This is a genomic window from Pseudomonas sp. YQ_6 (assembly GCF_043103245.1).
GTDB lineage: Bacteria > Pseudomonadota > Gammaproteobacteria > Pseudomonadales > Pseudomonadaceae > Aquipseudomonas > Aquipseudomonas alloputida.
In genome coordinates, this window is record NZ_JBICJR010000041.1 from 1 (window position 1) to 57,210 (window position 57,210).

The following is a 57,210-nucleotide window of genomic DNA, read 5'->3' on the forward strand; positions in this document are numbered from 1 at the left end:
CGCTTTGCGGCCCTTTCGCGACACAAGGCCGCTCCTACACAGTTGCGCGCCAGCCCATCCGGTCCATTCAGTGCAGGATCTGCGCCAGGAACGCCTTGGCCCGCTCGGTGCGCGGCTGGTTGAAGAACACCTGCGGCGGGCTGTCCTCGATGATCTGCCCACCCTCCAGGAACAGCACCCGCTCGGCTACCTGCCGGGCAAAGCCCATTTCATGGGTGACGCACAGCATGGTCATGCCCGTGCCAGCCAACTGCACCAGTACATCCAGCACCTCGGCGACCATTTCCGGGTCCAGCGCCGAAGTGGGCTCGTCGAACAGCATGATCCGCGGTTTCATGCACAGCGCCCGGGCGATTGCCACGCGCTGCTGCTGGCCGCCGGACAGCTGGCTGGGGTACTTGTGCGCCTGGCTTTCGATGCCGACTTTGCTCAGGTACATGCGTGCCCGCTCCTCGGCGTCCTTGCGTGACAGCCCGCGCACGCTGGTGGGGGCCAGCAGGCAGTTGTCGAGCACGCTCATGTGCGGGAACAGGTTGAAGTGCTGGAACACCATGCCGATGTCGCTGCGTACCTGTGCTGCCTCGCGCGTGGTGGCCGCCAGGTCGATGCCGTCCACCTGGATGCTGCCCTGCTGGGCGACTTCCAGGCGGTTGATGCAACGGATCAGGGTCGACTTGCCCGAGCCGGACGGCCCGCACAGCACGATGCGTTCGCCTTCGCGCACCTGCAGGTCGATGTCACGCAGCACGTGGAACGCGCCATAGTGCTTGTTGAGGCCTTCGATGCGAATCAGCACCGGACGCGGGTCGGGTTCGGGGGCAAGGGTGGCAAGGCTCAGTGGTGCGGTCATCTTGTTGTTCTCCCGCGTGGGTTCAGTCGAAACGGGTCGCGCTGTAAGGCGCGGGGTCGGTGAAGGGGGGCTCGCCAGTGAGCAGCTCGGCCAGCAGCCGGCCGCAGACCGGGCCCAGCGTGAGGCCGTGATGGGCATGGCCGAAGTTGAACCACAGCCCTGGGTGGCGCGGCGCCGGCCCGATCACCGGGCGCATGTCGGGCAGGCAGGGACGGCGGCCCAGCCATGGCGTGTCGTCCAGGCGCTCGCCGAGGGCCGGGAACAGCTTGCGCGCCAGGGCCTCGCAGCGGCCCAACTGGATCTGGTTGCCAGGTGCACTGGCTGCGTCGAACTCGATGCCGGTGGTCAGGCGCACACCGCGCGCCATTGGCGCCAGTACATAGCCGCCTTGGGTGTCGCAGATCGAGTGCTCCAGCTGAGCGCCGTCACGGGTGCTGTAGTGCATGTGGTAGCCCCGCTTGATGGCCAGCGGGATCTGGTAGCCCAGGCCGCTGAACAGGTCGGCTGACTGTGGCCCAAGGCAAGCCACCACCTCGTCGGCAGTGATCGGGCCGCGACGGCTCTCTACCCGCCATTGGCCATTGGCCTGGCGCAGGCTGCGCGCATCGCCATGCACGAACTGCCCGCCGCGTTGCAGGAACAGCGCCGCATAGCCACGGGTGAGCGCACCGGGGTTGTTCACAGTTTTCGGGTCGAGCCAGTGGATGCCACCGACCACGGTGGCGTCCAGCTGATGTTCACGTGCCTGCAACTGCCCGCATTCAAGGATTTCGAAGCGCAAGCCGTAGCGGCTCAGGCCCTTGGCATCGGTTTTTGCCTGCTCGAACAGCGCGGGGTCGCGGAACACTTCGATCCAGCCTTTGGCTTGCACCAGGCCTTCCAGGCCGGCGGCAGCGATCAGCGCGTCATGCTCGTCGACACAGCGCTGCACCAGCGGCAACATATCGGCGGCGGCGCCGGCCAGGCGCCCGGGTGCCGACTGGCGCCAGTAACGCCACAGCCACGGTGCGGCCTTGGGCAGGTGCGCCAGGCTGTAGCGCACATCGGGCTGGCGGTTCAGGCCGTAACGCAGCAGTGCGCTCAGTTGCCGCGGGAAGGCATAGGGGATGACACTGGAGCGCTCGATCAGCCCGGCGTTGCCGTGGCTGGTGCCGCTGCCCGGTTCGTCACGGTCGATCAGAATTACCTGGCGCCCGCGTGCCTGCAGATGCAGCGCGGTGCTGACGCCGACGATGCCGGCGCCGAGAACAAGGGTCTGGCAATGCATGAAACGTATCCTTCGGTCAGTTCAGGTGGCGGCCCAGGCGGGCTTCCAGGTGTTTCAGCAGGCGCCGCACCAGTTCGACGATCACCAGGTAGAGCACGGCGGCCCACAGGTAGATCTGGAAGTCGAAACTGCGCGAGAAGGCCAGTTTGGTCACGCCCATCAGGTCGTAGATCGTCACCAGCGAGGCGATCGCGCTGGCCTTGATCATCAGGATCAGTTCGTTGCCCAACGGGCCAATGGCCACCAGCAGCGACTGCGGCAATATCACCTTGAAGAAGGTGGTCGAGCGCTTCAGGTTCAGCGCCCGCGCCGCTTCATGCTGGCCAGGCGCAACGGCCATCAGGCTGCCGCGGAAGATCTCGGCCTGATAGGCGGCGGTGTTCAGGGTGAACGCCAGCAAGGTGCAAAACCACGCATCTCGGAAGAACCACCACAGGCCGACGTCCTGCCAGAAGCCTTTGAGCGAGCCCAGGCCGTAATACAGCAGGAACAATTGCGCCAGCAGCGGCGAGCCGCGGAAGAAGTACACGTAGCCGGCTGCCATGCGCTGCAGCACCAGGCTGCGAGACAGGCGTGCAAGGGCCAGCAGAAGGCCGAGCACAGCACCCAGGCTGAAGGAAATCGCCACCAGCTTGGCGGTTACCAGCAGGCCGTCGATGAAGCGCGGGCCGTAGCGTTCCAGCAGGTCGGGGTCAAGCACCATTGCCAGCAGTTGATCGAAGCTCATGCGCGTGCTCCTTGCAGGTGGCGGTTGCTGCGCCGTTCGATGTAGGCGAACACGCGCCCGGACAGTGCCGCGAACAGCAGGTAGCCCAGGCAGGCGACGCCGTAGAAGAACATCGGCTCCTTGGTTACGCTGACCGCCAGGTTGGTCTGGCGCATCAGGTCTACCAGCGAGATGGTCGACACCAGCGAGGTGTCCTTGAGCAGCGACAGCCAGTTGTTGGACAAGCCGGGCAGGGCGATGCGGGTCAGTTGTGGCAACAACACCTTGAAGAAACCGGTGCGCTTGCTAAGACCAAGCGCCGAGCAGGCTTCCAGCTGGCCCTTGGGCAGGGTCTTGAAGGCGGCCAGCCAGATCTCGCTGGAAAACGCGGCGAACACCAGGCTGAAGGCGATCATCGCGGCGAGGAAGGTGTTGATGAGGAACTCACCTTGGTAGCCCATGGCGGCGAGGATCTTCTGTGCGGCGATTTGGCAGCCGTAATAGATGATCAGCAACGTCAGCAGCTCGGGCAGGCCGCGGAAGACGGTGGAAAAAGTGGTGGCCCAGGCCCGTGGCAGGCGTTTGCGTGAGCGCGCCGCCAGCGCGACCACCAGGCCCAGTGGCAGGCCGATGGGAAGGCAGGCCAGGGCCAGGGAAACAGTAACCAGCGCGCCGGCCAGCAACGCCTGGCCCCAGCCTCCGCTGGCGAAAGACAGCAAGGACAATTGATCGAGCATGACGAACCTCTTGGGCAGGTTATGCGGCCTTGTGGGAGCGGCCTTGCGTCGCGAACGGGCTGCGTAGCGGCCCAGGGTTTATGCAACTGCAGAGATTGCCGGGGCCGCTACGCGGCCCTGTCGCGACGCAAGGCCGCTCCCACAGGGGGGGCGCACAACTTCCTGAAGATCAGTTGTAGATATCGAAAGCAAAGTACTTGCTGGCGATCTTCTGGTAGGTGCCGTTGGCCACAATCTGTTGCAGCGCGGTATTCAGGCGCTGGCGCAGGGCTTCGTCGTCCTTGCGCACAGCGATCGCGGCATCGGCCTTGGTGTCGGCCACGTCGCCAAGGATCTTGCAGCAATCCCCGCCGTTCTTGTTCATCCACTCGTGCAGCGGGAATTTGTCGGCAATCACGCCGTCCAGGCGGCCGGCCGCCAGGTCTGCGTTCGCTTCGTCCATGGTCGGGTACAGTTTCACGTCGGCACCGGCCTTGCCGTATACGTCTTCGGCGTAGATGGCCTGGGTAGAGGAAGACTGCGCACCGACGGTGTAGCCGACAAAGTCGGTCTGGGCGCTGTCGATCTTGCTGTCCTTGGCAACCGCCACGGTCAGGGGCGTGCGGTAGTAGTGCTCGGTGAAGGCGATCTTCTTGCGTCGCTCTTCGGTGTCGATCATCGACGCTACCACCGCGTCATACTTGCGCGCCATCAGGGCGGGGATGATGCCTTCCCAGTCCTGCGCCACCAGCGTGCATTCGACTTTCATCTGTTCGCACAGGGCATGGGTGATGTCGACATCGAAGCCATGCAGCTTGTTATCGGCGTCTACATAGTTGAAGGGCGGGTAGGCACCCTCGGTGGCGAACCGCAGGGTTTCAGCGCTGGCGGCACCCGCCAGCAGCAGGGCGCACGCACCCAGCAAGGCCATGGACTTGTTCATCTCGCACCTCATTGCACTCTTGCTATTGTTGTTTGCCCGTCGACCACGAGGTGTAGCCGACGAATTCGTTATGTAGAGCGGCAGTTGCTTCCAAGCGTTTTTCAACATCCGGTCCGAGCTTCTTGCAGACCTCGTTGACCATCAGATGCACCCACGACAGCATCGTCGAGGTGGATTCCCAGAACAGGTTGAACTCGGTGGGGATGCGGAACACCTCGTCGGCATTGGCATCCGCCCAGTCACAGAAGGTGTCGGTCACCAAGGTGACCGCAATGCCAGCCTCGCGCGCCTTCTGGCACAGCATCAGGGCATGGCGGGAATAACGGCGTGCCTCGAACACCACCAGGGCGCTGTCTTCGGCGCGGCCCAGCAGCACTTCGCCGAAGTGCCCGGCGCTGATGTCGACCAGTTGCACACCATCGCGCAGGTATTGCAGCAGGTGGCTCATGCACATGGCGATGCCGCGCTCGGTCTGGAAGCCGGCGATGAACACCCGCGGCTTGCTCGCCAGGCGTTGCGCCACGTTGTGCCAGGCGGGGCTCTGGCGGTATTCGTGTACGCGCACCAGGGCGGCGATTTCCAGCTCCAGGCTGCCGGCGTTGTCGCTGGCGTCCTGGTTCTGGCGGTAATCTTGCAAGCGATCACCCACCAGCCACGGGCCATCGCCCAGGTCGTTCTGCAGGTCTTGCTTAAGCGCCTTGAGGTGGGCATAACCCAGTGAGCGACAGTAGCGCCCGACGCTGGATTCGCTGACGCCCAGCTTGGCGGCAATGCTGGCCGAGGTCTGGAACGGCAGTTCGTGCAGGTTGGCAAGCATGTAGGTGGCGATCTTGCGACCCGAGGCAGCGGCCCCTTCGAGGCTGTTTTCCAGGCGTTGCTTGATCAGTTGGCTCATGCTGCGGCTCCAGGGGTGAGGCTTGGGAAGAAAATGAATGTTTTCTGTCATCAAGTCAATATTTGACAGATTGCTGTCACATGAAGGAAAGTTTTTGTCGTTGCAACGCTGTAGCCATTCCAAAATCAACAAGGAGCTTCAGATGTCCGCACCTTCCACCAGCACCGTTGTGCGCGTGCCTTTTACCGAGCTGCAAAGCCTGTTGCAGGCCATTTTCCAGCGCCATGGGTGCAGCGAGGCCGTGGCCCGGGTGTTGGCACACAACTGCGCCAGCGCCCAGCGTGATGGCGCCCATAGCCATGGGGTGTTCCGCATGCCCGGTTATGTCTCGACGTTGGCCAGCGGCTGGGTCGATGGCCAGGCCACGCCACAGGTCAGCGACGTGGCCGCCGGCTATGTGCGTGTCGATGCTGCGGGCGGTTTTGCCCAACCAGCACTGGCGGCGGCCCGTGAGCTGTTGGTGGCGAAGGCGCGCAACGCAGGCATTGCCGTGCTGGCGATCCACAACTCGCACCACTTCGCCGCGCTATGGCCGGATGTCGAGCCGTTCGCCGAAGAGGGCCTGGTAGCCCTCAGCGTGGTCAACAGCATGACCTGCGTGGTGCCGCATGGTGCACGCAAGCCGCTGTTCGGTACCAACCCCATCGCTTTTGCTGCGCCTTGCGCCGAGCATGACCCGATCGTTTTCGACATGGCCACCAGTGCCATGGCCCATGGCGATGTGCAGATTGCCGCGCGTGCCGGCCAGCAATTGCCGGAGGGCATGGGGGTGGATGCCGATGGCCAGCCAACCACCGACCCTAAGGCGATTCTGGAAGGCGGCGCCTTGCTGCCATTTGGCGGGCACAAGGGCTCGGCGTTGTCGATGATGGTCGAACTGCTGGCGGCGGCACTGACCGGCGGTCATTTCTCCTGGGAGTTCGATTGGTCCGGGCATCCGGGGGCGAAAACGCCATGGACCGGGCAGTTGATCATCGTCATCGACCCAGGCAAGGCCGAGGGCGAGCGCTTTGCCCAGCGCAGCCGCGAACTGGTGGAGCAGATGCAGGCTGCCGGGCTGACCCGCATGCCGGGTGAGCGGCGCTATCGTGAGCGCGAGGTGGCCGAGGAGGAGGGGGTGGCGGTGACCGAGCAGGAGCTGCAAGGCCTGAAAGAGCTGCTTGGCTGATCTGGCCCGTTCGCGGGTTTACCCGCAAAGAATCCAGCCCTCATCCCGGTCATGCAATGTTGCATAGACAACCTTGCACAATAGTGGATGTTCCTGAGCCCGCTCTGCGGGTATGCTCAGGGCTGACTTTCCGTACCGTCCTGATCCAAAGGAGCTGCACGCTGTGTTCAAACATGTCGATGCCTATGCCGGCGACCCGATCCTCTCGTTGATGGAAACCTTCAAGGCCGACCCGCGCGCCGACAAGGTCAACCTGAGTATTGGCCTGTACTACGATGAGGCCGGCGTGGTGCCGCAACTGGCGGCGGTGGATGCGGTGGAAAAACGCATTGCCGGTCAGGACCACGAAGCCTCTCTGTACCTGCCGATGGAAGGCCTGGCCAGCTACCGCCAAGCCATCCAGGCGTTGCTGTTCGGTGCTGATCACCCGGCCGTGACCGGCGGCCGTGTGGCCACCGTACAGACCGTGGGGGGCTCCGGCGCCCTGAAAGTCGGTGCCGACTTCCTCAAGCGCTACTTCCCGCAGTCCGAAGTCTGGGTCAGCAACCCGACCTGGGACAACCACCGCGCCATCTTTGAAGGTGCAGGCTTCAAGGTGCACACCTACCCGTACTTCGACCAAGCCACCCGTGGCGTGGACTTCGACGGCATGCTGGCCACCTTGCAGAGCCTGCCGGCCAACAGCGTGGTGCTGCTGCACCCGTGCTGCCACAACCCTACTGGTGCCGATCTGCAGCAGCACCAGTGGCAACAAGTGGTCGAAGTGGTCAAGGCGCGCCAGCTGATCCCGTTCCTCGACATCGCCTACCAAGGCTTCGCCGAAGGCCTGGTAGAAGACGCCTACGCTATTCGCGAAATGGCCCGTGCCGGCGTGCCGTGCCTGGTCAGCAACTCCTTCTCGAAAATCTTCTCGCTGTATGGCGAGCGGGTGGGCGGCCTGTCGGTGGTGTGCGATGACGAGGCCACTGCCCAGAGCGTGCTTGGCCAGCTGAAGGCCACCGTGCGCCGCAACTACTCCAGCCCGCCCAACTTCGGCGCCCAGCTGGTTGCCGGCGTATTGAGCGATGCTGGCCTGAATGCCCAGTGGGCCGAAGAAGTCGAAGTGATGCGCAAGCGTATCCTCGACATGCGCCAGGCGCTGGTCGATGCCCTGGCCGTGTTGCTGCCGGGCCAGGATTTCCAGTTCTTCCTGCGCCAGCGCGGCATGTTCAGCTACACCGGCTTCAGCGTCGAGCAGGTACGTCGCCTGCGTGACGAGTTCGGCGTGTACCTGATCGACAGCGGCCGTGTGTGCATGTCTGGCCTGCGCCCGGCCAACCTGCAACGGGTTGCCGAAGCGTTCGCTGCCGTTCAGAAGTAACTCGCCAAGGGACCAGCCACGGCCCCTCCTGTGGGGCGCGGTTGGACTTTGTGGGAGAGGCCTTGTGTCGCGAAAGGGGTGCGGAGCGCCCCCACGATTGCAGCTTTGCCGCTGACATTGCTGGGGCCGCTTTGCGGCCCTTTAGTGACGCAAGGCCGCTCCCACAGGCCGCTCCCACAGGCCCCCAGGCCGCTACATTCCATCGAACGGCTCCAGCCGTGCCTTCCGCTTGTAAAGACAAGTGCAACCGCTCCTCGGAAAAGGGCTTCGCAAGTGCAACCTTTCCGTGCACAATCGCGCCCCTCTTTTCCGGTTGAGTTGGGCGAAACGTCTATTTCGCCATTCTCAGCCTGTTGCAGTCTTGCGAGTGGAGCTTCACCCGGAATGAATGAGCAGGCCCCAAGCGTTGAACAACGCTTTGCAGAATCGACCCCCGCCGCCCTCGGCACCTGGGCGCGTCACGACACCACCTGGATGCTGGGCCTGTTCGGCACAGCCATCGGCGCCGGGACACTGTTCCTGCCGATCAACGCCGGCCTTGGCGGCTTCTGGCCGCTGCTGATCCTGGCCGTGCTGGCCTTCCCGATGACCTATTTCGCCCATCGCGGGCTGACCCGTTTCGTCCTTTCCGGGCGCGATGGCAGCGACATCACCGAAGTGGTCAAGGAGCATTTCGGCATCACCGCCGGTGCCTCGATCACCGTGCTGTACTTCTTCGCCATCTTCCCGATCCTGCTTATCTACAGCGTGGCGCTGACCAACACCGTGTCCAGCTTCATGGAACACCAGCTGCACATGCAGCCGCCGCCACGGGCAATCCTGTCATTCGTGCTGATCCTCGGTCTGCTGGCCATCGTGCGCTGCGGGGAGCAGGCCACGGTCAAGGTCATGAGCCTGCTGGTCTACCCGTTCATCGTTGCGCTGGCGTTGCTGGGCCTGTACCTGGTGCCGCATTGGACCGGTGGCATTCTCGACAGCGCCACAGAGGTGCCGCCGGCCTCGGCCTTCCTGCACACCTTGTGGCTGGCCATTCCGGTAATGGTGTTCTCGTTCAACCATTCGCCGATCATTTCGGCCTTTGCCGTCGACCAGAAGCGCCGTTACGGCGAGCACGCCGATGAGCGTAGTGGCCAGATCCTGCGTCGTGCCCATCTGCTGATGGTGGTGATGGTGCTGTTCTTCGTGTTCAGCTGCGTGCTCACCCTGAGCAGCGCCCAACTGGCCGAAGCCAAGGCGCAGAACCTGTCGATCCTGTCGTACCTGGCCAACCACTTCAGCAACCCGACCATCGCATTCGCTGCACCGTTGATCGCCTTCGTGGCCATCGCCAAGTCGTTCCTCGGCCACTATATCGGTGCCAGCGAAGGCCTGAAGGGCATCATCGCCAAAACCGGTGCGCGCCCAGGCGCCAAGGCCCTGGACCGCGTGGTTGCCGCACTGATGCTGGTGGTGTGCTGGATCGTTGCCACGCTCAACCCGAGCATTCTCGGCATGATCGAGTCGCTCGGCGGCCCGATCCTCGCGGTGCTGTTGTTCCTGATGCCGATGTACGCCATTCGCCGTGTACCGTCCATGCGTAAATACAGCGGTGCGGCGTCCAACGTGTTCGTCGTTGTGGTCGGGCTGGTTGCGCTGACCTCGGTGGTGTACGGCCTTCTAAGCTGATTCACCCGTTTCATTCAAGAATGCCCGGGTCGCTTGTCGCCACCCGGGCATTTTTTTGCCTGATCAAGGTTTCAGCAGCGTTGCATTCCATCGTCCTTGGTGCATGCAAGCAGCCACCCTCCGCACAGGCTGGCCACCACGAACAGCACGCCCAAGCCTGCCGGTAGCTCGCTTTCCAAACCTGCGACCACACTGCTCGTCAAACCGGCACCGGCGAACAGCAATGTCGTATTGAGCGACGCTGCCGCACCTGCCTGACGCGGATAGCGCGCCAAAGCCTGGGTCGTTGCGGCGGGGCGTACCAGGGTTGTCCCGGTGGTACAGGCAATCATCGGCAGTAGAACCCCCAGCACAGATAAACCTGCCACCCATTCCCACATCAAAAGGGTGATGCCCGCAGTACTTATAAGCAGCAAGCCTGCTTTTATTTGAGCTTGCGGGGTTACGCGACTGTTCAAGTAGGTCGCAGCCATGCCGCCGACAATGTATGCCAACCCATAGCCGATAAAGACCAGAGAGAATTGATAGGCCGTCAGCTCCAGCCTGCCCATCAGCAGCAAGGGCGCTATGACGATAAAGGAAAAATGGCAGGCAAAGGCGAGGCTGGAGAGCATGGAATGCGCGAGATAGTCCGTGTCTCGCAGCATCACCCGATAACTGGACATACTTGGCGCTCGGCCATGCGACGCAGGTGTGTCATGGAGCAGCACACACGATAAAAGTGAAACGATTGCAGCGATGATCACGAATACCGTAAAGCTCGCCTTCCAGCCAAAGGACTGTTGAAGAAAGGCACCTGCCAGCGGTGACAGTGAGATGAACAACCCGCTCGCGCTTGTTAACAGGATGCGCATGGCATTGCGTTGTGTACCGCTGTAGAGGTCCTGCACAAGCGCCTGGCCTAGCACGAGGCTGCCGCAACCCAGGGCCTGCACCAAGCGAAAGGCCATGAACGTTTCATAATGGGTTGAAAATACGCAACCGAGCGCCCCCACAATGGATACGCTCAACCCAGCGAGCAACAAACGCTTGCGCCCGATGCCATCCGACAGTGGGCCGATCACGATTTGCGCCATGGCCACACCGACAGCAAAAAAGCTCACTGAGTACGCAATCTGTTTTGTGTCGACCCGAAACTCATCTGAGAGCGCCGGGAATGATGGGAGGATCACGTCCAGAGGAAACACACCCAGCAGACTTAACAAAATCAGCAACGTCGAGCACAGGTGGCGCCGAAGCGAACCAGTGGGGCGGTTCATGCTATCAACCCCGCCGATTGGAATTGCAAGAAATAGCCTTCATCATCCAGCAAATCAGTGTGCTGAATTGCTCGAAGTGTCGGCCCGCAAATCTCGATCATTCGGATCGTCCAGTTTGCCTCCATATAAGCAGAAATTTCGTCTCCTAGGTCTGGTCGGTTTCTGAGTAGCATTCGCAAGCATGATAGGTCGGGCTGGCAAAAAGCTATGAGCACCTCAGGTAAAATTTGAGCCACATAGTCCTTCTCCATCTTGGAAATATTTCGCCACAAGCTGACGAAACACTCGGAAAAGAAGACTGCATGGCGGCCTTCATCATGCAAATGATCCCTTAGCATGTTCGTCACTGGGCCAACGAGCGCCTCGCTAGATAACTTAAGGAGTTCGTGAGTGATCAAGGTTTCTGACACAAATCCGATGCAGAAGCGGGTTAAACATTCGAACGCGGGAGGGCTTTTATCTATAACACGATCTAGCCTATCTAGGCGAGCGGGCCTGATGCGTACTAAGTTGAAATGCTGTGCTACGTGATCTGCAATATCTTTTGAAAATAATGCGTGATACGCTTCATCCGCGTATATTTTTAAAGCGATGCGGCGCTCATTGTTCTCAAAGTATTTCTTCAGGCTTCCAGTTACAATGCAACGTACAGCCTCATTGACATGCGTCATCTCTAGTGCTGTGGTATAGTCCATAAAATATACTAGATGAGATGCATGTGCGATCAGCAATTCTTTTTTGGGAAGGGATTTTATTGCATCATGAGCCAGTGCTGGACTGAGTGCGATGGGGAACCATAAGCCGGGGTCTGTCTGAGCGAAATCCGCTTTTGTGAATTGATAGGCGTAGGGTCGCGAACGGACAGCGCTGGAGGAGTGCCAATTCCGAAACAAAGTTATACTGCGGTTGGCTAACTTGTTCATATGTCAGCTCGCCTCGGTTTTTTTCAAGATGGACTTTAGGCAGTCGGGAATGGCGGACCCATCACTGTAGCCGCAGCCGACAAAGAAAAGGACCTGCTCATTCGCGTTTATAGGGTTCAGCAGTGGTTCAATCAAGCACTCATTCAATGCGCCAGTTAGCCAGGTATTCATTCCGCAGGCGGTAGCAGCCAGCTGAAAGGTCTGTGCCACATGGCCTATCTCGATCAGTGCCATCCGATAAGCACGCGAATGTTCGTACTTCCACCACAATTTATCGAATCTGGAGGTAAGGAATAATCCCACTGGTATATCGTTGGCGAAATGTTGTCCAGAGAGCAAGTCACCCAATCTTGGAGGCAGCGGATTACGCCAGTATAACTGATGCATGTGAGGGTCATACCGGTAAATTCCTGGCGCTATACCTTCGACATTCGCTATGTATACATAGCCTTCGGTGGCATTCAATCCTCCTGCTGATGGGCTGCAACGCCGCTTGTTGAATTGCTCAATCCCTCCTTCTTCATGATCCAGGGCTCGAGTGTCAATAAAGCCTAGCGTGTGGTGTAAAATTTGCCCTAGTTCAGCTATTGGAATTAATGAGCGATGAAAGTTTCTCACGGTTGCCCGCCGCCCGAGAATTTTATCGAACTCACTGGCGTTGCTTGTGGTTGGCAGTTGGATGCCTGCTGTTGGCTCATCGGCGGCGGCAGGAGATATTTCACTCAATACTTCATTGCAATGTTCCAGGTATTGGTTGGCCCATTGATGCGTACTGGTTGGTTGATCGTCTAGCGGTATGTTTTTGGTTCCAATATGAAAGATTCTAGAGAGAATGTCCCATCCCCAAGCGTTTTCATTCGTTGTGCGGTCAGTGATTATCTCGCAGCGCTTCAGATCTTTGAGTGTGGGATCAGTTGGGTCATTGCAGGGGTGGCCGTAAATGATCGATATCAGTTTTTCTGCGTGCTCGGCTGAAAGTTCATACTGCTTGTGATTGTTGAAGTCCCAGCAGATCAGAGCGTTATCCTTGGCGATAAAAAAACAGTCTCTGCTTACCATTTTTCCTCCTTTGGCTAAAGCGCAGGCCGGCACTGCGCTTCAGCATTCATCGGTTAAGGCTTACTGGCTCTTTTTGACCAGAAGGGCCAGGTTGGCCAGTTTTGTAGACTCCATCTTGATGGTTTTCATATTTGAATCTCCATTTGTGCGTCGCGGTATTGCGACTTGTCTGATGTTAGCGTCACTTTGAAGATGTACAAGGCAAACTTTGTAGCGAAACTTCCGATGAAGTTGTAGGATTTGTTACCCTTATAGTCACGAGGTGCCAATCCAACTGCGTCGTAAAGCCTCTGGCACAAACCTCACAGCGATTTTGGGAGCAGCGTTGTACCGCCCATATCAATTAGCTCACTGTGCTCCGCACTCGGAGTGGGAGGTGTGGATGGGCGGTCGTGAACTGTGAAGCAACTGGCCATAACCGCGGCTATCGGCATTTTTTGTCCACAAAAATCGTCCGGCAATGGAACAATTTCACCTGCCCCCATAGGCACCCGGCTGCCTTCATGCTTAACTCAGTGTCCTTTTCAAACCCCGCATAAGGATTTCGTCATGGCTCAAGTGACTCTCAAAGGCAACCCGGTCCAGGTCAACGGCAACCTGCCACAGGCCGGCGCCCAGGCTCCGGCTTTCTCCCTGGTAGGTGAAGGCCTGGCTGACAAGTCGCTGAAAGACTACGCCGGCAAGCGCAAGGTGCTGAATATCTTCCCAAGCGTCGATACCCCGACCTGCGCCACTTCGGTGCGCAAGTTCAACGCCAAGGCCAGCGACGTTGCCAACACCGTGGTGCTGTGCATCTCGGCTGACCTGCCGTTCGCCCAGGCTCGTTTCTGCGGCGCCGAAGGGCTGGAGAATGTGAAGAACCTGTCGACCCTGCGTGGCCGCGAGTTCCTCGAAAACTACGGCGTAGCCATCGCCGACGGCCCGCTGGCCGGCCTGGCCGCCCGCGCCGTGGTGGTGCTGGACGAGAACGACAAGGTGCTGCACAGCGAACTGGTTGGCGAAATTGCTGACGAGCCGAACTACGACGCGGCGCTGGCTGTACTGAAGTAAGGATTGCGTGGGGCAGGGCGGGCGTCTGTAGCCTGTGATGGCCCCTTCGCGGGTAAACCCGCTCCTACAACGTGCGGCACAGGTTTCAAAGGCTGTGACATCCCCGTAGGAGCGGGTTCACCCGCGAAGAGGCCGGCACAGGTAATGGAAACCTTCAGGCCCGCCACCGCTCCAAGCAACACCCTGTAACGGCCCGGAACACGTTCCGGGCCGTTTTCATTTAAAATTCCGCCTCTTGGCAACGTCAGGCAAAGGTAAACCTCTGGTAAAGGCCCTTTGCTAAAACGATGGCAGTGCTTATCGTTCATCCTCCCCAAGTCGTCATTCCGAACAAGGTTCGTTCAACCCATGCAAGCGTCCAATTCCCGTTCCCTTCGTCGCTGGCTCGTCGGCCTGCTGATCCTGCTGCTGGTGGCTGCACTGGCCTGGTGGCTGTGGCCCGCAGCGACGCCTGCGCATAAAGAAGCCAGTGGCGGGCGCGGTGGCAAGGGCATGGGCATGATCGGCGGCCGCCCAGGTTTTGGCGGCTCCAGTGACCCGGTACCCGTACGCGTCGTGCCGGTGCGGACAGGCGACTTCCCCCTCTACTACAAAGCCTTGGGCACGGTTACCGCGACCAATACGGTGAATGTGCGCAGCCGCGTGGCTGGCGAACTGGTGAAAATCCACTTCAAGGAAGGCCAGCGCGTCAAGGCTGGCGACCTGCTGGCCGAAATCGACCCGCGCCCTTATCGCATCGCCCTGCAGCAGGCCGAAGGCACCTTGGCGCAGAACCAGGCACAGTTGAAGAACGCTCAGGTCGACCTGGCCCGTTACAAAGGCCTGTATGCCGAAGACAGCATCGCCAAGCAAACCCTGGACACCGCCGAAGCCCAGGTTGCGCAGTTCCAGGGGCTGGTCAAGACCAATCAGGCACAGGTCAACGACGCCCGCCTGAACCTCGATTTCACCCAGATCCGTGCGCCCATCAGTGGCCGTGTGGGCCTGCGCCAGCTCGATCTGGGCAACCTGGTAGCCGCCAACGACACCACCGCGCTGGTGGTGATCACCCAGACCGAGCCGATCAACGTCGCCTTCACCCTGCCGGAAACCGAACTGAGCACTGTGCTGGAGCGCTACCGCAGTGGCGCCAGCCTGCCGGTCGAGGCCTGGGACCGCAGTGACAGCAAGCTGCAGTCCACCGGTGTGCTGGGCAGCATCGACAACCAGATTGACACCACCACCGGCACCCTGAAGTTCAAGGGCCGCTTCGAGAACAAGGATCTGGCCCTGTTCCCCAACCAGTTCGTCAATGTGCGCTTGCTGGCCGACACCCTCAAGCAGGTGGTCATGGCCCCGGCCGCGGCCATCCAGTTCGGCAACGATGGCACCTTTGCCTATGTGGTCAACGAGCAGAGCACCGTCAATGTTCGCAAACTGAAGGTGGGCGCCAGCGATGGCGAGAACAGCGTCATTCTCGACGGCTTGAAGGCTGGCGACCGCCTGGTGCTGGAAGGCACCGACCGCCTGCGCGAAGGCACCAAGGTGGAAGTGGTCGAAGACAGCTCGCAAGTGCCGACCAGCCCGGGCCAGCACCTGCAAGGGCAGGAAGCCAAGGGCGCGGCGCAAACAGGTGAAGCACAACCTGGCAACGCAGCAGGCAAGGCGGGCGCATGAACCTCTCGCGCCTGTTCATCCTGCGCCCGGTCGCCACCACGCTGAGCATGCTGGCCATCGTGCTGGCTGGCCTGATCGCCTACAAGTTGCTGCCGGTTTCCGCCTTGCCGCAGGTGGACTACCCGACCATTCGCGTCATGACCCTGTACCCCGGCGCCAGCCCGCAGGTGATGACCAGCGCTGTCACCGCGCCACTGGAGCGCCAGTTCGGCCAGATGCCGGGCCTGGAACAGATGGCCTCGACCAGTTCTGGCGGCGCGTCGGTGCTGACCTTGCGCTTCAACCTCGACATGAACATGGACGTTGCCGAGCAACAGGTGCAGGCCGCGATCAACGCCGCCAGCAACTTGTTGCCCAGTGACCTGCCGGCACCGCCGGTGTACAACAAGGTCAACCCGGCCGACACCCCGGTGCTGACCCTGGCCATCTCCAGCAAGACCATGCCGCTGCCCAAGCTCAACGACCTGGTCGATACCCGCGTGGCGCAAAAGCTGGCGCAAATCAGCGGCGTGGGCATGGTCAGCATTGCCGGTGGCCAGCGCCAGGCGGTACGCATCAAGGTCAACGTCGACGCCCTGGCGGCCAATGGCTTGAATCTGGATGATGTGCGCACGCTGATCGGTGCCTCCAACGTCAACCAGCCCAAAGGCAACTTCGACGGCCCGACCCGGGTGTCGATGCTCGATGCCAACGACCAGCTGCGTTCTCCCGAGGAATACGCCAACCTGATCCTGGCCTACAACAACGGTGCGCCGCTGCGCCTGAAAGATGTGGCCGAAATCGTCGACGGCGCCGAGAACGAGCGGCTGGCCGCCTGGGCGAACGAGAACCATGCTGTGCTGCTGAACATCCAGCGTCAGCCGGGCGCCAACGTGATCGAAGTGGTCGACCGCATCAAGGGCCTGCTGCCTTCTATTACCGACAACCTGCCGGCTGGCCTCGATGTATCGGTGCTGACCGACCGCACCCAGACCATTCGCGCCGCAGTCAAGGACGTGCAGCACGAACTGCTGATCGCCATCGTTCTGGTGGTGATGGTCACCTTCGTTTTCTTGCGCCGCTTCAGCGCCACCCTCATTCCGTCGATTGCCGTGCCACTGTCGCTGATCGGGACGTTCGGGGTCATGTACCTGGCCGGGTTCTCGGTCAACAACCTGACACTCATGGCCCTGACCATCGCCACCGGCTTTGTGGTCGATGATGCCATCGTCATGCTGGAGAACATCTCCCGGCATATCGAAGAGGGCGAGACGCCCATGCAGGCGGCGCTCAAGGGCGCCCGACAGATTGGCTTCACCCTGATTTCGCTGACCTTCTCGCTGATTGCGGTCCTGATCCCGTTGCTGTTCATGGCGGACGTGGTCGGTCGCCTGTTCCGCGAGTTCGCCATCACGCTGGCAGTGGCCATTCTGATTTCCCTGGTGGTGTCCCTGACCCTGACGCCGATGATGTGCGCGCGTCTGCTCAAGCGCGAGCCCAAGGAAGAAGAACAAGGCCGCTTCTACCGCGCCAGTGGCGCCTGGATCGACTGGCTGATCAAGCACTACGGCAGTGCCCTGCAGTGGGTGCTCAAGCATCAGCCGCTGACCTTGCTGGTGGCGGTGGCCAGCCTGGTGCTCACGGTGTTCCTGTACATGGTCGTGCCCAAGGGCTTCTTCCCGGTGCAGGACACCGGGGTGATCCAGGGTATTTCCGAAGCGCCGCAGTCCACCTCGTTCGCCGCCATGAGCGAACGTCAGCAGGCCCTGAGCAAGGTCATCCTGCAAGACCCGGCCGTGCAAAGCCTGTCGTCCTACATTGGCGTAGACGGCGACAACGCCACGCTCAACAGTGGTCGCCTGCTGATCAACCTCAAGCCCCACGGCGAGCGCGATGTCAGCGCCAGCGAAGTGATCAGCCGCCTGCAGCCGCAGGTCGACCGGCTGGTGGGCATCCGCCTGTTCTTGCAGCCTGTGCAAGACCTCAGCATCGAGGACCGGGTCAGCCGGACCCAGTACCAGTTCAGCCTGTCGTCGCCGGACGCCGACCTGCTGGCGCAGTGGAGCGGCAAGCTGGTGCAGGCGCTGCAACAGCGTCCGGAACTGGCCGATGTGGCCAGCGACCTGCAGGACAAGGGCTTGCAGGTGTACCTGGTAATCGACCGTGACATGGCCAGCCGCCTGGGGATCAGCGTCTCGCAGATCACCAATGCCCTGTACGACGCCTTCGGCCAGCGGCAGATCTCGACCATCTACACCCAGGCCAGCCAGTACCGCGTGGTGTTGCAGTCCAGGGACGCCGCCACGATCGGCCCGCAGGCGCTGGAGTCGATCCACGTCAAGGCCACCGATGGCGGCCAGGTGCGCCTTTCGGCTCTGGCGCGGATCGAGCAGCGTCAAGCGCAGCTGGCTATTTCCCACATCGGCCAGTTCCCGGCAGTGACCTTGTCGTTCAACCTGGCCCACGGCGCGTCGCTGGGCGAAGCCGTGCAGGTGATCGAGCAGGTGCAGAAGGACATCGGCATGCCGCTGGGCGTGCAAACCCGCTTCCAGGGTGCGGCCGAGGCCTTCCAGGCGTCGCTGTCGAGCACCTTGCTGCTGATTCTGGCGGCGGTGGTGACCATGTACATCGTGCTGGGGGTGCTGTACGAGAGCTACATCCACCCGATCACCATCCTCTCGACCCTGCCGTCGGCGGCGGTCGGTGCCTTGCTGGCCTTGCTCATCAGCGGTAACGACCTGGGCATGATCGCCATCATCGGCATCATCCTGCTGATCGGTATCGTCAAGAAGAACGCGATCATGATGATCGACTTCGCCCTGGAGGCCGAGCGCAATCAGGGCATGAGCCCGCGCGATGCCATCTACCAGGCGGCGCTGCTGCGCTTCCGGCCGATCCTGATGACCACCCTGGCCGCGCTGTTTGGTGCGGTGCCGCTGATGCTTGCCACCGGTTCGGGCGCCGAGCTGCGCCAGCCACTGGGCCTGGTGATGGTCGGCGGGTTGCTGGTCAGCCAGGTGCTGACGCTGTTCACCACGCCGGTCATCTACCTGTACTTCGATCGCCTGGCCCGCCGCCTGCGCCCGGCCACTGACGTGAAGCAGGCCCAGGCATGAACCTGTCAGGGCCTTTCATTCGTCGCCCGGTGGCGACCATGCTGTTGAGCCTGGCGATCCTGCTGCTGGGCGGAGTCAGCTTTGGCTTGCTGCCGGTGGCGCCTCTGCCGCAAATGGACTTCCCGGTGATCGTGGTGTCGGCGAATCTGTCCGGTGCCAGCCCCGAGGTCATGGCGTCCACCGTGGCCACACCGCTGGAACGCAAGCTGGGCAGCATTGCCGGCGTCACCACGCTCACCAGCAGCTCCAACCAGGGTTCGACACGGGTAGTCATCGGCTTCGAGTTGGGCCGTGACATCGATGGCGCAGCCCGTGAGGTGCAAGCGGCGATCAACGCTACCCGCAACCTGCTGCCCAGTGGCATGCGCAGCATGCCCACCTACAAGAAGATCAACCCGTCGCAGGCGCCGATCATGGTGCTGTCGCTGACTTCGGATGTGTTGCAGAAAGGCCAGCTGTATGACCTGGCCGACACCATCCTTTCACAGAGCCTGGCTCAGGTGTCGGGGGTAGGGGAGGTGCAGATCGGTGGCAGTTCGCTGCCGGCCGTGCGCATTGCCGTCGAGCCGCAACTGCTCAACCAGTACAACTTGTCGCTGGACGAAGTGCGCACCGCAGTATCCAACGCCAACCAGCGCCGGCCCATGGGCTTTGTCGAAGACGCCGAGCGCAACTGGCAGGTGCGGGCCAACGACCAGCTGGAAAGCGCCAAGGATTACGAGCCGGTGGTGATTCGCCAACAGAACGGCACCATTCTGCGCCTGTCTGACGTGGCGACCGTCACCGACGGCGTTGAAAACCGTTACAACAGCGGCTTCTTCAACGACCAGGCAGCGGTGCTGCTGGTGGTCAACCGCCAGACCGGCGCCAACATCATCGAAACGGTCGACCAGATCAAGGCGCAGCTACCGGCACTGCAGTCGTTGCTGCCAGCCAGCGTGCAACTGAACGTGGCCATGGACCGCTCGCCCGTGATCAAGGCCACTCTCAAGGAGGCCGAGCACACCTTGCTGATCGCCGTGGTGCTGGTGATCCTGGTGGTCTACCTGTTCCTCGGCAGCCTGCGCGCCTCGCTGATCCCCAGCCTGGCGGTGCCGGTATCGCTGGTGGGTACGTTCGCGGTCATGTACGTGTGCGGTTTCTCGCTCAACAACCTGTCGCTGATGGCGCTGATCCTTGCCACCGGGCTGGTGGTGGACGATGCCATCGTGGTGCTGGAAAACATCTCCAGGCACATCGAGAACGGCCAGCCGCCGATGAAGGCGGCCTTCCTGGGCGCCAAGGAAGTGGGCTTCACCTTGCTGTCGATGAACGTGTCGCTGGTGGCGGTGTTCGTCTCCATCCTGTTCATGGGTGGCATCGTGCGCAACCTGTTCCAGGAGTTCTCCATCACCCTGGCGGCGGCGATCATCGTCTCGCTGGTGGTGTCGCTCACCCTTACACCGATGCTCTGCGCCCGCTGGCTCACGCCGCAACAGGCCGAACAGACACGCCTGCAGCGCTGGAGCGACAAGCTGCATCAGCGCATGGTTGCTGCCTATGACCGCAGCCTGGGCTGGGCCCTGCGCCACAAGCGGCTGACCCTGCTCAGTCTGCTGGCCACCATTGGCATCAACATCGCCCTGTACGTGGTGGTGCCCAAGACGCTGATGCCCCAGCAGGATACCGGCCAGTTGATGGGCTTCATCCGGGGTGACGACGGCCTGTCGTTCACGGTGATGCAGCCGAAGATGGAAATCTACCGCCGCGCCTTGCTGGCGGACCCGGCAGTCCAGAGCGTCGCCGGTTTCATCGGTGGCAACAGTGGTACCAACAACGCCTTTGTGCTGGTGCGCCTGAAACCGATCAGCGAGCGCAAGATCGATGCGCAGAAGGTGATCGAGCGCCTGCGCAAGGAACTGCCCAAAGTGCCCGGCGGGCGCCTGTTCCTGATGGCTGACCAGGACCTGCAACTGGGTGGCGGTGGGCGTGACCAGACCTCTTCTCAGTACCTGTATACCCTGCAAAGCGGCGACCTGGCGGCGTTGCGCGAATGGTTTCCCAAGGTGGTCGCGGCCCTGCGTGCACTGCCTGAGCTGACCGCCATCGACGCCCGCGATGGTGCCGGTACCCAACAGGTGACGCTGGTGGTCGACCGTGACCAGGCCAAGCGCCTGGGCATCGACATGGACATGGTCACCGCAGTACTGAACAACGCCTACAGCCAGCGGCAGATCTCCACCATCTACGACAGCCTCAACCAGTACCAGGTGGTGCTGGAGATCAACCCGAAATACGCCTGGGACCCGAGCACACTGGAGCAAGTGCAGGTGATCACCGCCGACGGCGCCCGGGTGCCGCTGTCGACCATTGCCCACTACGAGAACAGCCTGGCCAACGACCGGGTCAGCCACGAAGGCCAGTTCGCCTCGGAGGACATCGCCTTCGACGTCGCTGAGGGCTACAGCCCCGACCAGGCCATGGCGGCACTGGAGCGCGCGGTGGCCAAGCTGGGCCTGCCCGAGGAGGTGATTGCCAAGCTCGGCGGCACTGCCGATGCCTTTGCCCAGACCCAGCAGGGCCAGCCATTCATGATCCTTGGCGCACTGCTGCTGGTGTACCTGGTGCTGGGCATTCTGTATGAAAGCTACATTCACCCGCTGACCATTCTCTCGACACTGCCTTCGGCGGGCGTCGGGGCCTTGCTGGCGCTGTACGTCACCGGTGGCGAGTTCAGCCTGATCTCGTTGCTGGGGCTGTTCCTGTTGATCGGGGTGGTGAAAAAGAATGCCATCCTGATGATCGACCTGGCCTTGCAGTTGGAACGCCATCAGGGTTTTTCGCCGGAAGAGTCGATTCGCCGGGCCTGCCTGCTGCGCCTGCGGCCGATCCTGATGACCACCCTGGCAGCGATCCTTGGCGCATTGCCGTTGCTGCTGAGCCAGGCTGAAGGCGCAGAAATGCGTCAGCCGCTGGGCCTGACCATCATCGGTGGCCTGGTGTTCAGCCAGATCCTCACCCTTTATACGACGCCGGTGGTTTACCTGTACCTGGACCGCCTGCGCCACCGTTTCAACCGTTGGCGCGGCGTGCGCACCGACGCCGCCCTGGAAACCCCGCTATGACTTTTGCCCAGACCCCACTTCACCGTGCCCTGCAGGCACTGACCCGTGGCCGTGGCTCGCGCCTGCTTGGTGCCGGGTTGTGCGTGGCCTTGCTCAGTGCCTGTACCCTGAGCCCGGACTACCACCGCCCCGAGCTGAACAGCACGGCGGCGCAGTTCAAGCACGCCGAAGGCTGGACCCAGGCCTCGCCGTCCGACGCCATCGCCCGCGGCGCCTGGTGGGAAATCTACGGCGATGCCGGGCTCAATGCGCTGGTCGAAGAGCTCAACCGCAGCAACCAGACCGTGGCGCAATCAGAAGCCCAGTACCGCCAGGCCCAGGCGCTGGTGCGCAGCAGCCGTGCGGCGCTGTTCCCCAGCCTGGACCTGAGCACCAGCAAGAACCGCTCGGCGCAGGGCACCGGCAGCTCCAGTTCCAGCCTGTCCAATAACAGCAGCGGCATTCGCAACACCTACAACGCGCAGTTGGGCGTGAGCTGGGAGATCGACCTGTGGGGCAAGCTGCGCGAAACCCTGAATGCCAACGAGGCCAGCGCCGAAGCGAGTTTGGCCGACCTTGCGTCGATCCGCTTGAGCCAACAGTCGGAGCTGGTGCAGAACTACCTGCAATTGCGGGTGATCGATGAGCAGAAGCGCTTGCTGGAAGCCACCGTGGCGGCTTATGAGCGCTCGCTGCGAATGAACGAAAACCAGTACCGCGCTGGTGTCGCCGGCCCGGATGCCGTGGCCCAGGCCCGCACCCAGCTCAAAAGCACCCAGGCTGACCTGATCGACCTGATCTGGCAGCGTGCGCAGTTCGAAAACGCCATCGCTGTGCTGCTGGGCAAGACGCCTGCCGACTTCGCCCTGGCCGACAGCAAGGCGATTCCCGCGTTGCCGCAAATACCGGTTTCGCTGCCTTCGCAGCTGCTGGAGCGGCGCCCGGACATCGCTGCAGCCGAACGCAACGTGATGGCGGCCAACGCCAACATCGGGGTGTCGCGGGCAGCCTACTTCCCGGACCTCAGCCTGAGCATGAGTGGCGGTTATTCCAGCAGCAGCTTCAGCAACTGGATCGAGCTGCCCAACCGCTACTGGTCGGTAGGCCCGCAGCTGGCGCTGACCCTGTTCGACGCCGGCAAACGCAGCGCCGAGGTCGACCGCACGGTGGCCGTGTATGACCAGACGGTGGCGCAGTACCGCCAGACCGTGCTGGACGGCTTCAAGGAAGTGGAAAACCTGCTGGTTCAACTGAAGGTGTATGGCGATGAAGCCGTGGTGCGCCAAGAGGCGCTTGATGCCGCCCGCGAGTCGTTGCGCCTGACCGAGAACCAGTACCGCGCCGGGCTGATCGGCTATCTGGATGTGGTCAACGTGCAAACCACGGCGTTGAGCAACGAGCGCAGCGTGCTGAACCTGCTGCAAGGGCGCCTGGTGGCCAGTGTGCAACTGGTGGCTGCGTTGGGCGGCGGCTGGGATGCAGAGCAGGCGTTTGCCGAGCAGAATTGACCAAACCCAGAGGGGGTAGGCTGCGGTTATTGGATCCATTCCCATTCGCAAAAACCCCGTGCGTTTCGCTTAAGCTTGAGTACAATCGTCAGCTTTTGCCGGGCCCCTGTCCCGGCGCTGGAACTCTCAATGCTGACCGGTAGCTACTCCTCTTCGCTGGTGTTGATTTCGCTGTGCGTGGCGATCCTGGCATCCTATACCGCCCTTGACCTGACCGGCCGCATCGCCACGGCCAAGGGCCGCGCTGCCTGCCTGTGGATGGGCGGCGGTGCGTTGGCCATGGGCATCGGCGTGTGGTCGATGCATTTCATTGGCATGCTTGCCTTCCGCTTGCCCATCGACTTGGGGTACGACCTGGCTCTGACCGCGTTCTCGCTGCTGATCGCTGTGCTGTCCTCGGGCTTTGCCTTGTGGCTGGTCAGCCAGCCGAGCCTGCCAGCGCTGCAGTTGGGGTTCGGCGCGCTGATCATGGGCGCCGGTATCGCTTGCATGCACTACACCGGCATGGCTGCCCTGCGCATGCTGCCGGGCATCGATTACGACCCGACGTTGTTCGGTGCTTCGCTGCTGATTGCCGTAGGTGCCTCGGCGACGGCATTGTGGATCGCCTTCCGCCTGCGCACACACACACCCTATGTACGGCAGATCCGCGGCCTGGCGGCGGTGGTCATGGGCGTTGCCATCGTTGGCATGCATTACACCGGCATGGCCGCGGCGAACTTCCCCGAGGGCAGCTTTTGCGGCGCGCTGGGGGGCGGATTGCAGGGTGACAGCCTGGTTTACCTGGTGCTGATCACCACGCTGGCAGTACTGGCAGTGGCTTTGCTGACTTCGGTGCTGGACGCGCGTCTCGAGGCACGTACTGCCGAGTTGGCCCGTTCGCTGACCTTGGCCAACCAGGAACTGACCCAACTGGCCCTGCACGACACCCTCACCGATCTGCCCAACCGTACCCTGCTGGCCGATCGCATCGAACAGGCCATCGCCAAAGTGGCGGAGCAGGGCGGCTGTTTTGCCCTGATGTTCATTGATCTGGACGGCTTCAAACCAGTCAACGATGCCTTTGGCCATCATATCGGTGACCTTCTGCTCAAAGCGGTAGCGGCCCGCCTGCGCGGCCACCTGCACAGCCAGGACACGCTGGCACGGATTGGCGGCGACGAATTCGTGCTGCTGGTGGAACTGCAGGAGCCGAACGATGCCATGGACGTGGCGGTCAAGCAGGTCAACCTGGTGTCCCGGCCTTTCCGCGTGGCCGAGCACGACCTGCAACTGTCGGCCAGCCTGGGCATCGTCCTGTATCCGGGCAACGGCCAGGACCAGCATGAGCTGCTGCGTAATGCCGACGCTGCCATGTACCATGCCAAGAGCGCCGGAAAGAACGGTTACAGCTTCTTCGATGTGTCGATGAACAGCAACGCGCGCCAGCAGTTGCAGCTGTTGCAGGACTTGCGCGTGGCGCTGGAGCAGCGCCAGTTCCGCTTGCATTATCAGCCCAAGTTCGACGCCCAGGCCTGCCAGCCGATCGGTGCCGAAGCGTTGCTGCGCTGGGAGCACCCGCAGCAGGGCCTGCTGCTGCCTGACCGCTTCATCGGCCTGGCGGAAAAGACCGGCCTGATCATCCCCATTGGTGAGTGGGTACTTACTGAGGCTTGCCGTCAGATGCGTCAGTGGCTGGACCAGGGGCATCATGGCTGGCGCATGGCGGTGAACCTGTCGGCCATCCAGTTCTGCCATGCCGGTCTGGTCGACAGCGTGGCCCGCGCCCTGCAGCAGAACGGCTTGCCAGCCAACTGCCTGACACTGGAAATTACCGAAACCACCGCCATGCACGATGCCGACGCCAGCCTGACCGTGCTGCAGCGCCTGTCCGACATGGGCGTGGACTTGTCCATCGATGACTTTGGTACGGGCTATTCCAGCCTGATGTACCTCAAGCGCCTGCCAGCCAACGAGCTGAAAATCGACCGCGGCTTCGTACGTGATCTGGAGCAGGACAGTGACGATGCAGCGATTGTTTCGGCAATTGTCGCACTGGGCCAGGCGTTAGGCCTGCGTATCGTTGCCGAGGGGGTTGAAACCGACAAGCAGCAGGACTTCCTGACCCGTCTGGGGTGTGATTCGTTGCAGGGCTACCTGCTGGGCCAGCCCGTGCCGGCCGAGCAGTTCATGGACAAGTTGCAGGCCATGGCCCCGGAATTCACCGCTGCGGGCTAGACTGCATCGCGCAGGGTAAAGGTGGGTATGAAGGCATCCATTTCCGCCTCGACGGCTTCGATGATGCGCTCTACATCGGCGGCGGCCATGATTGCCGCACAGGGGATGCCGGCAATTGCCAGCAGGGTTTCACCGCTGGCGCGGTCGAACAGCCGCGCGACCATGCTGCGTGGCGCATCCATGCTGGCCTCAAAGCCCAGCGGATGGAAATGCCAGCGCATCACCTGGCAGGCGTTGGGGAACGTCATCTTGTTCATGCCAGCCTCCTTGTCCGTACCTGGACGTGGTGAACGGGGGGCCACTTCGATGCGGCCGCCGGGAAAGTAAAGATAGCACCTGCCACGCGCGATTCTCGGCTGCGAATACGACAAATGTGCCAATGCATGACAGCGGTCACATCCTTGTCATGGGCGCAGTGTGTCAGTTGGCCGCAGGGCAAACGTTTTCCCGGTCGGATAGTGTCAGCTACCCGTTGAGTTCCATGGGTCTCGCTGACGTTCGACACGCAGGTATTTCAGACGAGCGGTTCGCTTAACCCAGCAATCCTGCGGCGATGTTGATAGTGAATCCCAGAATCGCTGTATTGAATAAGAAGCCCACCAGCGAATGCCCCAGTACCACCCGTCGCAACCCACGCCCGGCGACGCCCACGTCCGAGGTTTGCACCGCCACGCTGATGGTGAACGAGAAGTAATGGAAGTCCCAGTAATCCGGGTTGCGCTCGCCATCAGCGAAGCGCAGCGGCGGTTCGTGGGTTTGCCCGGTGTAGAACAGGCGGGCGTAATGCAGGCTGAATATGCAGCCGATCAGCAGCCAGGAACCGACCACGGTCAGGCCGGTGTACAGGTAGTGCAGGGCGAGGGCCGTGCCTTGCAGGCCGCGGCTGGAGACCAGTTGCAGGGTGACCGCGGCAAGGCTGGCGATGGCGGCGATGCACACGGTCAGCAGGACCAGGCCTGCGTTCTCGTCTTCGACGCCGGCGACCTTGCGGACCTTTTCCGGGCTGGCTGTCCAGCTCAGGTAGAGCACCAGCAGCAGGTACAGCCACACCCCCAGGTTCCAGCCAGCGAGGATATGCTGCACGGTATCACCGGCGGGGATCAGCCAGGCGCCAGCGAGGCCGACTACAGCGGCGATGCTCAGGCGGGGGTGTGTGCGGGTCAGGCGATGGAAAGCCATGGGGCCTCATTCACAATGGGTATGGCTTGTACTCTAGACCGTCATAGGGTTGGGCGGGATGCGCAATACCCTGCAGGGGCTGGGGTTTCTTTGAGTCCCCCATCGCACGGCATTGCAACTCTCAGTACACTGCACGTTCCAACACCAACATCCGTTGAACTCGAGGTTTTTGCATGACGCTCAGTCCTTTGGCAGGCAAGCCGGCTCCGGCCAGCGTGCTGGTCGATATTCCCCGGCTGCTTACCGCCTATTACACGGGCCGCCCAGACGCTGCCGTGGCGGCCCAGCGCGTGGCCTTCGGCACCTCGGGGCACCGGGGCAGTTCGCTTGAGTTGAGTTTCAACGAGTATCACGTCCTGGCCATTAGCCAGGCGATCTGCCTGTACCGCCAGGAAAAAGGCATCGATGGCCCGCTGTTCATCGGCGCCGATACCCACGCCCTTTCAGCGCCGGCGACCGCCAGCGCTCTGGAGGTGCTGGCCGCCAATGGCGTGCAGGTGATGCTGTCCAAGGATGACGAATACACGCCTACGCCGGCGGTTTCCCACGCCATCCTCTGCCACAACCGTGGCCGCACGCAGGGCCTGGCTGACGGTATCGTCATCACCCCGTCGCACAACCCGCCGCAAAGCGGTGGCTTCAAGTACAACCCGCCCAACGGCGGCCCGGCCGACAGCGACGTGACCAAGTGGATCGAGGGCAAGGCCAACGAGCTGCTGGCGGCTAACCTGGCGGGCGTCAAGCGCATGGACCATGCCCAGGCGCTGCAGGCGCCGACCACCCACCGCCACGACTACGTCAGCAACTATGTGGCCGACCTGAAAAACGTCATCGATTTCGATGTCATCCGTGGCGCTGGGTTGCGCCTGGGCGTCGACCCGCTGGGCGGGGCAGGGGTACGCTACTGGTCGGCCATTGCCAAGCACTACCAGCTGGACCTGGAAGTGGTGAACACCGAGGTCGACCCGACCTTCCGCTTCATGACCGTCGACTGGGACGGCCAGATCCGCATGGACCCTTCCTCACCGTATGCGATGCAGGGCCTGATAGGCCTGCGCGAGCGCTTTGACGTGGCCTTCGCCTGCGACCCGGACCACGACCGCCACGGCATCGTGACCCCTGACGGCCTGCTGCAACCCAACAACTACCTTGCCGTGGCCATCGACTACCTGTTCCGCCACCGCCCGCAATGGCGCACTGACGCCGCCGTGGGCAAGACCGTGGTCTCCAGCGGCCTGATCGACCGCGTTACCCAACGACTGGGCCGCGATCTGTATGAGGTGCCGGTGGGCTTCAAGTTCTTCGCCCAGGGCCTGTTCGACGGTTCGCTCGGTTTTGGTGGCGAAGAAAGTGCAGGGGCTTCGTTCCTGCGTCGCGATGGCTCGGTGTGGGCCACCGACAAGGACGGGTTGATCCCGGCCTTGCTGGCCGCCGAAATGACCGCCCGTACCGGGCGTAACCCGAGCCAGGCTTATGCCGACCTGACCGACGCGTTGGGCAAGCCGTTCGCCACCCGTGTCGAGGCCAAGGCCGATGCGCGGCAGAAGGCGTTGCTGAGCAAGCTGGCGCCGGAGCAGGTGAAGTCGACCGAACTGGCCGGTGAGCCGATCGTGCAGATCCTCAGCCACGCCCCAGGCAATGGCCAGGCGATTGGCGGGCTTAAGGTGATGACTGCCAATGGCTGGTTCGCCGCGCGCCCGTCGGGTACTGAAGACATCTACAAGATCTACGCCGAAAGCTTCATCGACGAGGCGCATTTGCAGCGTCTGGTGCAGGAAGCACAAGTGCTGGTCGATGAAGCAATTGCCTGACCGGTAACAAACCGCTTGGTTCTGTGGTGTGATGTAAATTAGAATTAATCTTATTTACTCCGCCGCAGGACCCTCCTCATGATCGACGCCGCGCCGCCACCGGAGCCTGGCCTGCCTGCCCTGTACCGGGAGCATCGCGGCTGGCTTGAAACCTGGCTGCGCCGGCGTATGGGCAATGCCTGGGATGCCGCCGACCTCAGTCAGGATACCTTTCTGCGCATTCTGGCCAGCGCCCAGCCGCTGGCAGACATACGCGAACCGCGTGCCTACCTGCTGACCGTGGGCAAGCGTTTGCTCAGCAACTTCCACCAGCGACGTAGCTTGGAGCAGGCCTACCTTGATGCCTTGGCGCAGTTGCCCGAGCAACACGTGCCGTCGCCAGAACAGCGCTGGGTACTGCTCGAAACCCTGCAAGCACTGGATGAGTTGCTCGACGGCCTCAAGCCGCCGATCCGCAAGGCCTTTCTCTGGAGCCAGCTGGAAGGCTTGGGCTACGCCGAGATTGGCCAGCGCCTGGGCGTCTGCCAGCGCTCGGTGAAACGCTACATGGCGCAGGCTTACGAACATTGCCTGTTGGCCGAGTTGCAATGAGCCCCCCCCCCCCAGAAACCCGCGAGGCGCTGCGTGCTGCAGCCCGTTGGCTGGCATTACTGGATTCTGGCGACGCAAGCGAATCTGACCTGCAGCGTCTGGCGCAATGGCGCGCCAGCAGTCACCTGCACGAAGACGCCTGGCAAAAGGCATCGCTGTTGCGAGCGCGGTTTGCCGGGTTGCCCGGCGCATTGGCGATGGCCGCCCTGGATCGCCCGGATGCCGGTCGTCGGGCACTGCTCAAACAAGCCCTGGGTGTGTCGGCGTTGTTGCCGGTGGCCTGGCTGGTGAGCCGTGAGCTGCCGCTGGATGCCTGGACCGCTGACATGCGCACCGCAGTAGGAGAGCGCAGGCAGGCACTGCTGAGCGACGGCACCTTGTTGCAGTTGAACACCGACAGTGCGGTCGATATCGAGCTGGGTGCAGGCCGCGTGGCACTGCTGCGCGGTGAAGTGGCCGTCAGCGTGCCCGCTAACCTGAGCCTCACCTTGCAGGTGCCTTACGGCCGGGTGGTGCTCAGTGAGGGCGAGGCGTGCCTGCGCCTGCTTGATGAGGGCTGCCGGGTGTCGGCGATCGAGGGTTCAGTCAGCCTGCAGCCGTTGCGTGGTCCAGCCGTGATGCTGCAGGCCGGCCAACAGGCCAGTTTGCAGGCGGCCGGCGTTGGCCCTGTCAAAGCGTTCGACGCATGGCAACTGGGCTGGCGCGAAGGCGCGCTAAGGCTGGACGACCGTCCGTTGGGCGAGTTGCTGCGCGAACTGCGCAGGTATCGCCCTGGCGTACTGCGCTGGGCACCAGAACTGGAGCGCTTGCGTGTGACCGGCACGTTCCGCCTTGACGACACCGACCGGGTGTTGGCCCTGCTCGCCGCCAGCCTGCCGTTGCAAGTGCAGACCCGCACGCGTTATTGGGTGAGCCTGACCGCGCGAGAAAATCGAGCATGAGGCTGTCCCCTTTTTTTCACTCGCCGGTCATTACCGGTAGGAGAAAATAAAAGGGGAGCCTTGTTCAATGCCTGCAGTAAAATCCTGCCGCCTGCGCCCACTGGCGCGCGCAGCACATCCATTGTTCGCGATGAGCCTGCTGTTGTGTGTACCCGCCTGGGCCGATGAGCCGGCCCGGCGTACGTTCCAGGTGGCGCCAGCCAGCCTGGGTGCCGCCTTGACCCATTTCGCCGACCAGGCCGGTGTCAGCCTTTCGCTGGACCCGGCATTGGTAGAGGGCCGGCAAAGTAACGGCTTGTCCGGTCGTTACAGTGTCGATGAAGGCTTCAATCAGTTGCTGCGCAGTAGCGGCCTGCAGGCGCTGCCGGTGGGTGAGGGGGCCTTCACCCTGATGCCAGCCCCCCAGGCCAGTGGCGCTCTGGAAATTGCCCCCACCAGCATCGTCGGCGGCCTGGCCGCAGGCAACCAAACGCAGCCGTATGCCGGTGGCCAAGTGGCACGCCAAGGGGCACAAGGCTTGCTCGGTTCGCGCGACTTCATGGAAACCCCGTTCAGCATCACAAGCTACACCAGCGACCTGGTCAAGAACCAACAGGCGCGCACCTTGGGCGAGCTGATTGCCAGTGACCCTTCGGTGCGTGCTACCAACCCGGCGGGCGGGCGTTTCGAGCAGTTCACCATTCGCGGCTTCAGCCTGTTCAACAGTGATGTGGCCTACAACGGTCTCTATGGCATCTTGCCGACCTATTCGATCGACATGGAAATGGCCGACCGGGTCGACATCATCAAAGGCCCCAGCCAGTTGATCAACGGCATATCGCCGCGTGGCAGCGTGGGCGGCGGTATCAATGTGCAGCCAAAGCGAGCCGCTGACAAGCCGATCACCGAATTCACCGGCAGCTACGCCTCGGCCGGCCAGGCTGGCGGCGCAGTGGACATCGGCCGTCGCTTTGGTGAAGGCCAGCAGTTCGGCGTGCGCTTCAATGGCGTGAAGCAGGCCGGCGATACCGAATGGGACCACCAGCGCGTCGACCGCGAAATGGCGGTGCTGGGCCTGGATTTTCGAGGCGAGCGCCTGCGTCTCTCGGCGGACCTGGGCCACACCGAACGCGACACCGACGCCCCGCAGGAGCGTGTGCTGGTCGGTGCCAATGCCAAGGTGCCCAATGCCAATGACGTACGCCACAACTACGCCCAGGCCTGGAGCAAGGCGCGTACCAACGACACCTTCGGTGCGCTGAACGCCGAGTACGATATCAGCGAATCGCTGCTGGCCTATGGTGCGGTCGGTGCGCGCAAGAGCAACCATGACTTCCTGCGTCATAACGTGTCGATCACCAACGATGCCGGCGACTTCACCGTGCAGCCGCGTGACTTTACCCGGGACGAATCGGTGCGCACCGCCATGGCCGGTTTACGTCACTGGTTCCATACCGGCCCGGTGAGCCACGAGCTGAACCTGGCCGCCAGCTATTACTACATGGACTTCACCAACGGCGGTGCGCGCTATGCCGCGTCGCCGAGCAACCTCTACAACCCGGTGGCCGCACCGACACCCGGTACGCCAACCCGCCTCGACCCCGAGGTCTACACGGAAAACCGCTTCTCCGGCGTGGCCCTGGCCGACACCCTTGGCTTTTTTGACGACCGCCTGCTGTTGACCCTGGGGGCGCGCTGGCAACGGGTGCAGGTGGATGACTGGAGCGACGGCGTCAAAGGCGAAACGGGCTATGACGAAGAAAAGGTCTCGCCTTCTGGGGGCGTATTGCTCAAGGTCACCGACCAGCTCTCGTTGTACGCCAACTACATGGAGGGCCTGAGCCAAGGCAAGATCGCCCCATCGACCTCGATCAACGAAGACCAGATCTTCCCGCCGTTCACCAGCCGCCAGGTCGAGGTGGGGGCCAAGTACGACCTCGGCCAGGTGGCCTTTACTGCCAGCGCCTTCCGCATTCGCCAGCCGGCCTACGAGACCAACCCCACCTCGCGGGTGTTCGGCCCCAATGGCAAGCGTGACAACCGCGGCATCGAGCTGAGTGTGTTCGGTGAACCGGTGCAGGGCGTGCGGGTGTTGGGTGGGGTGATGTATATCGACAGCGAGCTGACCGACACCGTCGGCGGTGCCTACGATGGCAACCGCGCGCCGGCCACGCCCGAATACAACGTCAATCTGGGGGCTGAATGGGACGTGCCAGGGGTGAACGGCCTGACCTTCACAGCGCGCGGCATTCACTCAAGTTCCCAGTACCTGGACCAGAACAACAGCAAGCGCATCGACGGCTGGGAGCGTTATGACCTGGGCGCACGTTACGCCTTCAAGGTGGACGCCACCGAGGTTACCGTACGGGCCAGTGTCGAGAATGTGCTCGATGATCGCTACTGGAGCTCGGCGGGGGCGTCGGATGACAGTGAGCCGGGGTTGACCCTGTCTACGCCGCGGACCTATCTGCTCTCGGCCACAGTCGGCTTTTAAACCGAACCCTTGTATACCTACCCAGCGGGAGCGGGTGCGACCGGGAATCAGGCGACTCGGTGGGGCGGTTGCGTAGATGATCAGCCCGGCGCAAGCTTCTGCGCCTGCCCCTGCAACACCCGCATCAACTGCAGCGCCGCATGCGATGGCGGCTCGAAGCGCGAATAGACGAAGCTGATATCGAAGTGAATGTCATCGGCCAACGGCACCACCGCCAGCCCGCTGTCCTGTGCAACGAACTCGTCGATCACGCTGATGCCCATGCCTTGCTTGACCAACGCCACAGCCTCGTTGGCATTGGTGAACGACAACAGTGAGTTCAGCTGTAGCCCGCGGCGCCCGATGTGTTCAGCCAACAGCTTGCCAAACGGCATGTCGGGCCGGAACAGCAGCAACGCATGGCCCTCCAGCTGCTGCAAGGTCAGCGCGTGCTGACCGGCCAAAGGGTGACCCGGCGGCATCACCACCACCATGCGTCCACGCATGAACGCTTGCGAATGCAGGTGGTCGTGCACCACCGGCAGGGCGGCGATCGACAGGTCGACCTTTTTCGACAAGATCTGATTGGGCATTTCGCCCATCAACGAGGTTTGCCACTCGATATTCAGTGACGGTGATTCACGCTTGAGCTGGGCCAGGGCCATCGGGATCACCACCGTGGACAACGATGCACTGCACGAGATACGCAGCTTGCGCTGGCCGCCAGCGCCCAGCGCGAGGGCGCATTCGTTGACCTGCAACGCTGCCTGGTACACCCGCTCGACCTCGCGAAACAGCACCTGCGCTTCGGCCGTCGGCACCAGGCGGTTGTTGACGCGCTCGAACAGCGGGTAGGCCAGGCGCGCTTCGATGTACTGGATCAGCTTGCTCACCGCCGGCTGCGACACATACAGCAATTTGGCCGCCGCGCTGATCGAGCCCGTCAGCATCACCGCCCTGAACACTTCCATGTGCCGCAGCTTGAACACCATGGGGCTTGCGTCCGCGCCTTCGTTGCCAAGCAGCATGTGTATTACCTTCGGTTATGGTTTTCGCCATCTGGGTATGAGCGTCAAAGCCGGCCACACAGTATCGTGAACCCCGGCCTGACCGCCCTTGCGGCGCACAATAACAACATCTGCAGGCAAGCGCAGTGGCGCTTGACGGGAGTGCTGTGTGAACATATTTGATGAAGCGAAGATCGATTGCCATAACCATTTGTTTGACCCCGCCCGTTTCCCCTATCACCCCGATGCACCCTATGCGCCCTCCGGCCAGGAGGTCGCCACCCAGGCGCAGTTCACCCGAGTGATGGACGCTTACGGCGTGCAATATGCCTTGCTGGTGGGCCCCAACAGCGGCTACCACACCGACAACCGCTGCCTGCTGGATGCCTTGGCCAGCGGGCAGGGGCGGTTCAAGGGGGTGGCGGTGGTCAAGGCGGACATCAACCTCGATGCGCTGGCGGCGTTGCAGGTGCGAGGCGTGGTGGGTATCGCCTTCAACCCCGCGCTTTACGGGGTAGCCAGCCTCAAGGGCGTTGACGGGCTGTTCGGCAAGCTTGCCGAGCTTGGCATGTACGCCCAGCTGCAGGTGTGTGACGACCAGTTGCTGGACCTGCACGGCCTGCTGCAAGGCTCGCAGGCTCGTCTGTTGATTGACCATTGCGGCCGCCCGGATGTCGCTGCCGGTGTGCAGCAAGCCGGCTTCCAGGCGTTGCTGCGGCTGGCCGACAGTGGCCGCGCCTGCGTGAAGCTGTCAGGCATGCAGAAGTTTGCCGCAGCGGATGCCTTGTTCGATCAGAGCAGTGCATACGTGCAGGCCCTGCTCGAAGCCTTTGGCGCCCAAGCCTGTGTGTGGGGTTCGGACTGGCCGTTCATTCGCCAGCCCGCGCGGGTGGACTACGGCCCGCTGCTGAAGCTGGCCGAGCGCCTGATGCCGGATGCCCGGCTGCGCCGCACAGTGATGTGGGACACCCCTCGCCGATTGTTCGGGTTTGCCTAACCGGTGGCCTGTGTGGCATCGGCCTGGCGATCGCCTTTACCACAGGTTTTGTGTTCGGCCTCGGCGGCGGGAGGGCGATCTATTGCATGGGCAGGACTTGGCATACCTGACAGCGTTGAAGCTGGCGCCAGGTAGCCAGCCGCGCGCGAATTGCGGGCGACGTGTCAGCGTGGAAGTGTCGCCCGTTGGCGTGCCCGCACCTCAGCGCTTGCAAGCTGCGGCACGGGCAACCCAGGCGTGGCTGGACGGCAGGTGACAGTCACCACCCGCCATTCAGGCCTACGGTCATTGCTGATCGGGTACCACGGCGATGACGTCGATCTCCATCAGCCACTCGGCCTGGGCCAACCCGGCCACCACCAACCCGGTGGAAATCGGGAACACGCCCTTGAGCCACTTGCCCACCTCTTTGTACACCGGCTCGCGGAAGCGCGGGTCGGTGATGTAGGTGGTGGTCTTGACGATGTGCGACAGGTCCGAGCCCGCTTCTTCAAGCAGTTGCTTGACGTTCTTCATCGCCTGTTCGGTTTGTGCGCGCGGGTCACCCAGGCCCACCAGCTTGCCTTCGAAGTCGGTACCGACCTGGCCGCGCACGTAGATGGTATTGCCCGCCCGCACGGCCTGGCACAAGTCGTTGTCCAGGGTCTGGTTGGGGTAGGTTTCCTTGGTGTTGAACATGCGGATGCGAGTATGGGTAGGCATCAGTGGGCTCCGAGGGTGCTGACATTGCTGATCTTGGCGGTTTGCTGCTCATCCGCTGCGCGTTGCTCGCGGTCGCGGTAGGCGGTGTAGGTACGTTGCGTGGCGATGTGGCCGGCGACGTGCTTGGCGTCGTGCCACACCCCCCAGATGAACGATGAACCACGGCGCGACAACCACGGCAGGCCGAGGAAGTACACGCCCGGTTCACGGGCCACACCACGCTGGTGCTGGGGCTTGCCGTTGGCATCGAAGGTGTCTACCTGCAGCCAGCTGAAGTCCACGCCGTAACCGGTGGCCCAGATGATGCTGCTGACGCCGGCCTTGGCCAGGTCCAGCTGCTGCAGCGGGTTACGCATGCACTCCGGGTCGGTCAGGCGCTGGCGGGCTTCGGGCTCTTCCGGCAGGTCCAGGCCGTTGCGTTCGATGTAGGCATCGGCCGCATCCAGCAGGGCCAGGTAGTTGTCGTCTCCGCGGTTGATGTTCTCGACCAGGTTGTCCTGGAAGCGCGCTACGCCGTTTTCGAACGACTGGGTCAGGCCGACCAGGGTCATGCCCTGGTGGGCGAGGGCGCGGAAGTCCACGGTGTGGCCACCACGGGCGCCGCTGACTGCGATGGTCACATGCTCGCGACCGGGCTTGGCAATTTCCGCGTCCCACTCGCCCAGCACGCCCAGCCACCAGCAGAAGTCGCGGTTGCGGTAGGCACGCGGCGGGCGGTCGTGGGCGCCGACCGACAGGTACACCTGGCGCCCGGCGCGCATCAATTCCTCGGCAATCTGCACACCGGAAGAACCGGCACCGACCACCAGCACCGCGCCTTCAGGCAACTGCTCTGGGTTGAAATAAGCGGCGGAATGAATCTGGTGCAGGTTGCTGTCTTTCGGCGCGATGGCCGGGATCACCGGTTTCTGGAACGGGCCGGTGGCAGCCACGACGCGATTGGCGCGAATCACGCCTTCACTGGTGTCGATGGTGAAGCCAGGGCGGTCGCTGTTACGCACCACGCGCTTGACTTCAATGCCGGTGCGCACGGGCAGGTTGTACTTGCGTACGTACTGCTCGAAGTAGTCGGCCACCTGGTCCTTGCCGGCGAATGCATCGGCGTCGAGGTTGAATTCCAGCCCCGGGAAGCGGTCGTGCCAGGCCGGGCCGTTGGCGACCAGCGAGTCCCAGCGGCCGGTACGCCAGGCCTGCGCGATGCGGTTGCGTTCCAGCACCAGATGCGGCACGCCAAGCTTGCTCAGGTGTTCGCTCATGGCCACGCCGGCCTGGCCGGCGCCGACGACGAGGGTGTCGATTTCGAGGTTGTTCAGTGTCATGTCCGAGCCCTTGTTCAGGCGGTTTTTGTCAGGTCGGTTTGGAGGACCGCCGTTGCCTGGAGCCAGACTAGGGATGCCGTCGAAATGGCGAAAATAGTATTTAGCTGGTGCTTGCCGATAAAACGGCGAAGGCCTTGAGTTCTCTGGCCTGTGGGCCGGGTTGGCCGGGTGGGTGACGTAGTTTTTCGAGCGGGTGCGGAGGGCGGGCCCTAGAGCATAGTTTTTTCCTGCCTACCCCCTCGGAAAAAGGTCGTTTCGCCCGCCCGAAGGTTCCACTCAGAATGCCGTGTATCGCACAGCACAACAGGAACCATGACATGACGTTCTCCATCATCGGTCGTTGCCAGGAAACCGGCCAGGTAGGTATCGCCATCAGCTCGTCGAGCATCGCCGTGGGTGCCCGTTGCCCCTGGGTGCGTGCCGGTGTGGGCGCGGTCTCGACCCAGAACATCACCCTTCCGGCGCTGGGCCCGCAGATTCTCGATGCCCTGGAGCATGGCCAGTTGCCGCCCGCCGCTGCGCTGGACAGGGTGCTGAGTGCCAATGGCTGGAGTGAGTACCGCCAGGTCACGGTGATCGACAGCCACGGCCAGGTAGCACTGTTCACCGGGCGGGAAGCACTGGGAACTCACCATGCAGTGGCCGGCGAACAATGCGCGGCGGCCGGCAACCTTTTGTCCTCGACCCAGGTGATCGAAGCCATGGTGCTGGCCTTTGAGCAGGCCGGCGGCCACCTGGCCGACCGCCTGCTGGCAGCCATGCACGCGGCAATGGCCGCAGGTGGCGAAGCCGGGCCCGTGCACTCGGCGGCGCTGAAGATTGCTGGCGAGCTGACCTGGCCGCTGGTGGACCTGCGCGTCGATTGGGCCGACAGTGATCCGATCGGCGTGCTCGATGGCCTGTGGCAAGCCTATCGCCCGCAGATGCAGGATTACGTCACCCGCGCCCTCAACCCGACCGCCGCGCCAAGCTATGGGGTGCCGGGCGATGAGTGAATTTGCCAGTCGCGCGCTGCTGGCCCGGCTGATCGGCTTTGCCACGGTGAGCCGCGACTCCAACCTGGCGCTGATCGGTTTTATCCGTGATTACCTGGCCGAGCTGGGGGTGGAGTGCGAGCTGTTCCATAACCCGGAGGGCACCAAGGCCAACCTGTTCGCCACTGTCGGTCCCAGGGATGTTGGCGGTGTGGTGCTGTCCGGGCATACCGATGTGGTGCCGGTGGATGGCCAGGCCTGGACGGTCGATCCGTTTGCCCTGAGTGAGCGTGACGGCCGCCTGTATGGCCGCGGCACGGCCGACATGAAAGGCTTTATCGCCTCGGTGCTGGCTGCTGTGCCCGCGTTTCTCGCGCAGCCGTTGCGCATGCCGGTACACCTGGCGTTTTCCTACGACGAAGAAGTCGGTTGCCTGGGTGTGCGCTCGATGCTGGCTGCCCTCGAAAAGCGCCCGTGTAAACCACGGCTGTGCCTGATCGGTGAACCCACCGAACTCAAACCGGTGCTGGGGCACAAGGGTAAGCTGGCAATGCGTTGCCAGGTACAGGGCGCAGCGTGCCATTCGGCGTACGCGCCGTATGGGGTGAACGCCATCGAGTATGCGGCGAAACTGATTGGCAAGTTGGGTGACATCGGCGATGCCCTGGCACAGCCGGCCCATCACGACAAGCGCTTCGATCCGCCGTTCTCCACGGTGCAGACCGGCGTGATCAAAGGGGGCAGGGCGCTGAACATCGTGCCGGCGGAGTGCGAGTTCGATTTCGAAGTGCGCGCGCTCCCAGGGTTCGAGGCGCAGGCGGTGGCCGACCAGTTACAAACGTATGCGCAGGCGGAGTTGTTGCCGCGCATGCGCAAGGTCAATTCCGCCAGCGCCATTCGCCTGGAGCCGCTGAGTGCCTATCCGGGGCTGGCGACACCGGAAGACAGCGAGGCTGCGCGGTTGGTGGCGCTACTCAGCGGCTCGGATACGTTCGGCACGGTAGCGTTTGGTACCGAGGGTGGCTTGTTCGACCAGGCGGGCATCCCCACCGTGGTGTGCGGGCCTGGCAGCATGGACCAGGGCCACAAGCCGGATGAGTTTGTCAGTGTCGAGCAGTTGCGCGGCTGTGATGCCATGCTGCTGAGGCTGGTGGACTACCTCAAACAGGCTTGAGGGTTGCGCCGGCGGATGGGGCCGCAGTGCGGCCCCGGCGGTTCAGAAGGTCGCCTTGACCTGCAGGCCGACCACGAGTGCGTTGTCGATGTCTTTGCCCGAAAACGCCCCTGGCTCGATGATGTATTGCACATCCGGGCGCAGGTTCAGCCATGGCGTGGCCTGGTAGCCGTAGCTCAGTTCGATCAACTGTTCGGCGCTGTCGATATCCGGGAACTGCTGGCCGGCGTTGAACGCGGCATCCTCCAGCACATCGCGGCTACGCGGGTTGGGTACGGCGCGGCCGTAACCCAGTGCCACGGTATCCTTCGGGCGGCCTTCGAACGGCTTGTACAGCACCACGCCGGCGCCATACCACTTGGTGAACGGCGAAGCCGCCTTGCTCGACGCCGAGTACTGGCCGAAGGCGTGCAGGCTTCGGCCTGGGGAGGCCGGGTCGTTCCACACCGCCTGGTCGACCAGCAGGTAATGGCCACCCCGGCCGGACACTTCATCATCACTGCCGATGCGTTTCACATCAGAGCTGTCGTAGTAGTAGCCAAGCTTGTACTCGCCTGGCAGTTCACCCTGCAGCTTGTATACCAGTTCTACCGGTACCACGGTGCCGGTGGTGTGCTTGGGCCCCAGGTGCCAGGCGCGGCTGGAGTTGCCGTTGCTTTCGGGATCGACGTTGAACGCGGCCACGCGCAACTGCCAGGCAGGTGACAGGTCGTACTTCACGCGCACGCCGAGGTGGGCGTTGGGGTAGTTGGTCCAGCCACTGCCGCCGGACATGTTCAGCGGGTGGCCGCAGAAGCCGGCGTTCATGAAGTTGCACAGGATGCCGCTGTCCAGGCCGCCGAGGTCGTTGCCCATGGCCATGTAGCCGAGCTTGACGTTGAGCGCCGGGGTGAACAGCGTGCGCTCGTAGCTCAGCTCGGTCAGGCGGGTGTACAGGCCGCCGAAGTTTTCCTGGATTGGCAGGCGGTTGCCTACCAGGTCTTCCGAGGCGCTGTTACCGCGGCGGTCGTTGATGGTCAGCTGGACCTTGCCGCCGTTGTCCAGGCCGTACAGTTTCGACAGGTCGAACTGCACGCCCAGCTTGACGTTCTGCGAATAGCGCGCCGAACGGTGCAGGCCGCCATGGGCGTTGTAGGCGGTTTCACCGCTGTAGTCACCGGTGATCTTGACGCCGTCTTCTTCGAGTTGATGGCGCAGGCCGCCCCAGTCACCGGTCAGGGTGCTGCGGGTCATGAGGTCGTCGCTGGCAAGGGCAGTGGTGCTGGCCAGGGCCAGCAGCAGGGTGGGGGTGATGCGAATTGCGGATGGCATTACAGAATCTCGGATTGTCTTTGAGGGGCATTCGCGGGCAAGCCCGCTCCTACAGGGGCCTTGTAGGAGAGGGCTTGCCCGCGAAGCAGGCGACGCGGACTTACGGCAGAGCGTAAGAAATCACATAGTCGCCACGGTCAGTCGACTGGCGTGCACCGCCAGCGGTGATCACCACGTACTGCTTGCCGGTCTTCGGCGAGACGTAGGTCATCGGGCCGCCCTGACTGCCTACTGGCAGGCGAGCCTTCCAGATTTCGTTACCGTTGCTGCTGTCGTAGGCACGCAGGTAGAAGTCCTGGGTACCGGCGATGAACACCAGGCCGCCTTGGGTAGACAGGGTGCCGCCCAGCGTTGGCAGGCCGATCTTGATCGGCAGGTGCATGCGGATGCCGAGGGGGCCGGTGTCTTCAACGGTGCCTACCGGCACTTGCCAGGCCACCTGGCGGGTTTTCATGTCGATGGCGGTCAGGGTGCCGAACGGCGGTGCCTGGCACGGAATGCCTGCGACCGACAGGAAGCGGTTCTTGTTCACGGCATACGGGGTGCCCTTGAGCGGTACCGCGCCCATGCCAGTGTTCAGTGCTTCGCCACCGGAAGCCGCGCCACCTTTGTTCTGCGACGGGATCATCTGGATCCACAGGCCCAGACGCATGTCGTTGACGAAGATGAAGCCATGTACCGGGTCGGTAGAAATGCTGCCCCAGTTCATGCCACCCAGCGAACCCGGGAAGCTCAGCGACAGGTCGGTACCCGGCGCGGTGTACAGGCCGTCGTAGCGCATCTTCTTGAAGTCGATGCGGCATAGCAGCTGGTCATACGGGGTGGCGCCCCACATGTCCGATTCGGTCAGGGTCTGCGCACCGATCTGCGGCATGCCCACCGACTTGGGCTGGGTAGGGGAGTACGGCTCGTTCGGGATGTTGCTTGGCTTGACCGGTACTTCGTCGACCTGGGTCAGCGGCTTGCCGGTGGCGCGGTCGAGCACGTAGATCTGCCCGGCCTTGGTGCCGATCACCACCGCAGGTACCGACTGGCCGTCGTCCTTGGTGAAGTCGATCAGGCTTGGCTGCATGGGCAGGTCGAAGTCCCAGAGGTCGTTGTGCACGGTCTGGAACACCCATTTCTGGTTGCCGGTGGTGGCGTCCAGGGCCAGCACCGAAGCGCCGTAAGTGTGGTCCAGTTTGCTGCGCTCTACGCCGTAAATGTCGGTGGACGACGAACCCATGGGCAGGAACACGGTGTTCATCGCCGGGTCGTAAGACATCGGCGCCCAGCTGTTCGGGGTGCTGCGCACGTAGGTGCTGTCGGCCTGTGGTGCCTGGCGATCTTCCGGGTTGCCCGGGTCGAAGGCCCAGCGCATTTCACCGGTGATCACGTCAAAACCACGGATCACGCCGCCTGGCATGTCGGTCTGGACGTTGTCGGCAACACGACCGCCAACCACTACGGTAGTGCCGGCCATCAGCGGTGCCGAGGACAGCTGGTAGTAGGAGTCCGGTACATCACCCAGGCCGGCCTTGAGGTCGACCTGGCCATTGTTGCCGAAGCCCTGGCAGAACTCGCCGTTGTCAGCGTCGACGGCAATCAGGCGGCCGTCGATGGTGTTGGTCAGCAGGCGACGCTGGCAGTTGGCACCGGCCGCTACGCTAACGCCGGTGATCGGCGAGCTGTTCGGCTGGGTTGGCTGGGCGATGGCGGCAGTGGCGTCAAAGTAGGCCATGCCACGGCAACGCTGCCAGACCTTGGACTGGGCGTTGATTTCGTTCTTCCACAGCTCTTTGCCGGTGTCGGCATCGAGTGCGATCAGGTTGTTGTGCGGGGTACAGATGAACACCTTGCTGCCGATCTGCAGTGGGGTGAGCTGGTCTTCGGCACCGTTGCCGTCACTGATCGCGACGTCGCCGGTGTGGTAGGTCCAGGCCACTTTCAGCTTGTTGACGTTGTCACGGTTGATCTGGTCCAGTGCGGCGAAGCGGCTGCCACCTTCGGTGTTGCCGTAGTGGGCCCAGTCTTTCTGTTCCTTGCCGGTTTCGACCGGGGTCATGCCCGGGCCTTTGCCGGTGGGCGCGACGCTTGGGTGGGCAACGAACATGTTGCCGACCGCGATCACCAGTACCACGGCCATTACCCCGGCTACGCCGTACGCACCGCGCCCGGCGCTGGCGCCGTTGGCACGCGCCAGCAGCGGGTAGACCAGCGCCACGACCATGCCGATTGCGCCAAACATGAACAGGCGCGAGAACAGCGGCCAGAACACCAGGCCCGCATCGAACAGTGCCCAGATGGCAGTACCGACCAGGAACACGGCATACAGCCAGGCACCCGCCTTCTTGCGGCGAGCAATGAGGACACCGGCGATGGCCATGGCCACGCCGCCGATCAGGAAGTACCAGGAACCGCCCAGACCGGCGAGCTTGACGCCGCCAGCAGCGAGGAGGAGGCCGAGCAGGGCGATGATCACGCCCAGGCCGACCAGGATGAAGTTTGTGGCGCCAGAGGCGCGCGGTGTTTCTTTCATGCCAGGGATCTCAGCAGGTGGAATGCGCGCAGTTTAAGCCCTTAGCTTGCTAATTAACAAGTTGGTACATAATTGAGCGAGGCTGATTGTCGCAGGGCTGAACTTACGAAGATGTGGCCAAAAGTATAGATAAGGTGCTGAAAAGCGCATTGAACGAGGCGTTCATGACGCCTCTTCGATTTGTATTCATGCTTTGGTCGTAAGCCCAACCTTGCACGGCGTCGGGACAACTGCACCTTGTGCGCGGGCAGGCATGGCCCCTTCATACCGGCCATGGGGTGCTGCTGCTATAGAACACCGCGAGCCAGATGGTGGCCGTGCCGGGCGCGGTCCATTCCACGCGGTGGCGGTCATGCGGGGGGATGTCCAGACAATCGCCCGGCGCCAGCAGGCGGGTGTGATGCTCGTGCTCGAAACGCAGGGCGGCAGCACCACTGAGCAACATGATCCACTCGCCTTCGTCCTGGTCGTACCAGAAGCCGGGTGGGCTGGCCTGCCCGCTGGAGACGATACGCTCCACGCGGATGCCCGGGCGGCTGAGCAGTTCGTCGATACGTTCGGCGCTGGCGGGGTCGCAGGGCGGAAGGGCGGTCAGCAGGTTGTTCAGGGTCATGGTAAGCCTCCTTGGAAATGGGTTGATTCCACTATGGACGCAATCGCCTTGGCGCGCGCGGCTTGACCCGCCCGGCTGTTTGTAAGAACTTTCCGAGTTTTGGAAGACGGGCTGAACATGGACAAGCTGCTGGCGATGAAAATGTTCGTGGCCACTGTCGATGCCCAAGGCTTTTCTGCTGCCGCGCGCAGGCTAGGGCTGGCGACATCGTCGGTGACACGTCTGGTCGATGCCCTGGAAGCGTCGCTGGGCGCCACCTTGCTCAACCGCTCGACGCGCCAGGTCAGCCTGACCGAGGCCGGCGCCCGTTACTACCAACGGGCACGGGGCATTTTTGAAGCACTGGACGAGGCTGATGCCAGCATCGCCGATCGCGGCGAGGAGCCTGTCGGTGTACTGCGCCTGAGCCTGCCAGTGGAGTTCGGCCGGCGGGTCATCGCCCCGCACCTGGGGCCATTCCTGGCGCAGCACCCGGCGCTGGAACTGGACATCGACCTCAGCGACCGCCTGGACGACTTGCTTGACGGGCGTTATGACCTGTCGATTCGCCTGGGTGACCCCTCGCCCAATGACGAGCTGGTGTGCCGCCGGCTCGGCGGTTTTCAGCGTTGGCTGGTGGCCAGCCCGGCCTACCTGGCCGGGCGTGAGCCACTGCAGCATCCCAGGGAGTTGCTTGACCATGCCTGCCTGCGCTTTCGCTATGGGCACAAAGCACGCCCCTGGCGCCTGACCTGTGGCCAGGACAGCCTGGAACTGGACGTAAGCGGGCCATTGCGCAGCGCCAATGCCGACATGTTGCGTGAAACGGCACTGGCAGGCAGTGGTATCGCACTGCTGGCCGACTGGCTGGTACGCGAGGATGTGCTGGCAGGGCGCCTGCAGCGGGTATTCCCCGACTGGCAGGCCAGTCCTGGCGCAGCCAATAGCAGCATCAACGCCCTGTATATGCCCAACCATCGTGGCTCACGGCGAGTAAACGCCTTCATCGACTTTTGCGAAAATTTGCTCATACACGGTAACTAGTGTTGCGCAGTGCGCAAAGCCGCATTGCGCCACCGTCGGATTCTCGGCGCTGACGTCCATGGGTAAGGTGGCCGACATACATCCAACCCTTGTCGAGGAACTTCGCATGAACCCCTCCCTTGCGACAGCGCAACCGGCAGCCGCCAGCCTGAGCCGAGCTCTGGTAGTGCTGCTGGCGTTCTGCTGCGGCGCGATTGTCGCCAACATCTACTACGCCCAGCCCATCGTCGGGCTGATCGCCCCGGACCTGGGGCTGTCCACCGAGCATGCCAGCCTGATCGTTTCCCTCACTCAGCTGGGCTATGCCCTGGGCCTGTTATTGCTGGTACCGCTGGCCGACCTGCTGGAAAACCGCCGCCTGATGGTGGCCACCGCGGTCCTGGCCTGTGTCAGCCTGCTGCTGGCAGGCACCAGCAGCAGTGGCCAGGGTCAGCTGTTCCTGGGTTACGCATTGCTGATCGGCTTCAGTTCGGTCTCGGTGCAGATGCTCATCCCGCTGGCGGCGCATCTGGCGCCGGAGCAGCAGCGTGGACGTGTGGTCGGTAACATCATGGGCGGCTTGCTGCTGGGCATCCTGCTGGCGCGACCGCTGTCGAGCCTGGTGGCCGACCACTTCGGCTGGCGTGCGGTGTTCATTGGCGCCGCCGGGGTAATGCTGGCGATCATCCTGTTGCTGTCATTGACCTTGCCGCAGCGGCGGCCCGAGCACAAGGCCAGCTATGCCGGGCTGATGCTGTCGCTGCTCACACTGCTGCGTCGTTATCCGCTGTTGCGCCAGCGTTCGTTGTACCAGGCATTGATGTTTGCAGCGTTCAGCCTTTACTGGACGGCAGTGCCGATGGCGCTTGCCGGGGAGCATGGCCTGTCACAAAGCCAGATCGCCGTGTTCGCCCTTGTCGGCGCGGTGGGCGCCGTTGCTGCGCCCTTGGCCGGCCGCCTGGCCGATGCCGGGCATGCCCGCGCCGGTTCGCTGCTGGCGCTTTTGCTGGCGCCGGCGGCCTTGTTACTGGGGCTGACAGTGCCGGGTTACAGCGTGATTGGCCTGGGCCTTACCGGTGTGTTGCTGGACTTTGCGGTGCAGATGAACATGGTCATCGGCCAGCGTGAAGTGTACGCACTGGACCCGGCCAGCCGCGGGCGGCTGAATGCGGTGTACATGACCAGCATCTTCCTCGGCGGGGCGCTGGGGTCGGCAGTGGCCAGTGCGCTGTTCAGCCAGTTTGGCTGGCATGGCGTGGCACTGGTGGGGGCGGGGTTGCCGGGTGTGGCGCTGGTTGTGTTTCTACTAAAAGCACGCCGGGGTTGAACCGTTACGCGGTGCAGGGCACGGGCTTCGCCCGTGTTCGCGGGCCCGCTATCGGCCAAGCGGCAGCGCCAGGCCAATCAAGGCGAACAGGCTCCCGCAGCAGCGATTGAAACCTTTGCCACCCTTGGCCAGCCATGGCCGAATACGAAACGCCAGGCGCGCCAGCAGGTATTCGACCAGAAACTCGACGCTGGCAAAGGTTGCGGCCATCACCGCAAATTGCAGCACCAGCCCTCGCTGTGGGTCGATGAACTGCGGCAGGAAGGCACCATAGAACAGCAGCACCTTGGGGTTCGCCATGGCCGAAAGCAGGCCCTGGCGAAACAGCCCGGCATTGCCCAGCCGCGCGCTGTGGGCGGTCAGTTCCAGCTGCAGGCCCGGACTGCGCCACAGTTGAATGCCCAGCCAGATCAAATAAGCCCCACCCACCCATTTCAGGACGCCCAGCACCGCCGCCGAGGTCTGTAGCAGTGCGCTGAGGCCGAACATGGTCAAGGCGATGAGGGCGCTGAAACCCAATACCCCGCCCACGATGGTGAACAGCGTTCGCCGTGCGCCATAGAGCGCGCCATGGGTCAATGCCAACAGGCTGTTAGGCCCCGGGGTCAGCGACAGGCCGATGCTGGCCAGCAGGTAGATGAGCCAGGTGTCCAGTGCCATGTTGAAAATTGCCTTGTTCGAGAGAGGGCGACAGTCTATGGCGCAACGCTCAAGCTGAAAGAGTAATATCTGGTCATACAAGGGTCTTTTCTGGACGTGGTTTCATGCCGCCCGACATCCGCTTGCTGATCATGCCATTACCGGATTTTGCCTTGCTGCCGTTTGGCGCCTTTCTCGACAAATTGCGCTTCAGCGCCGACGACGAGGACTACAGCCAACAACGCTATTGCAGCTGGACGGTGGCGGGGCTCAGCTTCGAGCCGGTACCGTCGAGCAGTGGTGCGGTGCTGCAGGTCGAGGCCATTGCCGATCAGCTTGACCTCGACCTTTTCGACTACCTGGTGGTGTTCGGCGGTCGCAGTGCCATGGCCACCGCGGCGCTGGCGCCACGTTACCAGGCTCTGCTCAGGCAGGCCGCCAAGGCGGGTGTCAAGCTGGTGGGGGTCGACAATGGCGCCTTCCTGCTGGCTGCCTGCGGCCTGCTGCAGGGGCACAAGGTGGTGGTGCACTGGCGTCACGAAGCCGAGTTTCGTGCTGCTTTTCCGCAGTTGCAGCTGCTGCGCGAGCAGTTGTACTGCATCGATGGCAACCGCATCACGTGCGCCGGTGGCACTGCCGCCATAGACCTGGCCGTTGCACTACTGTCACGCGCTTGCGGGCGAACCCGTGCGCTCAAAGGGCTGGCTGACATGCTGGTGGACGAGACCCGTGACAGCCGTCACGCCTTGCGCTCGCTGGAGCTGGGTGCTGGTCAGGGGCGGCAGGTGCAGCGGGCGCAAGCGCTGATGCGCCATCACCTGGGCACGCCGTTGGCCGTGGAGCAGCTGGCCGCAGAACTGGGCATCAGCCGGCGTCAACTGGACCGGCAGTTCCAGGCCAGCCACGGTATGAGCACCAAGGCCTGGTGGCTGGAGATGCGCTTGCAGCAGGCGCGCTGGCGTTTGCTCAACTCCAGCCACAGCCTGGCGCAGATTGCCGATGAGGTGGGCCTGGGTGATGCCAGCTACCTTGGCAAGTGCGTGCGGCGTCGGTTTGGTTGTACGGCCCTGCAGTTGCGTGCAGGTCATTACCCGCTCACGTGATCTACTGCGGCGTCCCGAACAACCCTGTCCAGTAGATCCCTGCATCGCTCTTGGGGTCTATCGCATAGGCAGCGCCCAGTTCACGGAAGTCCGGATTCATCAGCGTGGCGCAGTGCCCTGGGCTGTCCAGCCAGCCGTTGACGACCTTTTGCGCGGTGTCACGCCCGGCGGTGATATTCTCGCCGATCTGTTGGTACAGGTACCCGGCCAGTTCCGCCCGGTCACCGGGTGTGCGGCCATCTTTATCGATGTGGTCGAAGAAGTTCTGGTTGGCCATGGCCCGAGTGTGGTTGGCGGCGACCCCGGCCAGCACTGTGCTCCAGCTCAGTGGCGGGGCGGCGGCAAACGGCTGGCCGCCGCATTGCCGTGGCACCTTGCGCGCGGCGTTGACCTCCTGCAGAACCTTCTGCCCCTCGGCCTGCCAGTCGCCCAGGCGGCCGCTGAGCAGCGGCCGTGCCAGCACGATACGCCAGTCGCGGCCCTCCTGGCTGACGCCGATATCGACGAATTGCGGATCGAGCACCACTTGGCAGAAGCTTTCCTCGATGGCATGCATGGCGGCGCGTGCATCGCGTGGCCCTGACAGGCTGATGGCCTGGACGCTGACCATGGGGTAGGCGGCGCGGGTCATGGCCTGTTGCAGGTCGCGGGTGCCCTCTGGCGACAGCGCAAGGCGTGTGTCGCTGTTGAGCGGCGGCAGTTCCAACGACGCCTCGCCACCGCAGGGCTGGGCCTTGCTGCGATAGACATTGATCGAATCGATCAACTGCGCCTCTTCGCCGGTGGCTGCCAGCGCCCCGGTCGAAACGACCAGGCCCAGTGACAAGGCGACAACGGATGTCAGGACGCGCATGTGGATCTCCCTATGACTGGCAGCGTCGTGGTGTGCGCTGCTCATCCTACACAAGCCCGGGGCTTTTGGCCCGAGGTCGTGCAAAGCAATGAAAACGCCGGCAATCGTTACTGGCGGCAAAAGAGGGAGTAGACCCCTGGCCAGTGGAAAAGTGCGGTCAGTTGCCAGTCATTCGCATCGAGCCAGCGTTGTCAGCCGTTTGCGCGTCAATGGGCCAACGCCTGGTTCGGCTTGTAGAAGAGGAAGTGGGTGGTCTGCGCCGTCTTGCGATAAGCCTTGGCCCAGTCGGGGTGCACCGTGCGGTCGTGGAAGTACAACGCGCCGCCGGTGGGGTCTTTCAACTGCTGGTTCAGTGCCTTGCGTGCGATCTCTTTGGCAACGTCATAGCGTTGCGGTTCCTCGACCTGGTCCGGGCGCCCGTCACACCACCATGAGAACTGACATGACTTGGTCTCCACACCCTGTTTGACTACCGCGCAGATAGTGTCGGGAAAGCCATCGTGGCCCAGGCGGTTGAGCACCACACTGGCCACTGCGGTCATGTCTTTGGCGTCGGCGCCCTTGGCTTCCCAGTAGATGGTACGTGCCAGGCAGGTGATGCTGTCATCCAGCGGCGCCTGGCCAGCCGGGTCCACTGCCTGCGTTTCGCCTGGGGTAAGTTTCTCTGCCTTCCTGGGGGGCGGCGCATCTTCAACGACCTTTTCTTCAAGCACTTCGGCCTTGTCCTCGGCAACGGCGGCTTTGGCCGGGTCAGCGGCGTACAGGGGGCCTGCGAGCAGGGCCGAGGTCAAGCCGATCAGCATCAAGTGAAGGCGCATGGGCACATTACCAGGCGGTGGGCAGAATTTCAGTCTAGCCAAGCGTAAGCATTAATACCAAAGGCAGGGTGGCGGCCGCAGCCACGGTCTGCAGGGCGATGAGGGTAGCCATCAGTGGCGCATTGCCGCCCATTTGCCGGGCCATGACATAAGACGACGAAGCGGTTGGCAGCGCCTGGAACAACACCGCCACCACCGCTGCCTGGCCACTCAGGCCGAACAGCCGGCAAACGCCCCAGGTGGTCAGTGGCATGACCAGAAACTTGAACGCCGATGCTGCCATCAGCGGCCGCACCTGCTGGCCGAGGCTGGCGCCCCCCAGGGCAGCGCCGACACACAGCAGGCCCAGCGGCAGCGCGGCCTGGCCCAAGGCCTTGACCGTGGCGTCGATACCGGCCGGCAAGCCCAGCCCCGTGGCCCGTAGCATCAGCCCCCCTGCGCAGCCTATGATCAACGGGTTGGCGAAGATTGCCCGAAGCACTGTGGCTGGCGAACTGTGACGGGCGCTGAAGCGGGCAAACACCAGCACGCAGAGCAGGTTGACCAAGGGCACGATGGCAGCGTTGGCCACCGCCGCCAGGGCAATTCCGGCGCTGCCGTAGATGCCCGCAGCCAGGGTGGCACCGATGTAGTTGTTGAAGCGGATTCCGCCCTGAAACACCGAAGTGAAGTCGGCGCCATCATGGTTCGCCGCGCCCTGATACAGCACCAGCAACACGGCACCGGCCAGGGTCGAGAGCATCAGTGCGCCGGCCATGCCCAGCACCGGTATGCCATCGAGGTTGGCGGTGGCCAGGCCATGAAGGAACAGCGACGGCAGCAGGACGTAGTAGCTCAGGCGCTCGGCACCAGGCCAGAAGCTTTCGGCAAGAAAACCGCGAAGGCGCAGGAAGGTACCCAGGGCAATCAGCAGGATGATGGGGAGCAGGGTGGTCAGCAGCAAGTGCAGCATGGTCAGCATTCCGTGGTCGGGTACGTGCACAGACTACGGGGGCGGATCAATCTGTAAAAACGTTGTTTTCTTCAGTGACCGTTGAGGAAAAATGCATGTTGGTGGGTGCAGATCGCGCTTTGGAGCAGCCTGGCTTCAGGCTTCCAGGGCGGTCTTCAACACCGCACTCAAATGCCGCCGCTGGCTTTTTTCATGCTCCAGCAACACCACTCGCCGGGTCAGCTGCGGCTCGCCAAACGGCAGGCAGGTGGCGGGTGGCAAGCGTTGCAGGTCGTCATCCGCCATGGGAATGACCGCCACGCCCAGGCCCATCACCGCCATGCGCGCCAGGGCTTCCTGGCTGTCCAGTTCCATCAGTTCGCTCACCTGCACCTGCTGGCGGCGTAGCTCCTGCTCGATCTGCCGGCCGGCCCAGGCACGCTTGTCGAAGCGCAGGAATGGCTGGCTGGCCAGCAACTGCGGCACGCTATACCCGGCCAGCTCAGGGCTGGCAATGGCCCAGAAACGGTCCTCGAACAGCGGTGTAAAGTCCAGGTTCTGCGGGTAAGGGCTGACCGGTTCGGTGGTGATCGCTGCATCGAGCTCACCGTCTTCCACGCGCCGCGCCAGCTCCGCCGACATGCCCGAGGCCACGCTGATGTGTAGCTGCGGGTGATGGGCCTTGATCCACACCAGCGCCTTGGGCAAACGCCGCGCCAGCACCGTGTGGATCGCCCCCAGGCGCAAGCGGCCGCGCAGGCTTGGGCCGCTGGCCAGGGCATCGGCCAGTTCGTCATAGGCAGCCAGAAGGCTTTCGGCGCGGGCCACCGCCAACTGGCCAGCTTCGGTCAGCACCACCTGCCTGCGGCTACGGTCGAACAAGGCCACCTTCAGTTCGTCTTCGAGGGTTTTGATGTGCAGGCTGACCGCTGAGGGGGTGAGGCTGAGCAGGTCGGCGGCGCGGGCAAAGGTGCCGTGGCGGGCGATGGTCACCAAGGTGCGCAGGGCTTTCAGGGACATGCGGTTGAGGTCCGGTTCTCAGCTGACAGAGGCATATTGTCAGGCCCGGCCCTCTCGCAGCACAAGGCTGCTACCAGGCCTTGCCGATACGGCTCAGCGACTGCTACGCCCATAGGCCTGGCTGATCCGGTCGATCACCATGGCCAGGGCGACAATTGCCAGCCCGGCCTCCATCCCTTGACCAACATTCAAGGTCTGGATCCCCGCCAACACATCCTCACCCAACCCACGGGCGCCGATCATCGAGGCCACGACCACCATCGACAAGGCCATCATGACCGACTGGTTGAGCCCGGCCATGATACTCGGCAGCGCCAGGGGCAGGGCGATTCGCCGCAACCGCTGCCAGCGGCTGGCGCCAAGGCCGTGTGCGGCCTGCAACAACGAGGGGTCGATCTGGCTCAGGCCCAGTTCGGTCAACCGCACCAGTGGCGGCAGGGCGTAGATCAGCGTGGCGAACACGGCAGGCACCTTGCCCAGGCCAAACAGCATCAGTACCGGAATCAGGTAAACGAACGCAGGTAGCGTCTGCATCACATCGAGGACCGGCAACAGCAACCGCCTGGCCAGTGGCCGGGCGGCCAGCAGGATGCCCAGCGGTACACCCACCAGTACGCACAAACCGGTACTGACCAGCACCAGGGCCAGGGTCTGCAGCAGCTTGTCCCAGAGCCCAAGCATACCGATCAAGGCCAGCAGCGCGACCAGCACGGCGCTGCGCAGCAGGCTGCGGCTGGCGTGCCAGGCCAGCAGACCCACCAGCAACAACAACAGCCACCAAGGCAACAGGCGCAACAGGTTCTCCAGGCCGACCAGCAGTTGCAGCAACTGGTCAGAAAAACTGCGCAGGTGGTCGCCGTAGTTCAACACCAACCAGTCGACCAGGCGGTTGATGCTGTCGGCAAAGGAAAACTGCAGGGGCTGCGGGAAACCGCTGCTCACAGGGTGGCCTCGACCTTGGCGGCGATGTCCGCCGGCAGCCAGGCTTTCCACACCTCGCGGTTATCGCGCAGGAAGGTGAGGGCGGCTTCGCGCGGGGGCGTGCGTTTTTCGCTCATGACGGCCAGGGCCTTGTTCAGGCGATCGATGGGCAGGTCGACCTGCTCGAACACGCTGACCAGGTCTGGGTAGTTTTCACGAAAGGCTTTGGACACGCCAATCGACAACTTTGCCGGCAGCGATCGGCTGCCTTTCGGGTTGGGGTTGGCAGGGTCGGTGAGGGTGGCCCAGGCCTGGGCATCGAACGGTGGTTCTTCCAGCCGGATGAGCTTGTAGCGCCCCATCAGCGGGGTCGGGTTCCAGTAGTAGAACAGCACGGGTTTGCCGCGCCGGATTGCCGAACCGATCTCGGCGTCCATCGCGGCGCCGGAGCCACTGCGGAAGTTGTTGTAGAGGCCATCCAGGCCATAGGCCTTGAGCTTTTGGCTGTTGACGGTTTCAGACGTCCAGCCGCTTGGGCTGTTGAGAAAACGGCCTTTACCGGGCGATTCGGGGTCAGAAAATACCTGCGGGTAACGCTTGAGGTCCTCGACACTGTGCAGCTCAGGCGCCACCGGCTTCAGGTTGCGTGCGGCATCGCCCTCGATCACATAGGCCGGTACCCACCAACCTTCTTCTGCATTTTTGACCGTATCGCCCAGTGCGAACACCTGGCCGGCCTGTTCGGCCTTGACCCAGGCAGGGCTGCGCCCGGCCCATTCCTCGGCGATCACTTGCAGGTCATTGCGCGCCAGGGCCACCTCCATACTGACCGTGCTGCCAGGCAGAGTGTCGGTGGTGTAGCCGTAGCCGCGCTCCACGATCAGCCGCAGGATCTCGGTGGTGAGGGCGCCGCTTTCCCAGCCGATGGCACCAAAATGGATAGGCGCAGGTTGCTCTGCCGATGCGGCGCTGTCGCTGCTGGCCAAGCCCACCGTCAACAGTAGCCCGGCCAGCAGCGTTGAAATGCTCTTCATGTAAACCTCGTCGTTCGCCACACCTTGGCAGTGGGGCAAGTGTAGACGACGAGGTTTTGCAAGTTTCAGGGCCACTGGCGTGGCCCCGTTCGCTTCAGACGCGGAACTGGTCCATCAGCGCTTGCTGCTGGTTGGCCAGGCTGTTCAGCGACTGGCTGACCCGCGCCGACTCGTTGGCCTGGCCAGACAGGGATTCAGTGACATCACGAATGGTCGCCACGTTGCTGTTGATTTCCTCGGCTACCGCGCTTTGCTCCTCGGCGGCAGAGGCGATCTGCAGGTTCATGTCGGTGATCACCGTCACCGCCTGGCCAATGCGCTGCAATGCCGTGACGGCTTGGCCGACCTGCTCCACGCCACCTTGGGCCTGGCGATGGCTGTGGTCCATGGCGCCGACCACTTCGCGGGTGCCGTTCTGCAGGGCTTCGATGACCTGACGGGTTTCTTCCACCGACTCCTGGGTGCGCTGGGCCAGGTTGCGCACCTCATCGGCGACCACGGCAAAGCCACGGCCGGCCTCTCCGGCGCGGGCAGCTTCGATGGCAGCGTTGAGCGCCAGCAGGTTGGTCTGTTCGGCGATCGAGCGGATCACTTCCAGTACCGAGCCGATCTTCTCGCTGTTCTGCGCCAGGCCTTCTATTTCGGCCATGGTGTCGCTCATGTTGGCGGCCAGGGCTCCGATGCTGCTGGTGGTGCGGTCGATTACCGCCAAGCCCTCTCGGGTGGCCTGGTCGGCATCGCGCGCCGCCTGCGCAGCCTGGGCGGCGCTGCGGGCAACGTCCTGGGCGGTGGCGCTCATTTCATGCGAGGCGGTGGCCACCTGGTCGACCTGGCGGTACTGCTGCTCCATGCCGGCGCTGGTTTCAGTGGCAATCGCCGAGGACTGGTCAGCCGTGCCTCGGGCGGCCTGCACCGAGCGTTTGACCTCGGCGATGGTTGGCTGCAACTTGTCGAGGAAGCGGTTGAACCAGCCGGCCAGTTCGCCCAGTTCGTCCTGCTTCTGGTAGGTCAGGCGACGGGTCAGGTCACCTTCGCCGCTGGCAATGTCCTTGAGCATGGCGGCCACGCCGAGGATTGGCCGGGTAACGCCGCGGGCCATCAGCCATACCAGCAGCAGGCCGGCAATGGCGGCGGCCAGGCCCAGGCTCAGCTCCAACAAGGTGCCGCTGGTATTTAGCGCGTCAAGTTCCTGCTTCAGGGTTTCGGCCGGCCCGGTCAGGGCGTTTTCCGGCACATCCAGCAACACGCCCCAGGGCTGGGCGTCCGGGATTGGCCGGAATGCCGCCAGCACCTTCAAGCGCTGCCGATCGTGGAGGATGGTCAGCTTGCCATCGGCCAGCTTGCGCACCAGCTCGGCGCCTTTGCTCGGGTCGACCTGGTCGAAGCGCTGTGCCAGCTTGCTGGCATCGGCGCTGTAGCCGGCCAACAGACCGACCGGGGTAAGAATGCCGACCGTGGTGCGGCCTTCATAGAGGCTGCGGCTGGCCTCCTGGCTCAGCGCCTGCAGGCTATTGAGGTTGATGTCGATGGACAGGGTGGCAATGATCTTGCCGTTGACCGCCAGCGGGAACACGATGCTGGTCATCAGCACCTGCTGGCCATCGATGTCGTAGAAGTACGGCTCCACCACACACACCTTGCCGGATGTGCGTGGGCATACCCACCAGGTGTTGGCCGGCTGGCCGCTGGGGCCGATCTCGGTGTTGGCCATGTCATGTTCGGGCAGGGCCATCGAGGTCAGCTGGCCAGCGCGTGGCTGCGACCAGTACAGGGCAAAGCGCCCGGTTTCGTTGCTGCCCAATTCTGCCTTGCCGGCAAACAGGCTGTCCTTGTTGTCCAGGGCATTGGGCTCGAACACCAGTGACAGGCCGAGCAGGTCGGGGTTGGCTTGCAGTGCAGCGCGCACCTGGCGGGTCATGTCCTCGCGCAGGTCGAAGGCATCGAGAAAGCGCTTTTCGGCCTGCTCGCGCAGGAACAGCACTTGGCGGGCGAAGCCGGCGCCGTACTGGTAGGCATCCATGAACTGGCGGCGAATGTTCAGCGCTTGCACTTCACCTTGTGACTCGATACGCGACTGCGCCGACTCAGTCAGCATCTGCATGCTGCTGGCCTTGACCAGGTCCGAACTGTGATCCATGCGGTACAGCGACAGGCCGACGAGCAAGGTGACGATAGCGGCCAGACAGAGACCGGCGAGCAGGGTGATTTTCCACTGGATGGAAAGTTGTCGCAAAGGCATGAGGGCGGATCCCTTTTTTGGCAGTAAGGGTTATGGCTTTATCTGCTGTGGGGGCGGGAGATGCCAAAGCGCTCCGGCCAGGCACCTCGCTGCCTCCCACAATATCGGCCCCAGCCGTTTTTTCTTTATTCAAACATTCAATTTAAATTTGACCGCCACTAACGCGCCGCATCAAGGCGCTTTTGACATCTGCCGCCTACTGCTTCAGAGTTCGCGCTTTTTTCTGTCGTAATGAGGTAAGCCAACCATGAATGCAGTGATCGCCGCGGTCGGCATCATGCTGATACTCAGCCTGTCCCGCGTGCACGTGGTCATCGCCCTGATCATCGGCGCCCTGGCCGGTGGGCTGGTGGGCGGCCTGGGCATCGAAGGCACGCTCAAGGCCTTCAACGGTGGCCTCGGCGGTGGTGCCACGGTGGCTTTGTCCTATGCACTGCTGGGTGCCTTTGCCGTGGCAATCGCCAAGTCTGGCCTGGCCCATGCGCTGGCCGACCGCGCCCTGGGCATGATCGACCGGCAGGATGACGCCAAGGGCGGCAAGCTCAAATGGCTGATGATCGGCCTGATGCTGGCGGTGGCCGTGTCGTCCCAGAACATCCTGCCCATCCACATTGCCTTCATCCCGCTGCTGGTACCCCCTCTTTTGTACGTGCTGACGCGCCTGCGTATCGACCGCCGGCTGATCGCCTGTGTGATCACCTTTGGCCTGATCACCCCGTACATGTTCCTGCCGGTGGGCTTCGGCAACATCTTCCTCAACGAGATCCTGCTGGCCAATGTTGCCCGCGCGGGTGTCGATGTGAGCGGCGTCAACGTCACCCATGCCATGGCCATCCCGGCTGCCGGCATGCTCGTCGGCCTTCTGGTGGCGGTGTTCATCAGCTACCGCAAGAAACGTGACTATGACCTGGCGCGCATCCAGCAGGTGGAGCAGGTGAGCGTGCGGTACAACCCGTTGACCTTGCTGGTGGCCGGGCTGGCGATCGCTGCAGCCTTCATCGTCCAGCTGTTGCTGGACTCGATGATCATCGGTGCCATGGTCGGTTTCCTGATCTTCTCGCTGTCGGGCATCGTCAAATGGAAAGAGACCGACGACCTGTTCACCGAAGGCATGAAGATGATGGCCATGATCGGCTTCATCATGATTACCGCGTCCGGTTTTGCCGAGGTGATGAAGGCCACCGGTGAGGTGAAGAGCCTGGTGGAAACCTCGGCGCAGTGGATCGACCACAGCAAGGGCGTCGGTGCCCTGCTGATGCTGCTGGTAGGCCTTTTGGTGACCATGGGGATCGGCTCGTCGTTCTCCACCGTGCCGATCCTGGCCGCGATCTTCGTGCCGCTGTGCGTGCAACTGGGCTTCGACCCGTTGGCCACGGTGTGCATCATCGGTACTGCCGGTGCGTTGGGCGATGCAGGTTCGCCGGCCTCGGACTCGACCCTGGGCCCGACCTCGGGCCTGAACGTGGATGGCCAGCACCACCACATCTGGGACACCGTGGTGCCGACCTTCATCCATTACAACCTGCCGTTGATGGCGTTCGGCTGGTTGGCAGCGATGACCTTGTAAGGCGGGGAGGGCGTCAGCCCTTGTCGGGCGGCGGCGAGATGCGATTGAGCACGGTGCTGCCGTCCTTGCTGCGGGTTAGATAGACCGGCAGGACTTTGGGCAGGTTGTTGACCAGGCGCCCCACTTCCCGGGTGTTGTAGATGCCGCTGATGCGAATGCGACCGGTGCTGGCATCGGCCAGTAGCAGCGGGGCGTCGAGATAGCGGTTTATCACCGGCAGCGCCTGTTCCAGGCTCAGGTTGTCGAGCACCAGCTTGCCGCTGCGCCATGCCAGGGTGTTGCCATAGTCGTCGCTTTGCTCCAGCTGCGGCTCGAAGTCGCCCTTGTGGTAGCTGGCCTGCATGCCAGGGCCAAGGCGATAGCCACCGGCACTGCCGTCACTGGACACCAGCACTGAACCTTCCAACAGGGTGACCTTCACCTGGTCCTGGTACTTCCACACGTTGAACTGGGTGCCGGTGACCCGGGTCTGGCCACTGCCGGCACGCACGATGAACGGGTGGCTGCTGTCGTGTCGCACCTTGAAGAACGCCTCGCCGCGCTTGAGCGTGACCTGGCGCTGGTCCTTGTAGTTGAGGAAGGTGAGTTCGGTGTGGAGGTTGAGCTGTACCGTGCTGCCGTCGCTGAGCTCCACGGTCTGCATGCGGTCACCGGCTTCGAAGTGCTGGTAGTGGTTGGGCAACCAGCCCTGTTCCCACCCCATCCACCCGGCCAGCGGCAGCACTGCCAGGGCGATTGCCGCAGCAG

The 57,210-nt window shown here is 62.9% G+C and carries 46 protein-coding genes (1 of these 46 only partly in view); 20 read left to right on the forward strand and 26 right to left on the reverse strand.

Features of this window, described 5'->3' with window-relative positions; translation table 11 throughout:
• Positions 1 to 67: 67 nt before the first annotated feature.
• The 6 genes from ACF8FG_RS13490 to ACF8FG_RS13515 form a co-directional block, all read right to left on the reverse strand.
• Positions 68 to 850, reverse strand: coding sequence for an amino acid ABC transporter ATP-binding protein (locus ACF8FG_RS13490; protein ID WP_010954443.1), 783 nt, complete (start codon positions 848 to 850; stop codon positions 68 to 70).
• A 22-nt stretch (positions 851 to 872) separates the two neighbouring features.
• Positions 873 to 2,117, reverse strand: coding sequence for an FAD-binding oxidoreductase (locus tag ACF8FG_RS13495; RefSeq protein WP_014590688.1), 1,245 nt, complete (start codon positions 2,115 to 2,117; stop codon positions 873 to 875).
• A 16-nt stretch (positions 2,118 to 2,133) separates the two neighbouring features.
• Positions 2,134 to 2,844, reverse strand: a complete 711-nt coding sequence (locus tag ACF8FG_RS13500; protein WP_003247716.1) for an ABC transporter permease — start codon at positions 2,842 to 2,844, stop codon at positions 2,134 to 2,136.
• The gene (locus tag ACF8FG_RS13505; protein ID WP_003247720.1) at positions 2,841 to 3,560 is read right to left on the reverse strand and encodes an ABC transporter permease; all 720 of its coding nucleotides are present in this window, start codon (positions 3,558 to 3,560) and stop codon (positions 2,841 to 2,843) included. The genes ACF8FG_RS13500 and ACF8FG_RS13505 overlap by 4 nt, the downstream gene beginning before the upstream one ends.
• 169 nt (positions 3,561 to 3,729) lie before the next feature.
• Complete coding sequence (locus ACF8FG_RS13510; protein WP_014590689.1) at positions 3,730 to 4,482, reverse strand: transporter substrate-binding domain-containing protein; 753 nt, start codon at positions 4,480 to 4,482, stop codon at positions 3,730 to 3,732.
• 22 nt (positions 4,483 to 4,504) lie between these two features.
• Positions 4,505 to 5,377: a MurR/RpiR family transcriptional regulator gene (locus ACF8FG_RS13515; RefSeq protein WP_012052078.1), complete on the reverse strand. Its 873-nt coding sequence runs from the start codon at positions 5,375 to 5,377 to the stop codon at positions 4,505 to 4,507.
• 142 nt (positions 5,378 to 5,519) lie between these two features.
• On the opposite strand from ACF8FG_RS13515, the gene ACF8FG_RS13520 reads away from it, so the two are divergent.
• The 3 genes from ACF8FG_RS13520 (at position 5,520) to ACF8FG_RS13530 (ending at position 9,570) form a co-directional block, all read left to right on the forward strand.
• Positions 5,520 to 6,545, forward strand: coding sequence for an Ldh family oxidoreductase (locus tag ACF8FG_RS13520; RefSeq protein WP_014590690.1), 1,026 nt, complete (start codon positions 5,520 to 5,522; stop codon positions 6,543 to 6,545).
• A gap of 163 nt (positions 6,546 to 6,708) precedes the next feature.
• Positions 6,709 to 7,905, forward strand: coding sequence for an aromatic amino acid transaminase (locus tag ACF8FG_RS13525; protein ID WP_003247729.1), 1,197 nt, complete (start codon positions 6,709 to 6,711; stop codon positions 7,903 to 7,905).
• A gap of 384 nt (positions 7,906 to 8,289) precedes the next feature.
• Positions 8,290 to 9,570, forward strand: coding sequence for a serine/threonine transporter (locus tag ACF8FG_RS13530; RefSeq protein ID WP_014590691.1), 1,281 nt, complete (start codon positions 8,290 to 8,292; stop codon positions 9,568 to 9,570).
• A 71-nt stretch (positions 9,571 to 9,641) separates the two neighbouring features.
• On the opposite strand, the gene ACF8FG_RS13535 is transcribed toward ACF8FG_RS13530, so the two are convergent.
• From ACF8FG_RS13535 to ACF8FG_RS13545, 3 genes are read right to left on the reverse strand one after another with little or no spacing between them, the layout of a single operon-like run.
• Positions 9,642 to 10,829, reverse strand: coding sequence for a Bcr/CflA family efflux MFS transporter (locus ACF8FG_RS13535; RefSeq protein ID WP_041166953.1), 1,188 nt, complete (start codon positions 10,827 to 10,829; stop codon positions 9,642 to 9,644).
• Complete coding sequence (locus ACF8FG_RS13540; RefSeq protein WP_076403170.1) at positions 10,826 to 11,752, reverse strand: diiron oxygenase; 927 nt, start codon at positions 11,750 to 11,752, stop codon at positions 10,826 to 10,828. The genes ACF8FG_RS13535 and ACF8FG_RS13540 overlap by 4 nt, the downstream gene beginning before the upstream one ends.
• 3 nt (positions 11,753 to 11,755) lie before the next feature.
• Complete coding sequence (locus ACF8FG_RS13545; RefSeq protein ID WP_041166954.1) at positions 11,756 to 12,811, reverse strand: SagB family peptide dehydrogenase; 1,056 nt, start codon at positions 12,809 to 12,811, stop codon at positions 11,756 to 11,758.
• 549 nt (positions 12,812 to 13,360) lie between these two features.
• On the opposite strand from ACF8FG_RS13545, the gene tpx reads away from it, so the two are divergent.
• From tpx to ACF8FG_RS13575, 6 genes are all read left to right on the forward strand, one after another.
• Positions 13,361 to 13,861: a thiol peroxidase gene (gene tpx / locus ACF8FG_RS13550; protein WP_014590693.1), complete on the forward strand. Its 501-nt coding sequence runs from the start codon at positions 13,361 to 13,363 to the stop codon at positions 13,859 to 13,861.
• A gap of 348 nt (positions 13,862 to 14,209) precedes the next feature.
• Entirely contained in the window at positions 14,210 to 15,517 is a 1,308-nt protein-coding gene (locus ACF8FG_RS13555) for an MdtA/MuxA family multidrug efflux RND transporter periplasmic adaptor subunit (RefSeq protein WP_014590694.1), read from the forward strand.
• The gene (locus tag ACF8FG_RS13560; RefSeq protein ID WP_014590695.1) at positions 15,514 to 18,612 is read left to right on the forward strand and encodes an MdtB/MuxB family multidrug efflux RND transporter permease subunit; all 3,099 of its coding nucleotides are present in this window, start codon (positions 15,514 to 15,516) and stop codon (positions 18,610 to 18,612) included. The genes ACF8FG_RS13555 and ACF8FG_RS13560 overlap by 4 nt, the downstream gene beginning before the upstream one ends.
• Positions 18,609 to 21,716: an efflux RND transporter permease subunit gene (locus tag ACF8FG_RS13565; protein ID WP_318079819.1), complete on the forward strand. Its 3,108-nt coding sequence runs from the start codon at positions 18,609 to 18,611 to the stop codon at positions 21,714 to 21,716. The genes ACF8FG_RS13560 and ACF8FG_RS13565 overlap by 4 nt, the downstream gene beginning before the upstream one ends.
• Entirely contained in the window at positions 21,713 to 23,203 is a 1,491-nt protein-coding gene (locus ACF8FG_RS13570; protein ID WP_134697658.1) for an efflux transporter outer membrane subunit, read from the forward strand. The genes ACF8FG_RS13565 and ACF8FG_RS13570 overlap by 4 nt, the downstream gene beginning before the upstream one ends.
• Before the next feature lie 129 nt (positions 23,204 to 23,332).
• A complete protein-coding gene (locus ACF8FG_RS13575; RefSeq protein WP_014590698.1) occupies positions 23,333 to 25,420 on the forward strand; it encodes a bifunctional diguanylate cyclase/phosphodiesterase in 2,088 nt (695 codons plus the stop codon).
• Here ACF8FG_RS13575 and ACF8FG_RS13580 read toward each other — a convergent pair.
• Positions 25,417 to 25,677: a DUF1652 domain-containing protein gene (locus ACF8FG_RS13580; protein ID WP_014590699.1), complete on the reverse strand. Its 261-nt coding sequence runs from the start codon at positions 25,675 to 25,677 to the stop codon at positions 25,417 to 25,419. The genes ACF8FG_RS13575 and ACF8FG_RS13580 overlap by 4 nt on opposite strands.
• A 274-nt stretch (positions 25,678 to 25,951) precedes the next feature.
• Positions 25,952 to 26,599, reverse strand: coding sequence for a DUF1345 domain-containing protein (locus ACF8FG_RS13585; RefSeq protein WP_019437089.1), 648 nt, complete (start codon positions 26,597 to 26,599; stop codon positions 25,952 to 25,954).
• 173 nt (positions 26,600 to 26,772) lie between these two features.
• Between ACF8FG_RS13585 and pgm the strand changes: the two genes are divergently transcribed.
• The 4 genes from pgm to ACF8FG_RS13605 all read left to right on the forward strand — a co-directional run bounded on the left by pgm (position 26,773) and on the right by ACF8FG_RS13605 (position 32,415).
• A complete protein-coding gene (gene pgm, locus ACF8FG_RS13590) occupies positions 26,773 to 28,410 on the forward strand; it encodes a phosphoglucomutase (alpha-D-glucose-1,6-bisphosphate-dependent) (RefSeq protein ID WP_014590701.1) in 1,638 nt (545 codons plus the stop codon).
• Positions 28,411 to 28,488: 78 nt separating this feature from the next.
• Positions 28,489 to 29,001, forward strand: coding sequence for a sigma-70 family RNA polymerase sigma factor (locus ACF8FG_RS13595; RefSeq protein ID WP_012052087.1), 513 nt, complete (start codon positions 28,489 to 28,491; stop codon positions 28,999 to 29,001).
• On the forward strand, positions 28,998 to 29,942 hold the full coding sequence (locus tag ACF8FG_RS13600; RefSeq protein WP_392518867.1) for a FecR domain-containing protein: 945 nt from the start codon (positions 28,998 to 29,000) through the stop codon (positions 29,940 to 29,942). The genes ACF8FG_RS13595 and ACF8FG_RS13600 overlap by 4 nt, the downstream gene beginning before the upstream one ends.
• Before the next feature lie 67 nt (positions 29,943 to 30,009).
• Positions 30,010 to 32,415 carry a TonB-dependent receptor gene (locus ACF8FG_RS13605; protein ID WP_318078331.1) on the forward strand — a complete coding sequence of 802 codons (2,406 nt, stop codon included), beginning with the start codon at positions 30,010 to 30,012 and terminating at the stop codon, positions 32,413 to 32,415.
• Positions 32,416 to 32,495: 80 nt separating this feature from the next.
• On the opposite strand, the gene ACF8FG_RS13610 is transcribed toward ACF8FG_RS13605, so the two are convergent.
• Positions 32,496 to 33,422: a LysR family transcriptional regulator gene (locus ACF8FG_RS13610; protein WP_318078329.1), complete on the reverse strand. Its 927-nt coding sequence runs from the start codon at positions 33,420 to 33,422 to the stop codon at positions 32,496 to 32,498.
• Positions 33,423 to 33,570: 148 nt separating this feature from the next.
• Between ACF8FG_RS13610 and ACF8FG_RS13615 the strand changes: the two genes are divergently transcribed.
• Positions 33,571 to 34,398 (forward strand): amidohydrolase, encoded by an 828-nt coding sequence (locus ACF8FG_RS13615; RefSeq protein WP_135199148.1) that lies wholly within the window; start codon positions 33,571 to 33,573, stop codon positions 34,396 to 34,398.
• A 285-nt stretch (positions 34,399 to 34,683) separates the two neighbouring features.
• Here ACF8FG_RS13615 and ACF8FG_RS13620 read toward each other — a convergent pair whose 3' ends face one another.
• On the reverse strand, positions 34,684 to 35,100 hold the full coding sequence (locus ACF8FG_RS13620) for a RidA family protein (protein WP_014590706.1): 417 nt from the start codon (positions 35,098 to 35,100) through the stop codon (positions 34,684 to 34,686).
• Positions 35,100 to 36,419: an NAD(P)/FAD-dependent oxidoreductase gene (locus tag ACF8FG_RS13625; RefSeq protein WP_318078318.1), complete on the reverse strand. Its 1,320-nt coding sequence runs from the start codon at positions 36,417 to 36,419 to the stop codon at positions 35,100 to 35,102. Before ACF8FG_RS13625 ends, ACF8FG_RS13620 begins: the two co-directional genes overlap by 1 nt.
• A 317-nt stretch (positions 36,420 to 36,736) precedes the next feature.
• On the opposite strand from ACF8FG_RS13625, the gene ACF8FG_RS13630 reads away from it, so the two are divergent.
• The gene (locus ACF8FG_RS13630; RefSeq protein ID WP_014590707.1) at positions 36,737 to 37,414 is read left to right on the forward strand and encodes a DUF1028 domain-containing protein; all 678 of its coding nucleotides are present in this window, start codon (positions 36,737 to 36,739) and stop codon (positions 37,412 to 37,414) included.
• Positions 37,407 to 38,567 (forward strand): acetylornithine deacetylase, encoded by a 1,161-nt coding sequence (gene argE, locus ACF8FG_RS13635; RefSeq protein WP_014590708.1) that lies wholly within the window; start codon positions 37,407 to 37,409, stop codon positions 38,565 to 38,567. The genes ACF8FG_RS13630 and argE overlap by 8 nt, the downstream gene beginning before the upstream one ends.
• Before the next feature lie 42 nt (positions 38,568 to 38,609).
• On the opposite strand, the gene ACF8FG_RS13640 is transcribed toward argE, so the two are convergent.
• From ACF8FG_RS13640 to ACF8FG_RS13650, 3 genes are all read right to left on the reverse strand, one after another.
• On the reverse strand, positions 38,610 to 39,878 hold the full coding sequence (locus ACF8FG_RS13640; protein ID WP_014590709.1) for a carbohydrate porin: 1,269 nt from the start codon (positions 39,876 to 39,878) through the stop codon (positions 38,610 to 38,612).
• A gap of 100 nt (positions 39,879 to 39,978) precedes the next feature.
• Positions 39,979 to 42,396 (reverse strand): glucose/quinate/shikimate family membrane-bound PQQ-dependent dehydrogenase, encoded by a 2,418-nt coding sequence (locus ACF8FG_RS13645; RefSeq protein WP_318078314.1) that lies wholly within the window; start codon positions 42,394 to 42,396, stop codon positions 39,979 to 39,981.
• 262 nt (positions 42,397 to 42,658) lie between these two features.
• Entirely contained in the window at positions 42,659 to 43,009 is a 351-nt protein-coding gene (locus tag ACF8FG_RS13650) for a cupin domain-containing protein (protein WP_014590711.1), read from the reverse strand.
• Between the two features lie 117 nt (positions 43,010 to 43,126).
• On the opposite strand from ACF8FG_RS13650, the gene ACF8FG_RS13655 reads away from it, so the two are divergent.
• Together ACF8FG_RS13655 and ACF8FG_RS13660 are read left to right on the forward strand one after the other, a co-directional pair.
• A complete protein-coding gene (locus ACF8FG_RS13655) occupies positions 43,127 to 44,032 on the forward strand; it encodes a LysR family transcriptional regulator (RefSeq protein WP_019437081.1) in 906 nt (301 codons plus the stop codon).
• A 106-nt stretch (positions 44,033 to 44,138) separates the two neighbouring features.
• Positions 44,139 to 45,338 carry an MFS transporter gene (locus ACF8FG_RS13660; protein ID WP_110159841.1) on the forward strand — a complete coding sequence of 400 codons (1,200 nt, stop codon included), beginning with the start codon at positions 44,139 to 44,141 and terminating at the stop codon, positions 45,336 to 45,338.
• 48 nt (positions 45,339 to 45,386) lie between these two features.
• On the opposite strand, the gene ACF8FG_RS13665 is transcribed toward ACF8FG_RS13660, so the two are convergent.
• Positions 45,387 to 45,998: a LysE family translocator gene (locus tag ACF8FG_RS13665; RefSeq protein WP_014590714.1), complete on the reverse strand. Its 612-nt coding sequence runs from the start codon at positions 45,996 to 45,998 to the stop codon at positions 45,387 to 45,389.
• Between the two features lie 104 nt (positions 45,999 to 46,102).
• On the opposite strand from ACF8FG_RS13665, the gene ACF8FG_RS13670 reads away from it, so the two are divergent.
• Complete coding sequence (locus ACF8FG_RS13670) at positions 46,103 to 47,080, forward strand: GlxA family transcriptional regulator (RefSeq protein WP_119713534.1); 978 nt, start codon at positions 46,103 to 46,105, stop codon at positions 47,078 to 47,080.
• A 1-nt stretch (position 47,081) separates the two neighbouring features.
• On the opposite strand, the gene ACF8FG_RS13675 is transcribed toward ACF8FG_RS13670, so the two are convergent.
• The 7 genes from ACF8FG_RS13675 to ACF8FG_RS13705 form a co-directional block, all read right to left on the reverse strand.
• Positions 47,082 to 47,933, reverse strand: coding sequence for a CAP domain-containing protein (locus ACF8FG_RS13675; RefSeq protein WP_010954417.1), 852 nt, complete (start codon positions 47,931 to 47,933; stop codon positions 47,082 to 47,084).
• Positions 47,934 to 48,139: 206 nt separating this feature from the next.
• Positions 48,140 to 48,751 carry a cell wall hydrolase gene (locus tag ACF8FG_RS13680; protein WP_019437079.1) on the reverse strand — a complete coding sequence of 204 codons (612 nt, stop codon included), beginning with the start codon at positions 48,749 to 48,751 and terminating at the stop codon, positions 48,140 to 48,142.
• A 34-nt stretch (positions 48,752 to 48,785) separates the two neighbouring features.
• Positions 48,786 to 49,703 carry an AEC family transporter gene (locus tag ACF8FG_RS13685; RefSeq protein ID WP_019437078.1) on the reverse strand — a complete coding sequence of 306 codons (918 nt, stop codon included), beginning with the start codon at positions 49,701 to 49,703 and terminating at the stop codon, positions 48,786 to 48,788.
• A 135-nt stretch (positions 49,704 to 49,838) separates the two neighbouring features.
• Positions 49,839 to 50,702 (reverse strand): LysR family transcriptional regulator, encoded by an 864-nt coding sequence (locus tag ACF8FG_RS13690; RefSeq protein WP_004575302.1) that lies wholly within the window; start codon positions 50,700 to 50,702, stop codon positions 49,839 to 49,841.
• A 93-nt stretch (positions 50,703 to 50,795) separates the two neighbouring features.
• Positions 50,796 to 51,644 (reverse strand): proline/glycine betaine ABC transporter permease, encoded by an 849-nt coding sequence (locus ACF8FG_RS13695; protein ID WP_014590718.1) that lies wholly within the window; start codon positions 51,642 to 51,644, stop codon positions 50,796 to 50,798.
• Positions 51,641 to 52,657 (reverse strand): ABC transporter substrate-binding protein, encoded by a 1,017-nt coding sequence (locus tag ACF8FG_RS13700; RefSeq protein WP_014590719.1) that lies wholly within the window; start codon positions 52,655 to 52,657, stop codon positions 51,641 to 51,643. Before ACF8FG_RS13700 ends, ACF8FG_RS13695 begins: the two co-directional genes overlap by 4 nt.
• 94 nt (positions 52,658 to 52,751) lie before the next feature.
• Positions 52,752 to 54,896 carry a methyl-accepting chemotaxis protein gene (locus tag ACF8FG_RS13705; RefSeq protein ID WP_318078305.1) on the reverse strand — a complete coding sequence of 715 codons (2,145 nt, stop codon included), beginning with the start codon at positions 54,894 to 54,896 and terminating at the stop codon, positions 52,752 to 52,754.
• A gap of 247 nt (positions 54,897 to 55,143) precedes the next feature.
• Here ACF8FG_RS13705 and ACF8FG_RS13710 point away from each other — a divergent pair, with 247 nt between their 5' ends.
• Positions 55,144 to 56,463, forward strand: a complete 1,320-nt coding sequence (locus tag ACF8FG_RS13710; RefSeq protein ID WP_119713537.1) for a Na+/H+ antiporter family protein — start codon at positions 55,144 to 55,146, stop codon at positions 56,461 to 56,463.
• A gap of 13 nt (positions 56,464 to 56,476) precedes the next feature.
• Here ACF8FG_RS13710 and ACF8FG_RS13715 read toward each other — a convergent pair whose 3' ends face one another.
• Positions 56,477 to 57,210 carry the 3' portion of a FecR family protein gene (locus tag ACF8FG_RS13715; protein ID WP_318078302.1) on the reverse strand. The gene runs 274 nt beyond the window's last position, so the window shows 734 of its 1,008 coding nt (coding positions 275-1,008); its start codon lies beyond the right edge, outside the window; its stop codon occupies positions 56,477 to 56,479.

Bases quoted from the DNA above. Each gene is read 5' to 3' on its own strand.
- ACF8FG_RS13490 (WP_010954443.1), bottom strand. From the start codon at position 850: ATGACCGCACCACTGAGCCTTGCCACCCTTGCCCCCGAACCCGACCCG.
- ACF8FG_RS13495 (WP_014590688.1), bottom strand. From the start codon at position 2,117: ATGCATTGCCAGACCCTTGTTCTCGGCGCCGGCATCGTCGGCGTCAGC.
- ACF8FG_RS13500 (WP_003247716.1), bottom strand. From the start codon at position 2,844: ATGAGCTTCGATCAACTGCTGGCAATGGTGCTTGACCCCGACCTGCTG.
- ACF8FG_RS13505 (WP_003247720.1), bottom strand. From the start codon at position 3,560: ATGCTCGATCAATTGTCCTTGCTGTCTTTCGCCAGCGGAGGCTGGGGC.
- ACF8FG_RS13510 (WP_014590689.1), bottom strand. From the start codon at position 4,482: ATGAACAAGTCCATGGCCTTGCTGGGTGCGTGCGCCCTGCTGCTGGCG.
- ACF8FG_RS13515 (WP_012052078.1), bottom strand. From the start codon at position 5,377: ATGAGCCAACTGATCAAGCAACGCCTGGAAAACAGCCTCGAAGGGGCC.
- ACF8FG_RS13520 (WP_014590690.1), top strand. From the start codon at position 5,520: ATGTCCGCACCTTCCACCAGCACCGTTGTGCGCGTGCCTTTTACCGAG.
- ACF8FG_RS13530 (WP_014590691.1), top strand. From the start codon at position 8,290: ATGAATGAGCAGGCCCCAAGCGTTGAACAACGCTTTGCAGAATCGACC.
- ACF8FG_RS13535 (WP_041166953.1), bottom strand. From the start codon at position 10,829: ATGAACCGCCCCACTGGTTCGCTTCGGCGCCACCTGTGCTCGACGTTG.
- ACF8FG_RS13540 (WP_076403170.1), bottom strand. From the start codon at position 11,752: ATGAACAAGTTAGCCAACCGCAGTATAACTTTGTTTCGGAATTGGCAC.
- ACF8FG_RS13545 (WP_041166954.1), bottom strand. From the start codon at position 12,811: ATGGTAAGCAGAGACTGTTTTTTTATCGCCAAGGATAACGCTCTGATC.
- tpx (WP_014590693.1), top strand. From the start codon at position 13,361: ATGGCTCAAGTGACTCTCAAAGGCAACCCGGTCCAGGTCAACGGCAAC.
- ACF8FG_RS13555 (WP_014590694.1), top strand. From the start codon at position 14,210: ATGCAAGCGTCCAATTCCCGTTCCCTTCGTCGCTGGCTCGTCGGCCTG.
- ACF8FG_RS13560 (WP_014590695.1), top strand. From the start codon at position 15,514: ATGAACCTCTCGCGCCTGTTCATCCTGCGCCCGGTCGCCACCACGCTG.
- ACF8FG_RS13565 (WP_318079819.1), top strand. From the start codon at position 18,609: ATGAACCTGTCAGGGCCTTTCATTCGTCGCCCGGTGGCGACCATGCTG.
- ACF8FG_RS13570 (WP_134697658.1), top strand. From the start codon at position 21,713: ATGACTTTTGCCCAGACCCCACTTCACCGTGCCCTGCAGGCACTGACC.
- ACF8FG_RS13575 (WP_014590698.1), top strand. From the start codon at position 23,333: ATGCTGACCGGTAGCTACTCCTCTTCGCTGGTGTTGATTTCGCTGTGC.
- ACF8FG_RS13580 (WP_014590699.1), bottom strand. From the start codon at position 25,677: ATGAACAAGATGACGTTCCCCAACGCCTGCCAGGTGATGCGCTGGCAT.
- ACF8FG_RS13585 (WP_019437089.1), bottom strand. From the start codon at position 26,599: ATGGCTTTCCATCGCCTGACCCGCACACACCCCCGCCTGAGCATCGCC.
- pgm (WP_014590701.1), top strand. From the start codon at position 26,773: ATGACGCTCAGTCCTTTGGCAGGCAAGCCGGCTCCGGCCAGCGTGCTG.
- ACF8FG_RS13595 (WP_012052087.1), top strand. From the start codon at position 28,489: ATGATCGACGCCGCGCCGCCACCGGAGCCTGGCCTGCCTGCCCTGTAC.
- ACF8FG_RS13600 (WP_392518867.1), top strand. From the start codon at position 28,998: ATGAGCCCCCCCCCCCCAGAAACCCGCGAGGCGCTGCGTGCTGCAGCC.
- ACF8FG_RS13605 (WP_318078331.1), top strand. From the start codon at position 30,010: ATGCCTGCAGTAAAATCCTGCCGCCTGCGCCCACTGGCGCGCGCAGCA.
- ACF8FG_RS13610 (WP_318078329.1), bottom strand. From the start codon at position 33,422: ATGCTGCTTGGCAACGAAGGCGCGGACGCAAGCCCCATGGTGTTCAAG.
- ACF8FG_RS13620 (WP_014590706.1), bottom strand. From the start codon at position 35,100: ATGCCTACCCATACTCGCATCCGCATGTTCAACACCAAGGAAACCTAC.
- ACF8FG_RS13625 (WP_318078318.1), bottom strand. From the start codon at position 36,419: ATGACACTGAACAACCTCGAAATCGACACCCTCGTCGTCGGCGCCGGC.
- ACF8FG_RS13630 (WP_014590707.1), top strand. From the start codon at position 36,737: ATGACGTTCTCCATCATCGGTCGTTGCCAGGAAACCGGCCAGGTAGGT.
- argE (WP_014590708.1), top strand. From the start codon at position 37,407: ATGAGTGAATTTGCCAGTCGCGCGCTGCTGGCCCGGCTGATCGGCTTT.
- ACF8FG_RS13640 (WP_014590709.1), bottom strand. From the start codon at position 39,878: ATGCCATCCGCAATTCGCATCACCCCCACCCTGCTGCTGGCCCTGGCC.
- ACF8FG_RS13645 (WP_318078314.1), bottom strand. From the start codon at position 42,396: ATGAAAGAAACACCGCGCGCCTCTGGCGCCACAAACTTCATCCTGGTC.
- ACF8FG_RS13650 (WP_014590711.1), bottom strand. From the start codon at position 43,009: ATGACCCTGAACAACCTGCTGACCGCCCTTCCGCCCTGCGACCCCGCC.
- ACF8FG_RS13655 (WP_019437081.1), top strand. From the start codon at position 43,127: ATGGACAAGCTGCTGGCGATGAAAATGTTCGTGGCCACTGTCGATGCC.
- ACF8FG_RS13660 (WP_110159841.1), top strand. From the start codon at position 44,139: ATGAACCCCTCCCTTGCGACAGCGCAACCGGCAGCCGCCAGCCTGAGC.
- ACF8FG_RS13665 (WP_014590714.1), bottom strand. From the start codon at position 45,998: ATGGCACTGGACACCTGGCTCATCTACCTGCTGGCCAGCATCGGCCTG.
- ACF8FG_RS13670 (WP_119713534.1), top strand. From the start codon at position 46,103: ATGCCGCCCGACATCCGCTTGCTGATCATGCCATTACCGGATTTTGCC.
- ACF8FG_RS13675 (WP_010954417.1), bottom strand. From the start codon at position 47,933: ATGCGCGTCCTGACATCCGTTGTCGCCTTGTCACTGGGCCTGGTCGTT.
- ACF8FG_RS13680 (WP_019437079.1), bottom strand. From the start codon at position 48,751: ATGCGCCTTCACTTGATGCTGATCGGCTTGACCTCGGCCCTGCTCGCA.
- ACF8FG_RS13685 (WP_019437078.1), bottom strand. From the start codon at position 49,703: ATGCTGCACTTGCTGCTGACCACCCTGCTCCCCATCATCCTGCTGATT.
- ACF8FG_RS13690 (WP_004575302.1), bottom strand. From the start codon at position 50,702: ATGTCCCTGAAAGCCCTGCGCACCTTGGTGACCATCGCCCGCCACGGC.
- ACF8FG_RS13700 (WP_014590719.1), bottom strand. From the start codon at position 52,657: ATGAAGAGCATTTCAACGCTGCTGGCCGGGCTACTGTTGACGGTGGGC.
- ACF8FG_RS13705 (WP_318078305.1), bottom strand. From the start codon at position 54,896: ATGCCTTTGCGACAACTTTCCATCCAGTGGAAAATCACCCTGCTCGCC.
- ACF8FG_RS13710 (WP_119713537.1), top strand. From the start codon at position 55,144: ATGAATGCAGTGATCGCCGCGGTCGGCATCATGCTGATACTCAGCCTG.